This is a genomic window from Mesorhizobium sp. P2_C4 (assembly GCF_056404575.1).
The window spans coordinates 1-55,806 of the sequence record NZ_JBFUDT010000009.1; the positions used below are offsets into that span (position 1 = coordinate 1).

Consider the following 55,806-nt stretch of genomic DNA (forward strand, 5'->3'; position numbering starts at 1 on the left):
GAGCAGCCCGGTAGCTCGTCAGGCTCATAACCTGAAGGTCACAGGTTCAAATCCTGTCCCCGCAACCAAATACAGAAGAGCCCGCCTTGTGCGGGCTCTTTTGTATTTTGCTGTGGTGGCCGGCCGATCTTAACCTGGCATCAGGGGCCCGCAACGAGGCGCAGCCGACGCCGCGGGACAGAAAAGCCAAAGCCTCTCCCCGAAACCAAATCACAAAAACGGCCCGCTCAAAGCGGGCAGTTTTGCGTTAAAAGGCAAATCTTCTCCCCGAAACCAGACAACAAGCCCGTCAGGCCGCAGCCAGCGGGCTTTCTTGCTTTTTGAGGGAGCACGCCCGGCGGGCGGACAGCTAATAGGGCGGCACTGCAGGTGGTTTCTGATTGCCGTTTCCACGATGCTCGGCCGTTCGAACCGATAGGGCCGGCGCGCTTGTCGGCACGCCCCGTCGATGCTAGCTGCATGACCAAAGCGGGCGAGTAAAACCGTGGCCCGACTCTCTGCTTGGCAGAAGGATTGAATCCTTTCAATGAAGTCGAGGGCCGATATTCCCGCGAGACACCGCTTCATTCTGGCAGTCGCGCGGCTGCTGTTGACAGTTCGCCACCCGATGCTCGTCATGCGGTTTGCGAGGAGGTTTGGCTATCTGCCAAACCCTGCAGCGCCGGAGAGCTATCACGAGCGGATGTTCTGGCGAAGAATCGTCGACCACAATCCGTTGTTCGTGGCGTTGTCGGACAAGCTCGCTGTGAAAGATTACATCCGCAAGGTTTGCCCGGAATTGATGGTGCCGGAGACGCTGTGGTCGGGCCGTGATCCCGAAGACATCCCGCTCGACCTGCTGGCCAAGGACGTGGTGGTCAAGACGAACCACGGCTGCGACATGAACATATTCGTTTCCGGCGGCCAGCCGGAGCGTGCAACCATCACAAGCCAGACGAAGCGCTGGCTTGGGAAACGCCAAGGGCGCCACAATGGCGAATGGGCCTACTGGTCGATTACACCGACGGTCTTCGTCGAACAGCGGCTGGCCCTCAGCGGCGGCGAGATCGCCACCGAGATCAAGGTCCAGATCTGCAGCGGTGTCGTGTGCCATGTCAGGGCCGAGGACAAGAAGGCTCGCATGTCGCGGCTGTTCGATCCTGAGGGCAATCCCTTGCCGGGTCGCGATGTCGACTATCCGCGCGAGGACCAGGCGCTGCCCGTGACAGCGCGCCTGGTCGAATTCATTCGTCAGGCAGTCGTCATCGCGCCGCGCATCGCTGGCGATCTCGACTATGTCCGTGTCGATTTTCTGGTCACCAACGAGCGGCTGTTCGCTGGCGAGGTCACCGTCTATACCGGGGGTGGCTACTCCGTCTGGAGCAATCCGGCCATCATGGCGGACATCGAGCGGCACTGGCGGCTCGATCATTCGGATTATTTGCGGCGGCGGCACACGGGCATTGCCTGGCTCTATGCAAATGCGCTGCGCGCGAAATGCATGGCGGACGGTGGCGATTTGCACCCGGCCCATCTTGTCGAGGCCCCGCCTCTGGAAACGTTGCAGATCTAGACCATGATCCCAACCCTAGGGTCGGGATCATGTGGCAAAAGTGAGCCTCATCCCGATCCTATCGGAATGATTGGGCTCCATCTCTATTGTTTGGGCATGATCTTCTGGACAAAACGGTTCCCGGTTTTGTCCGAGAAAACCGGATACCACTTTTCGGGATCATGCCCTGGCTGGCTGGTTTCAATCCGAACCGCCGTCCAGCCACTCCAGATCCCTGGGTGACAGCGCAATGTCGAGCGCTTGCAGGCTGTCTTCCAGTTCGCCGAGCGTGCGCGGACCGATCAGCGGAACCGACGGAAAGGGCTGCGCCAGCACATAGGCCAGCGCTACATGGATTGGGCTCTTGCCCAGCCTCTCGGCCAATTCGATCGCCCGGTCGCGGCGGCCGAAGTTTTTCTCCGAGTACCAGACCCGGACAAGCTCCTCATTGTCGCGCTTGTCGCGGCCGGCGCGGTCGGTGAAGAAACCGCGTCCCTGGCTCGACCAAGCGAAATTGGGCATCTGCCTGGATGTCAGCCAGGCTTTCCACTCGTCGCTGGAGGAGGTGACGCAGCCGGCCCAGATCGGCTCCAGCATCTCGGCCAGCGAGAAATTGTTGGAGAGCGCGCCGGGCTTCTGCTTGCCGGTGCGCGCGGCATAGGCAATCGCTTCATCCATACGCTCCATCGTCCAGTTGGAGCCGCCGAACGGGCCGCGGATGCGCCCGGCCTTGACCTCCCGGTCCATGGCGTCGACGAATTCACCGACCGGTACATCCGGGTTGTCGCGGTGCATGAAATAGATATCGACATAGTCGCTCTGCAGCCGGTCGAGCGACTGCGCAAGCTGCTTGCCGATCACATCGGGATAGCAGAGCGGCGAGTGCGCGCCCTTGCCGATAACGACCGATTGTTCACGCACGCCGCGGTTCTTCAACCACTGGCCGAGCAGCGCTTCGGTATAGCCGGCGCCATAGACATAGCCGGTGTCGAACAAATTGCCACCCGCTTCGAAAAACCCATCGAGCAGGATCGCGCCCGAGGAAAAGCTGCGGAAATCCTCGAAGCCGAGCGCCACCACGGAGGCCGGTTTCGACAAGCCCAGAATCTTGCGCTTGCCGATCGCCGTGCCGTTGGAGCGCAACGGCCTTCCGGAAATCGTGTTGACGCGTCTCGTGGACTTCTCGATCTCGTATTCGAGCCCGGCCGCAGTGCGCCATTTGTCGAGCACGCGCAGGTTGCCGAGGCTGTCGGCCCAACCCATGCCCGGCCAAGCAAACTCGTTGTTACCGGCAAGGATGGCCTCGCCGGTGGCGTCGACCTCGAAAGAGTAGAGATGGCGCGTTTCATTGACGCTGATGGTGTCGCGCGTCCCGTCGTACCGGACCACGTCGATCTTGCCGAGACCAACGTCGCGATTGCCGCCCGCGAACCAGAAATCCGGCACCTCGATGCGTCCCTTGGTGCCAAGGATGCGCAGCACATTGTCCTGGTTAAGCGAGATGCTGCAGGAGACTTCGGCGATGATGCCGCCTGGAAAATGCAGCAGCGCCGAGGCCCATTCATCGACCCCGGACGGGCCGAGATGCGCTGTGCCGGTCACCTTGTCCGGCTCGGCGAACGGCACTCCTGCGGCGGCGCCGGCAATCAGCCGCGCCATCGACACGGGATAGCCGCCGACATCCAGAATGCCGCCACCAGCGAGGTCGTTGGCATAGAGCCGATGCTCCGGCATGAAACCCGGCATGGCGAAGCCGAAGCTGGACTTGATCATGCGGACCTCGCCGATGACGCCCGACTTGATCAACTCCATCAGCTTGAGCGTCTGCGGATGCAGCCGGTACATGAAGGCTTCGCCGAGAAAGGTGCCGGCCTTGCGCGCCGCATGGATCATTGCGTCGGCCTCGAAGGCGGTCAGCCCCATCGGCTTTTCGCAAAGCACATGCTTGCCGGCCTCGGCCGCCTTGATCGCCCATTCGGCATGGCCGGGATGGGGTATCGAAATGTAGACCGCATCGACATCCGGATCGGCGAGCAAGGCGTCGTAGCCGTCGAGGATGCGGGCGCCTGGAAAACTTTCCGCCAGGCCTGATTTGCCGGGGTTGCGGGCGCCGAGGGCGACCAGTTTGCCGGTGCGCGAATTGGCCACGCCACCGGCAAAGGCAAGGGCGATGCTGCCTGGCCCGAGAATGCCCCAGCGGATGGGCGCGGTTGAAGTCATTGTCATTCTCCTTGGAAAGGCTGGGAAGGGAAAGCGGTCAGCGCAGCCGCAGCCCGTTTTCGTCGAACAGATAGGATTTGCGGATGGAAACGGTGACCTCGGTGGTGTCGGGAACCTTTGCTGCGTCGCGCTGGATCACCACGTCTTCGCCGTTGGTCGTCCTGGCATAGAGAAAGCTGGTGCCGCCCAGATGCTCGACCACGTCGATGCGAACGACGAGGTCGGCATCGCCTTCTCCGGCATTGCCGAAATGTTCGGGCCGCACGCCGACGATGACCTTACTTTCCGTTTCAGGTGCTGCGCCGGTCAGAGGCTGGGTGATGCGGGTCTTTTCCTGGCCCGCCAGGTCGACAACGATGCCATGCGTATCGCGCCCGACAACGCGGCCGTTGATGAAGTTCATCTTCGGCGAGCCGACAAAACCGGCCACGAACTGATTGTCGGGATTGTCGTAGAGATCAAGCGGACGGCCGATCTGCTCGACATGGCCGCCGCGCAGCACGACGATCCTGTCGGCCAGCGTCATCGCCTCGGTCTGGTCGTGGGTGACGTAGATCATCGTCGTGCCCAGTTCCTTGTGCAGGCGCGAGATCTCGACACGCATCTGCACCCTGAGCTCGGCGTCGAGATTGCTCAGCGGTTCGTCGAAGAGGAACACCTGGGGCTCGCGCACGATGGCGCGGCCGATGGCGACCCGCTGGCGCTGGCCGCCGGAAAGCTGGCGCGGCCGGCGGGCCATCAACTCGGTGATGCGCAGGATCTCGGATGCCCGCTTCACCCGCCGCTCGGTATCGGCTTTCGGATTGCCGGTCATCCTGAGGCCGAAACTCAGATTCTGCTCGACAGTCATATGCGGATAAAGTGCATAGGACTGGAACACCATGGCGATGCCGCGGTCGGCCGGCTCGACGTCGTTGACCACCTTGCCGCCAATGGCGATCTCGCCGCCACTGATGTCCTCAAGCCCGGCGATCATCCTCAGCAGCGTCGATTTCCCGCAACCGGAGGGGCCGACAAAGACGACGAATTCGCCGTCGCTCACATCGATGTTCGCGCCATGAACGATCTCGAAGTTGCCGAAGCGCTTGACAACATTGCTGAGTGTAACCGCCGCCATTGCCGGTCCTTACTTGATGGCGCCGGCGGCAATGCCGGCGATGAAATGACGCTGCAGGAGCACGAAAACGACCAGCATCGGCGCCGTCAGCATCATCGAGCCTGCCATGATGCCGCCCCATGACACTTTGGTCAGGCCGATCAGCGTGCCGAGCGCCACTGGCGCTGTCATCGAGCCGGGCTGGCTGTTGATCAGCAGCGGCCAGAGATAGTTGTTCCACGAAGCAAGAAACAGGATGATGGCGAGTGCCGCCAGCGTCGGCCGCGCCAGGGGTAGCGCCACGAACAGGAAGATGCGCCATTCCTTGACCCCCTCGACGCGCGCCGCGTCGAACAGATCGGCCGGCATCATCGAAAAGCTCTGCCTCATGAAGAGGACACCCAGCGAATTGAAAAGCGGCGGTACGACCAGCGCCACCCAGGTGTTGGCGAGCTTGAAGTCGCGCGCCACCATGATGAATTGCGGGATCAGCACAACGGCATAGGGCAGTGTGATGGTGCCGAGGATGATCGCCACGACCGCGCCCTTGCCGAAGAACTGATAGCGCGCCAGCGCCCAGCCGGCCATCGAGGTGAGCAGCACCGACAGCACCGTGTAGGTCACTGCCACCGAAACCGAGATGCCGATGGCGCGGATGAAATCGGTATCGCGTTGCAGATTGTTGAAATTCTCAATGAAATTGCCGTGCGGCAGAAGCTCGATGCCGGGGCTGAAGATGCCGTTGTCGGGCATCGTCGAAAAGATCGTCATCATCCACAGCGGAAACAGCCAGATCAGCGCCAGCGGCGTCAGGAAAAGGTGCAGCGCGATGCTGCGACCCAGCTTGGCTTGCGAACGCGAGCTCATTTCGGCTCCTTCGTCAGCCAGAGTTGCACCAGCGTGATGGCGATTGCGAGCCCAGCCATGGTGTAGGCGACGGCCGAGGCGTAGCCGAAGTTCAGCGACCTGAAACCCTGACGGTAAAGCAGCAGCCCGAGCGTTTCGGTGCCGCCGCCCGGGCCGCCGCGTTCGGTGATCAGGAACGGTTCGGTGAACAGCTGCATGGTGCCGATGATCGACAGCACGCAGCAGAAGACGATGATCGGCTTCAGCAATGGCAGGGTGATGTAGAAGAACTGCTTCACCTTGCTGACGCGGTCGAGCGTCGCCGCCTCGTAGACATCCTGCGGGATCGACTGCATGCCGGCGAGCAGGATGATGGCGTTGTAGCCGGCCCAGCGCCAGGTCACCGCGATCATGATCAGCGCCATCGCCGGCGTGACGTTGGAAAACCAGTCGACACTTGGCAGGCCGACGCTGTTCAGCAATTTGTTGATGATGCCGAAATTGAGGTTGAACATCAGCCGGAAGACTGCGGAATAGGCGACTTCGCCAACCACGACCGGGGCGAAGAAAGCGAAGCGGAACAGGCCTCTGGCTTTCAGCAGCGGCGAATTCAAAAGCACGGCCATCACCGTGGCGAGCGCGATCATCACCGGCACCTGGATAACCAAGATGAGCAGCGTGTTCTTCAGAGCATTGAAAAAGGCTGGGTCGCCGATCAGCCGGCCCCAGTTGAAGCCGGGCGCAAACCGCCAGGGCACGGTGCGCGTCGCCTGGAAGGAGATCAGGAAAGAGTCAATGATCGGCCATAGCCAGAAGATCGCGAAGATCAGCAGATAAGGCGCGAGGAAGCGATACGCCGTGGCGTTCTGATAGCGCATGGTTGCCTCCTTTCCGCATTGGCGGGTGAGCACGCGTGCTCAAACACGCAGCGCGTTGAATGGTCCCGGGCAGCATCGATGCCGCTCGGGACCATCTCGCCCAGATCAGGACTTGACGGGCAATCCGGTCGCTGCCGCGATCTGATTGGCTGCATCATCGAGCGCGGTCTTGGCGTCCGGATAGCCGCCGCCCAGATATTTGGTCTGCACCGAGCGCATGATGATCTCGGCATCGCTCTGGAACGGCGTGCCGCGGCTGGGCACGACCTTGGGCAAGGTGGAGAGAATATCCTTCCACACTGCCTGACCACCCCAATAGGGCAGGCCTTCGGAGACATAGGGATCATTGAGCGCCGAGACCAGCGAGGGCACGAGGCCGAAGTCCTTCAGCATCGTTATCTGGCCTTCATTGGTCTCGAGCGTGTATTTCAGGTAGGCGTAGGCGGCTTCCTTGTTCTTCGAGGCCGATGTGATGGCCAGCGAAGAGCCGCCGAGATTGGCGGCGCGCGGGCCGTCGGCCGTCAGGCTCGGCATGAGATAGACGCCCCATTTGCCGTTTTCGCCCGCCGATTCAGTGCGAATGGTGCCCTCATACCAGCCACCATAGATCTGGGTGGCAACGGCACCGGCGGTGTTGTTGGTGATCTTGGTGCCCCAATCGGCCGAGGAGATGATGCCTGCGTCCTTCATCTCCTTGATCTTGGTCAGGGTATCGACACATTTGGGCTGGTTGACCGTGATCGACAGCCCGTCAGCGGCAAAATAGGCGCAGCCCTGTTCGTTGGCGATCATGCGGAAGAATTCGGTGTCGCCGTTGAAATCGGCATTGGTCATCGTCACGCCCGGATTGGCGGCCTGGATCTTCTTGCCGGCGGCGATGAAATCGTCCCAGGTCTTGATCGAGGCAGGATCGACACCGGCCTTCTCATAGAAGTCGCGGCGGTAGAAGGCGGCGACAGGGCCGGAATCCCATGGCATTGCATAGGCCTTCTCGCCCACTTCGAGTTCGGTGCGCTTGAAATCGGGGAATTTTGCCTGGTCCTCGGCGGTGTAGCCAAGCGTATGCAGGTCGACGAAGCAGTCGGGGAACTGGCTCCAGTAGTTCTCGGCCTCGCCATTCTCGATCGAGACGATATCCGGCAGCCCGACGCCTCCGGCGGCACAGCCGGCGATCGACTTGTCATAGGTCGGCTGGTTGCCGACATCCTCGACCGTCACCTTGACGTCGGGGTACTGCTTGTTGAAGCCGGCTACGGTCGCCTTCAACGATGAAGCGGCGATGTTCCAGCTCCAGATCGTGATTTCGCCAGACTGCGCAAGCGCCGGGCTTGAGCCCAGGGCAAGCGCAAGCGCGGCGCAGGTCAATATGGTGCGCATTGAAATCCTCCCATTTCATTTGCTCTGTCTTGGTGAGCGTGGGTAGACTATGCGGTAGGGAAGGCTTGTCGCCGTCAAAGGGAATAAGAAATTGGCGGAAAGTAAGATGCCGGAACGACCGTTTTACCAACCTGGCGCCAGCAGTGTGGAAGGCCTGCCGCTGCTGCTGCAGATGTTTCACACACAGCCCCTGGTTATGCTCAAGCCGCATTGGCACGCCCAGGTCGAGGTCAATTTCATTGTGCGCGGCAGCGTGCACTACCGCATGAACGACCATGAGATTTCGCTTTCGGCCGGCGAGATGTGCCTGTTCTGGGGCGGCCTGCCGCATCAGATGGACGATCTCAGCGACGATGCCGTCTATGCCGGCGCGCATCTGCCGCTGGTGCATTTCTTCCGGCTGCACCTGCCGACCGATGTCCGGCATCGGCTAATGACAGGCGCGACACTGGTGAGCGATGCGACCGACCGGTCGGACGACGACAGTTTCGAGCGCTGGAACCGCTACGCCCGCTCCGGCGATTCGGCAAAGGCGGAGCATGCCGTGAACGAGCTGCTGCTGCGGCTGGAGCGGATGCGGTTCGAGCCGTACCGGCTCGTGCCCGAAAACCCGATCGGACAGGCAGCCGGCAGCCCCTTCGATCAGCAGTCTTCACGCAATGTCGGGCGTATGTGCGACTTCATCGCGGAGAACTTTCTCTACGACATCGACTGCGTAAACATCGCGGCCGCTGCCGACATTCATCCCAAATACGCTATGAGCACCTTCAAGAAATCGACCGGCATGACGCTCAACGAATATGTGAATTTGTTGCGGCTCAGCTATGCCCAGGCGATGCTGATGCACCAGGACGCCAACGTGCTCAGGGTCGCCATGGACTCCGGTTTCGGTTCGCTCAGCGCCTTCAACAAGTCGTTCCGCAAGCTTGCCGGCATGACGCCTTCCGATTTCCGCAAGGGTGTGGGCATCAGGTAATTCCGCCAATCCGCGATCGGCTGGCCAGGGCCTGTTCCATCGCCAGTCAATTGGCAGGGACACCTTCCAGGCGCTGTTTCGGTTCGCGGGCGCCGGTGACAAAGCTGCGCCAGCCGCCATAGGCCGAGATGTCGGCTGCTGCCGCCAGCCCGGCAGTTTCGACCAGGAAACCCTTGGCCGACGTGCCGTCTGCGAGGTCGATTGTGCCGATGCCAAGCGGCGACGGGATCGCGGCGACGAAGCGCCCGAACGCGTCCGGCTCAAGCCGCCAGACCTCGACATCAATCGCCATGCCGCCACTGGCGACCCGCACCAGCCCCGGCTTGGGCACAGACTGACCGGCGAGTGCATAGAGCCTGTAGGCCGGCGCTGTTTTCACGGCTCTCGAGAATTGCGCATCGAGCTTTTTCAGCTGGCCGTTGAGCGGCATGCCCGAGAGATGCGCACCGACCACCACCAGATCGATCATGCCGTCGGCGATTGGCGACGGAGGAAGCAGAGGGGCCGGCTGCGGCCAGTCCGTCGCGCCGAGCAAGAGGCCGCTGGCGGTATGCAGGTCGCGGGCAAGTGCTGCCGTCAGCGCGTCGCCGCCGGCCGGCGCAAGCAGCGTGACGCTCATCGGCAAGCCGTCATCGCGCTTTCCGGTCGGCACAGCGATGCCGCACATGTCGAGCAGGTTGACGAAATTGGTGTAGGTGCCGAGCCGGCTGTTGGTGAGGATCGGGTCGGCAAGCACCGCATCGACCGTGTAGTGGGTCGGCGCGGTCGGCACGCAGAACAGGTCGACCGAGGCGATGATTGGAGCGAGTTTCGCCTTGTAGGCCTGCAAGGCATAAAGGCCGCGAAAGGCGTCCGCGGCCGACAGACTGCTGGCGCCGCCGATGATCTTGCGCGTCACCGGATGCAGGGCGGCTTCGTTGGACTCCATGAAATCGCGGATCGCCACATAGCGTTCGGCCACCCAGGCGCCCTCGTAGAGGAGGTTGGCGGTGGCGTAGAAATCGCCGAACGGGATTTCGACCAGCCGGCAGCCGAGCCGCGACAGCATGGCAAGCGAGGCCTCGAAGCCGGCCTGCATCGCCGCATCGCCGAAGAATTTCAGGTCGGCTTTTGCCGGGATGCCGACGCTCAGCACCGGCGGGCGCGCGGCGAGCGGCTGGACGGCGATGTCGCGCGAATAGGCATCGGCCGCATCGCGCGCTGCCGCCACGGAGAACACCCGATAGGCGTCATCGACAGTCAGCGCGAACACCGAGACGCAGTCGAGCGTGCGGCAGGCCGGCACGACGCCGGCCGTCGAGAGCGCACCGACTGTCGGCTTCAGGCCGACGATGTTGTTGAGGCCGGCCGGGATGCGGCCGGAGCCGGCGGTGTCGGTGCCGAGCGCGAAGGAGACGATGCCGCGCGCCGTTGCCACCGCCGAACCCGAGGAGGAGCCGCCCGGCACCAGCTCCTCATCGATGGCGTTGCGTGGGATCGGCCAGGGCGTGCGCACGCCGACGAGGCCGGTGGCGAACTGGTCGAGATTGGTCTTGCCGACGACGAGCGCGCCGGCGGCCTTGAGCCGTGCCACCACGGTGGCATCCCTATCGGGCCAGTAGGTGTATTCGGCGCAGGCCGCCGTCGTCGGCATGCCGGCGACGTCGATGTTGTCCTTCACGGCGAAGGGAACACCCCAGAGCGGTTTTGCCGCCGGGTCGAACGGGCCGAGCGCTTCGGCCGCGGCAAGCAGATCCGCCCTGGCGGCGAGATGGATGAAGATGCCCGGATCATCAGCGGTCTCGATGCGGGCATAAATCGTCGCGATCACATCGCCAACGCTGACGCCGTCCCGATAGGCCGCGTGCAGGCTCGCTATGTCGAAGCGGACATCACTCATTTCGTCTCCCCCAGAATGATCACCGGCAGGTCCCATTGGATCAGCACGACGCAGCCGTCTTTCGTCCACACCGAATGCTCGGTCCCGACTGGATTCAGGATGACGCTGCCTGCGGGATAGTCGCCGTTCTCGTCGCTCTGGGTGCCTTCCAGCACGACGATGGTCTCCAGCCCGACATGGCGGTGGCGCGGCACGCCGGCGCCGGGCTGGTAGTTCAGGATCGCAACCGAAGGTTCGACCGGCCCGCCCTTGAGCAGCCAATGCACGGTGATGCCGTGACGGAAATGCTCGAACGCCAGATCGCGCCAGCCGCCATTGACGAGGCCAGCAAAAGCAAGATTAGGCATTGGCAATTCCCTGAAGCACCTGGTCGGCCATCGCCGTCCAACCGACGATGGCGCCTTGCGCCCTGATCATGGCCAGGGCCGCCGCCTTGAACTCCGGGAAATAGCTTTCCGTAGCGTCCTCGGCGAGCAGGCACTCATAGCCGCGATCGTTGGCCTCGCGCATCGTCGTCTGCACGCAGACTTCGGTGGTGACGCCGGCAAAGACAAGTTGCTGTGCGCCGAGCCGTTTCAGATCGTCGCCAAAACTGGTTGCGTAGAACGCGCCCTTGCCGGGTTTTTCGATGACGATCTCGCCGGGCAGCGGGGCAAGCTCGTCGAGGATTGCCGTGCCCGGTTCGCCGACGATCAGCACACGGCCCATCGGGCCGACATCGCCGATACGGATCGACGGATTGCCGCGATTGCGCTTGGCCGGCGGCAGGTCCGAAAGGTCGGCCCTGTGGCACTCCATGGTGTGGATCACCGGCAGGCCGGCGGCGCGGAACCCTTCGATCAGCTTCTTCACCGTCGGCACGATGGCTGTGACGCGGCTGACGTCGTTGCCGAGGCTGGCGCCGAAGCCGCCGGGCTCGGCGAAATCGCGCTGCATGTCGATGACCACCAGCGCCATGGTCTGCGGTTTGAAGGTGAAGGAAAACGGCAGTGCATTGATTTCTGCCATCAGTGATGTCCCGCCATATGCTCGCCGATGGTCTGCACGCTGGCTTGCGCAATCGGCGTCTCATAGACCAGCGCGCCGTCCGACATGACGAAGATGCGATCGGACAGTTCGAGCAGTTCGTCGAGGTCTTCCGACATCAGGAGCACGGCGGCACCCGCATTGCGCGCCTTCATGATACGGGCGCGGATCTCGGCCACCGCCGAGAAGTCGAGGCCAAAGCACGGGTTGGAGACGATCAGCAGGTCGACCTCGCCGGTGAGTTCGCGGGCCAGCACGGCGCGCTGCACATTGCCGCCCGACAGCGACGAAATCGGCGAGGCAAGCGATGCGGTCTTGACTTTGAACTGCTCGACCAGCCGGGTCGCATAGTCCCTGATCGCGCTCATCCTGATCCAGCTGATCGGCTTGCCGGCTTCGTTCAAATCGAAGGTCCGGAAAGCCATGTTTTCCGCCACCGTCATCTTCGGCGCGCAGGCATTGCGCAACGGCTCCTCGGGAATGAAGCGGACATTGAGCGTCCGCGCCTCGCTGCGGCTGGCGCCATAGGGCGAGCCCTTGACCAGAACGTCGCCGCCGTCGCGTGTGCGCTGTCCGGCCAGGACTTCGAGAAACTCCTTCTGGCCGTTACCGGAAATGCCGGCAACGCCGACGATTTCGCCGGACTTCACATCGAGTTCGCCGATGTTGATGGTTTTCAGGCCTGTCCGGTCGGGTGCCTTCAGTGCCTTCACTGTCAGGATCTGCCTGGCGTCGATCGGCACCGGAGCGCGACTGTCGAGCGCGGCGATCGGCTGGTCGCCGATCATCATCGCTGCCATCTCCCTGTGCGACAGGTCCGACACTTTTCCGGTTCCGGTCAGTCTGCCCTTGCGCAGCACCGTGATGTCGTCGGCAAACGCCGTCACTTCATGGAATTTGTGCGAGATCATCAGCACGGTGAGACCGCCCGCTCTGGTCATGTCGCGCACCAGGCCCAGCACTTCCTGGGCTTCGCCGGGGGTGAGCACTGAAGTCGGCTCGTCCAGCACCAGGAAGCTGCGGCCGAGATAGAGTTGCTTGATGATTTCCAGCTTCTGCTTTTCGCCGGCGGCGAGCTCGGCCACCTTGACGTCGAGCGGCAGCTTGAACGGCATCCGCTCCATGAAGGCTGCAAGGTCGGCGCGCTCTTGGCGCCAGTCGATGATCCCCGGCACCTTCTCACGTGAAATGACCAGGTTTTCCGCGCCGGTCAGTGACGGGACAAGCGTGAAATGCTGGTAGACCATGCCAAGCCCGAGTGCCGAAGCATCGCGCGGGCTGGCGATCGCCACCTCGCGGCCGTCGACCAGAATGTCGCCCGAGGTCGGGTGGTAAAAACCCATCATGCATTTGACCAGCGTCGACTTGCCGGCGCCATTTTCGCCGAGCAGCGCGTGGAACGATCCGGCAGGCACCTTGATCGAGACGTCGCTGAGCGCGGTAAAGGCGCCGAAGCGCATGGTCATGCCGATGGTCTCGACGCTGACTGCTTTCCTGCCGCCTTCACTCATGGCCAAACCTCATGGCAGTTGGGCGACGAAGGACGCCGAATTCGACACCGCGCCGAAGACGCCGCCCTGCATCTTGATCATCTTGATCGCGGCGAGGTGGTTGCCGTAGTCGGTCGCGCCGCAGCAATCCTCCAGCATGACGCATTCGAAGCCGCGGTCGTTGGCCTCACGCATCGTGGTGTGCACGCAGACGTCGGTGGTGATGCCGGTGAGCACGATGTTTTCGATGCCGCTCTGGTTGAGGATCAGCTCCAGGTCGGTGGCGCAGAACGAGCCCTTCCCCGGCTTGTCGATGATCGGCTCGCCCTCAGTCGGGTAGAGGTCGGGAATGATGTCCCAGCCCGGCTCGCCGCGCACCAGGATGCGCCCGCAGGGGCCGGGGTCGCCAATGCCGGCATTGATGCGGCGCGAGCGCCAGCGCTTGTTGGCGGGCAGGTCGGCGAGGTCTGGCCGGTGGCCCTCGCGGGTGTGGATGATGGTGTAGCCTTTCGCGCGCATGGCCGACAGCACCGACTTGATCGGCTCGATCGGCGCGCGCACCAGCGACAGGTCGTAGCCCATATGGTCGACATAGCCGCCCGGCCCGCAGAAATCGGTCTGCATGTCGATGATGATTAGCGCCGTATTGTCAGGGCGAAGTTCGCCATTGTAGGGCCATGGATAGGGGTCGGCGTCGATGTAGCGCTGGGTGATCTCGGCTCTGGCGTTCATGGCAAAAACTCCAGTCATTTGGTGATCGACAATTCGCCCGGCGCGCCGGCAAGCGAACGGCTCGGCGATGAGGTGGCGATCATGATGATCAGGGTGAGGATGTAGGGAGCGGCGTAGAACAGATAGTAGCCTTGCGTGACGCCGACCGACTGCAGCGCCGGGCCGAGCGCGCCGGCGCCGCCGAACAGCAAGGCGGCGGCAAAGCAGCCGAGCGGGTTCCAGCGCGCGAAGATGACCAGCGCTACCGCCATCAGCCCCTGGCCGGACGAAATGCGTTCGGTCCAGCTGCCGGGATAGTAGAGCGACAGATAGGCGCCGCCGATGCCGGCTAGCGCTCCGCCGACCCCAGTGGCAATGAGGCGCACGGTGTTGGGGTTGAGGCCCATGGCGCGCGCCGCGTCGGAACTGTCGCCGACCACACGCAGGATCAGGCCGGCGCGGGTGTTGCGGAAAGCCCACCACAGGAACACCGCCAGTGCCGCGCCGATCAGGAACAGCACATTGACGTTGAGCGCCGCCTGTACCTGCGGAATATCGGACCAGTCGCCGAAGGGAATGGCCGGCAGGTCGGGCGCCGACGGCTGGATGAATGGCTTGCCGAAGAAGAAGGCGAGACCGGAGCCGAGCAGCATCAGCGCGATGCCGATGGCGATGTCGTTGACCCCGGGAAATTTGCAGATCCAGCCGTGGAACAGGCCGAAGCACAGGCCGGCCGCGGCGGCCGCCAGCAGGCCGAGCCAGGGCGAGCCGGTCATCACCGCCACCGCATAGGCGGTCATGGCGCCGAAAACCAGCGTGCCCTCGAGGCCGAGATTGATGCGGCCGGAGCGTTCGGTGATGGCTTCGCCAAGCGACACGAAGATGAAGGGTGTCGACACCCGGATGGCGCCGCCGAGGATGGCGAGCGGAACGCCCCACAGTCCGATCTCGGTTGCGTCCATCAGGCGCCTCGCTTCCAGAGGTCGGGATTGAAGGCCTTGAAGCGGCCGTAGAAGGTTTCGCTGAACAGGATGACGACGAACAGCATGCCTTGCAGCACCAGCACGGTGGCATCGGGCAGGTCCATGCGGCGCTGAATCAGGCCGCCGGACGCGTTGATGCCGCCAAGCAGGATGGCGACAGGGATGATGGCCAGCGGGTTGTGGCGGGCAAGGAAGGCAACAAGAATGCCAGTATAGCCGTAGCCGGCGGCGAGCGAGGCATTGGCGCTGCCTTGCACGGCGCCGACTTCCAGCATGCCGGCAAGGCCGGCGAAGCCGCCTGCAAGCGCGGTGAAGCCGACGATCAGCGGTCCGACGGCCAGCCCCTGCGCCTGGGCTGCCCTGACATTGCCGCCGGCGATGCGGGCGGCAAAGCCCCAGCGGGTCTTTTCGATCAGCAGCCAGGACAGGACGCAGGCAACGATGCCGACGACAAGGCCCCAATGCACCTCCATGCCCGGAATGTTGCCGATGCGATAGGCGTCGGCCAGCGGCTGGGTCGAGGGTTTGTTGAGCGAGGCGGGATCGCGCAGTGGTCCTTCCACCAGATGGTTCATCAGGGCGATGGCGATATAGGCCATCAGCAGGCTGGAGATGGTTTCGTTGACGGCGCGGTAGTGGCGAAGCGCGCCGACGGCACCGATCCAGATGCCGCCGGCGGCCATGCCCGCCACGCCCATGGCAAGAATGACGATTGATGATGGCGCGCCGCCCAGCGCCACGCCTGTGGCAGCGGCAGCGACGCCGCCGAGCACGATAGCGCCCTCGCCACCGATGACGACGAGGCCGAGCCGGGCCGGCAGCGCCACGCAGAGCGCGGCAAGCAGCAGCGGGGCTCCGCGCGACAGCGAGTTCTGGATCGAAAACCACGAGCCGAAACCGCCGCGCCACATGGTTTCATAGAGCTGGAGCGGCGACTTGCCGACCAGCGCGATGAACAGGCTGAACAGGACCATGCCGACGACCAGAGCCGCGAGCGGAATGACGAAGGCTTCCGCCCGCCGGGCAATCCATTCCAGCGCCGCCGGATAGCTCCTGGCGCCGAACACTGCCGGTGCATCCGCGCTGCTGACCGTATCTGCCATGGCCCGTCTCCGTGCGCGCGTTCAGCTTCAGGCGGTCGAACCGACGACACCCTCGACGAGATAGTCCATGCTTTCGAGTTCGATGGCGGTCTCGACGAAGGCCTGGCCTTCGGTGGCGACGACAACGCCCTTGTTGCTCTTCAACGGACCCTTGATGACGGAGAAGCCACCCTTCATCATCTCGGCCAGCGTGGCGTCGAACTGCTTGTGGGCCGGCTCGCCGACGGCGGGACCAAGCGGGCTCATCTTGACGAAACCATCGGCCAGGCCACCGCGGGTGAAATTGGGCAGCGGCGTGCCGGCGACGAGGTCGTCGACGAACATCTTGTAGACCTTGGCCCAGTTCCATTCGGCGCCGGTCAGGTATTTTTCGGGCGCCAGCGGGCTCTGGTTGGCGTGATAGCCGCAGATGAAGGCGCCGCGTCCGGCGGCCGTCTCGACCACCACCTTCGGGCTGTCGACATGGCAAGTGATGACGTCGGCACCCTGATCGACCAGCGCGTTGGTGGCTTCCGCCTCCTTGACCGCCAGCGACCACTCGCCGGTAAAGATGACCTGGCAGGTGATCGTCGGGTCGACCGAGCGTGCGCCGAGCAGGAAGGAGTTGATGTTGAGCAGCACCTGCGGGATCGGCTTGGCGGCGACGAAGCCGAGCTTCTTGGTCTTCGAGGTGTGGCCGGCGACGACGCCGTTGAGATACTGGCCCATGCCGATATAGCCGAAATAGGAGCCGGCATTCATCGGATGCTTGTCCTTGTTCCACATGCCGCCGCAATGGCGGAACTGCACGTCGGGGAATTTCGCGCACATGGCCAGCATGTGCGGATCGAAATAGCCGAAGGAGGTCGGGAAGATCAGCGAGGCGCCGTCGAGATTGATCATCGATTCCATTGTCTTCTGGACGTCGACCGTCTCGGGGACGTTCTCTTCCTCGACGATGGAGATGCCCTCGATGCCCTTCAGCGCCGCCGCACCCTCGGCATGCGCCTGGTTGTAGCCGTAGTCGTCCTTCGGCCCGACATAGATGAAGCCGACGGTGGCGGCCGCGGCGAAGGCCCTGCTGATGGGAAAGGCTGCCGAGGCAATGCCAAGTGCTGCTCCTGCGGCAGAGGTCTTGAGCAGCTGGCGGCGGCTAAGCATGAATCTGTCGGTCATCTCTTATGCTCCCCTGTAGGACCCTTTTCCGGGTCGGTTAACGCCTTCTCAGGAAAGTGCATGCAATCAGCGTGCCAGTTCAGAAATCAAAATTTATCCAATAAAATCAGTTATACTGCCGATGCTGCCTGCACAAGCGAAAGGCAATTGCATGCACTTTTTGCCTTGAAAATAGCCAGTTTGACAGGTAGATTAAAATAGAGGCATAGAGTGAGGCGACCCGAGTCGGGACTGGCCCGCGAGCCAACCCTGCAAAGGATTGGACGGAGGAGACGTGTCGGGAAAGCGCAGTTTGATCAGGTCGGGCACTACCGTCGATCAGATGGTGAGGGCGATCGGTGACCGCATCGTCACCGGCTTCCTGCGCCCCGGCGAAAAGCTCGATGAGGCTTCGCTCGCCGCCCGCTTCGACGTCTCACGCACGCCGGTGCGCGAGGCGCTCGGTCATCTCAGTGCCATGGGCCTGGTCGAAAGGCGGCCCAACCGGGGCGCCATCGTCGCCGTGGTAACGCAGGAACACCTCGCCTCGATGTTCGAAAGCATGGCCGAACTGGAAGCGATTTGCGCCCGCTTCTCAGCCAAGCGCATGACCGGCGGCGAGCGCCGCGCGCTCGAGATAGAACATCAGGGCTCGGCGCGGCTGGTGCAGCTGGGCGCCGAGGAGGACTATGAATATTTCAACACCGAGTTCCATAGCCGGCTTTATCGCGGCGCCCACAACACGCATATCTATGAAATGACGGTGATGACCCGCAGCCGCCTGGCACCCTTCCGCCGTGCGCAATTCATGCTGCCGGGTCGTCTGGCCAAATCCTGGAAGGAGCATGACGCGATCGTCACCGCGATCATGCGTGGTGATGGCACTGCCGCCGGCAACGCCGCCAGGGATCACGTTTCGATCGTCAGTGAGGCCAGCGCCGTCTTTGCCACCGTCGACCCGGTGCATTCGGATACTATCGCGCCTGCGCGTCTATGATCTCAACGAAGCGGGCGAAGAGACCGGCCTGCGACTTGATCTTGAGCTTGCGGTAGATGTTGCGGCGATGGACCTTCACCGTCCCCGGCACGATCCGCATCGCCCGGGCGATTGATTCCGTGGAATGCCCCTGCAGCACCAGATCGACGACCTGCTTTTCGCGCGAGGTCAGCGACAGGCTCTTCCAGATGTGGGCCCGGTCGAACTCGTTGACCGCAGCGACGGTTTCGCCGCGTGGCGCCGTTGCCGCTTCGTCCGTCGGCAAACCCGGCCAGCGCAGCCTGGCGAAGTTGATCACCGCCGGCGCCATGTCGCGCAGCAGCCTGGCATCGGCGGTTCCGAACGGTCCCGACGCGCGCAATCGCATCAGCGACAGCACCAGCGCATCCTTGCCTGCCAGCGGGACGAAAAAGCCGACCTCCTCGGCAAGCCTGGTCTGGCTGTAGTAGGAGCGATAATATTCGCTGGCATAGAAGCGGTCCGGCGCCAGTTCGCGCATACGCCAGAAGCCTTCCTTGCGCTCGACCGCCGCATGGTGGAACGGGTCGAGCAGATAAGGCCCTTCCTGATAGAGCGCGACGAAGATGTGACTCTCGGTCGGTGAAAATGTCTCGAACAGCATTGGCGGGCGCGCCGCACCGCGATAGCCGAAGACCACGCAGTGATCGAAACTGACATGCTGCCGCAGCCAGTCGACCATCGCCTTGCCGAAAAGGTCACCGCTCGTCTCGCGTGTCGCGGCGATGACGGCGGCGAGGTCGTTGTAGTCGTCGCTGCGGGATGCGCTCAGTTTATACCCCTTTAAACGAGAAAATAGATCAAATATACCACCTGTGAGGTATATACCAGCCGCCATTGGCTCTGGTAGCGTTTCGAAATTGCCCTACAGCGCCGCGCGTCCTTCGGACGCGCAAAGGACGCTGTAGAACTTTGATTTGGCGCATGATCCTTTCCGAAAATCGGTTCCGATTTTCGGGGTCATGCGCGTGCTGGAGCCGCAACCTTGACCGCAGTGCCCGACATCGAGTTTCGCGGCGTGACCAAACGCTACGGCAGCGTGACGGCGGTCAGCGGCATCGATCTCGCCATTCCGCCATCGGCCTTTGTCGCGCTGCTCGGGCCGTCCGGCTGCGGCAAGACCACTTGCCTGCGTATGATCGGCGGGTTTGAACAGCCAAGCGAAGGTGCGGTGTTCATCCGCGGCCAGGATATGGCCGGCACGCCGCCCTATCGGCGGCCGGTCAACATGGTGTTCCAGCAATATGCGCTGTTTCCGCATCTCGATGTCGAGGACAACATTGCGTACGGGCTGCGCCAGGCCCGGCCGCGGCTGTCGTCGCGCGAGATCAGCTTAAGGGCAGGCGAGGCGCTGGCCATGGTGCGGCTTGCCGGCTACGGCCGCCGCAAGATCCACGAGCTTTCCGGCGGCCAGCAGCAGCGTGTCGCGCTGGCGCGCGCGCTGGTCAACAAGCCGGCGGTGCTTTTGCTGGACGAGCCGCTGGCGGCGCTCGACAAGAAGCTGCGCACCGACATGCAGATCGAACTGCAGAACCTGCAGCGCGAGCTCGGCATCACCTTCGTCCTTGTCACCCACGACCAGGAAGAAGCGCTGTCGATGAGCGATTTCGTCTGCGTCATGAATGGCGGCCGCATCGTCCAGCTCGGACAGCCAAGCGAGATCTATGACGAGCCCGCCGATCTCTTCGTCGCCGATTTCGTAGGCAAGACCAATCTGTTGAGCGGCACGGTCGCCGGCTTCTCCGGCGACCTCGTCGAGGTAATGCTGGCCGACGGCACCGTCATTGCAGCGCGCAAGCGGACGACACTGCGCCACGGCGAAGCCGTGTCGGTCAGCCTGCGCCCGGAATCGCTCAGCCTCGGCGCTGCGGCAAGCGGCCGGTTGAAGGGCATTGTCCGCAACCGGATTTTTCTCGGCTCGACCGCGGAGTACGCCATCGAGGTCGAGGGCATCGGAACGCTGCTCGCCAAGGCCGACCATGTGATCGGCCAGGGCAATCTCTTCAAGCCGGGTGAACCCGTCGCCATCGGCTTTGCCACTGGGACGCCGCTGGCGTTTCCGGAGCCCAAGAACAACGGGACCAACCAGAGGGAAAACAAACATGTCGAAATCCTATCGTGACGGACTGCCGATAAGCCCTGAGAAATTCGTCGATGAACTGATGCGCCTGAAGCGCGGCTCGATCGGCCGCCGCGAGTTCCTTGGCCTCACCGGTCTTGGCATCGCAACGGCGGTGATGGCGCGCGAGCTCGGCATCATGCCGACACCGGCCTACGCCGCGGAAAGCCTTGGCGACCGCATGTCGATCGCCACCTGGCCCAACTATCATGACCCGGCAACGTTCGAGAGCTTCAAGGCCGAGACCGGCGTGGCTGTCGAAGTCAATGTCTTCGGCTCGAACGAGGAAATGCTGGCCAAGCTGCAGGCCGGCGCTTCGGGCTGGAGCCTGTTCGTGCCGACCAACTACACGATCTCGACCTACAAGAAGCTCGCCATCATCGAACCGCTCGACATGGCCAAGCTGGCCAATTTCGACGGCACTCAGGAAGACCCGCGCCTCACCTCGGAAGGCACCATCGACGGGACGATCTATGCAGTGCCGAAGAACTGGGGCACGACAGGATTTTCCGTCAACACCAAGAAGCTGACCAAGCCGATGGCGAGCTGGAAGGAGTTCTGGGACACCGCGATGGCGGAAGGCGATGGCCGCACCATGGTGCATGACTACCAGCTGACCACCATCGGCAATGCGCTGAAGTATTTCGGCTTCTCGTTCAACTCGCTGAAGCCGGACGAGCTCGCCAAGGCGGAGGAATTGCTGCTCAAGGTCAAGCCGCATCTGTTCGCGGTTTCCAGCGACTATCAGCCGTCGATGCGCGCCGGCGACGCCTGGATGACGATGTGCTGGACCAATGATGGGGCGCAGCTCAATCGGGACATTCCCGAGATTGCCTATGTGCTGGGCAAGGAAGGCGGCGAGATCTGGACCGACTTCTACGCCATCCCCAAGGATGCGCCGAACAAGCCCGCCGGCTATGCGCTGCTCAACTACCTGATGAACCCGAAAATTGCGGTCAAGGAGCATCTTGCCAACGGTGCGCCGTCGACCGATGCGCGGGTCAATGCGCTGCTGCCCAAGGAGGTGCTGGACAATCCGATCCTCTATCCCGCGGCGGAACTGTTGAAGCCGCTGGAATTCGGCGCGGCGGCGACGCTGACCGATCCCGGCCGCGCCGAACTGATGGCCCGTTTCAAGTCGGCTTGAGCGGCCGCGCTGACGCAGACACTTGACCGGCGGGCCTATGTCCGCCGGAACCGGGGACGGTTCTTTAATGCACGGCAGCCTTTTTCGCAGAAATCTTGTGACCGCCTTGCTGCTCGGCCCGGCGGCCGCATGGCTGGTGGTGTTCCTGGTGTTGCCGTTCGTCGCCATAGCCGTCTTCAGCGTCGGCGAGCGGGCGCCGGAAGGCGGCTACCAGGCCGCTTTCACGCTGGCGCAATATGCCAATCTGCCGGCGCGGGCGACCGCCTTCTGGAACACGATGGTGCTGGCGCCGATAGGCGCACTCGCCTGCCTGCTCGTCGCCTATCCCGTTGCCTACTACCTCGCGCTGCGCGCCCCGGAGCGCTGGCGGCTGATCCTGCTGGCGCTTGTCGTCATCCCGTTCTGGACCAGCCTTTTGATGCGAACCTATGCCTGGATGTATGTGTTGGGCGGACGCGGCATCCCGGCGCTGCTGGCCTATATCGGGTTCGAAGATATCAGGCTGATCAACACGCCGGGCGCGGTGCTGCTCGGCATCGTCTACGGCTATCTGCCGCTGATGATCCTGCCGATCTATGTCAGCCTCGAGCGGCTCGACCGTCGGCTGCTGGAAGCTTCGGCCGACCTCGGTGCGACGCCCATTTCGACCTTTCTTGGCGTGACGCTGCGGCTATCGTTGCCCGGCGTGATGACCGGCTTCTCGCTGGTGATGATCCTGCTGCTCGGTGAATATCTGATCCCGACGCTGCTTGGCGGCGGCAAGGTGTTCTTCATCGGCAATGCGCTGGTCGATCTTTTCCTGCAGTCGCGCAACTGGCCGTTCGGCTCGGCCATCGCCATCACGCTGGTTCTGGTTTCGGTGGTGGTGCTGATTGCTGCCAACCGCATTTCGACCCGGCTTTCCGGCGCCCGCCGGGTGGATCTGATCTGATGCGCGCCTTCGTCGTTGCCGTCTTTGCCTTCCTGTATCTGCCGATCGCGCTGGTCGTGCTGTTCTCCTTCAATGCCGGCCATCACGCCAGCGAGTTCACCGGCTTTTCCGTGCAGTGGTACGGCAAGGCGCTGTCGAACCCGTTCCTGGTCGAAGCGCTGAAGAACAGCCTGTTCATCGCCACCACCAGCGCCTTGCTGGCAGCACTTTGCGGCACCGCGGCAGCACTCGGCCTGCAGCGCGTCAGCGTGCGGACGCGGGCTGTCTTCGATGCACTTCTGGGTGCGGCGATCGTCGTGCCGGGCGTCGTTATCGGCATCTCGACGTTGGTCGCCCTCGTCCAGTTGTTCGCCGTCCTCAATCCGTTTCTCGCCTCGCTGTGGCCAAACGACCAGCCGCCCCGCCTGGCGCTCGGCTATGGCTCGATCATCGCTGCGCATGGGCTATTTTCGATGGCGCTGGTGGCGATGATCGTCGGCACCAGGCTTGGCAGTCTCGACCGCAACCTGGTCGAGGCGTCGAGCGATCTCTACGCCACACCGCTGACGACGTTCCGCTCGATCGTGCTGCCGCAGATCATGCCGGCGGTGATCGCCGGCTTTCTGCTCGCCTTCACATTCTCGTTCGACGATTTCATCGTCGCCTTCTTCGTTGCCGGCGCGCAAACGACCTTGCCGATCTATGTCTTTGCCTCGATCCGGCGTGGGGTGACGCCGGAGATCAACGCCATCGCGACGATCGTGCTCGTCGCCTCCATCCTGCTCGTGGTGCTTGCCCAATGGCAGTTGCGCCAACGAAAACCATCGCACTGAAAGACGACATCATGATTTTGAGAGATCGCATCGCCGTGGTGACGGGCGCCGGGTCGGGCATCGGGCGCGCCGGCGCCATGATCATGGGCAGAGAAGGGGCGGTGGTGGTGATCGCCGACCGGGATCAGGCGGCCGGTGAAGCAACGGCCTGCGACATCCGCGCTGCCGGCGGCAGGGCCGAGGCGGTGGCGACCGATGTCGGCGAGGACGCAGAGGTCGAGCAGCTTATCGCGGGAACGCTTGGCAGCCATGGACGGATCGACATCCTGCACAATCACGCCGGCATCCAGGTCGGCGGCACGCTGACCGAGGTCGGCATCGACGGCATGGATGCCTCCTGGCGGATCAATGTGCGGGCGCAGTTTCTGGCGGCGAGGATCGTCATGCCGTCGATGATCGAACAGGGTGGCGGCGTCATCCTAAACACCGCCTCCAATTCAGGGGTGTTCTACGATCGTGAGATGATCGCCTATGCCACCTCAAAACACGCCGTGGTGGCGATGACCAGGCAGATGTCGCTCGACTATGCCCGGCACAATGTTCGCGTCAACGCGCTCTGTCCGGGCTGGGTCGACACGCCGTTCAATGAACCGTTCATCGCCCAGATGGGCGGGCGCGAGGCGATCGAAAACTATGTGCGCACCAAGATCCCAATGCAGCGCTGGGCGAGTGCGGAAGAGATCGCCGAAGCGATCCTGTTCCTGGTCTCCGACCGTTCGTCCTTCATGACCGGCCAGGCTTTGGTGATCGATGGTGGCGAAAGCATCGGCTGAACCAACCGCCGCTTCGCCTCATACGTGCTTGCGGCCGCCGGTCTCGCGGAACCAGCTGTCGGGGTAGGGGTACCACCAGCCCTGGATCTCTGGCTTGTGGTCGATGATCACCATCTTCGAGCGGCGGAAAGCGTCGAGCCCCTGGCGCCCGAGCTCACGGCCGAGACCCGAGGCCTTCCAGCCGCCGAAGGGCAGGGCGTCATTGTCGATCAGCGGGTTGTTGACCCAGACCATGCCGGCCTCGAGCCGTTCGGCAGCCTCATGCGCTTCGGCGAGATCGGTGGTGAAGACGGAAGCGCCGAGCCCGAACGGGCTGTCATTGGCGAGCCGGATCGCCTCGTCGAAATCTTTCACCCGGCAAATCGCAGCGACCGGGCCGAAACATTCTTCGCGCACGATCGCCATGTCGGGGGTGACGCCGGTAAGGATGGTCGGCTCGTAGAACCAGCCGACATTGTGCGCCGGCGGAATGCGCCCGCCGGTAACCGCTTTGGCGCCGCTGCGGATGGCATCGTCGACCAGCCGCATGACCTTCGCCCGAGCCGCCTCGCTGACCAGCGGCCCGATCTCGGTCTTGTCCAGCCCGTTGCCGATGCGCAGCGCGCGGGTCTTCTGCGCAAACAGATCGACAAAGCGGTCATGCACGGATTCGACGACGAAGAAGCGCTCGGCCGAAGTGCAGACCTGGCCGGTGAGGTGGAAGGCGGCGGTGACGCTGCCGGCCGCCGCCACGTCGAGCGGGGCGTGTTCCGTAATGATCAGCGGATCGCTGCCGCCGGCCTCGATGACGCATGGCTTCATGCGCTCGGCGCAAGCCACCGCAACCGCCTTGCCGGCGGCGACCGAGCCGGTGAAGGCAACGGCATGGGTGCGGTCGGAAGCGATCAGCGCCTGCGCGGTGGCCGCGCCGCCGGGCAGGCAGGAGACCAAGCCTTCGGGCAGCGAGCGAAACACGGTCATGTAGTCGAGGGTCGACAGCGTCGTCGCCTCGGCCGGCTTGATGATGCAGGCATTGCCGGCGGCAAGCGAGGCGGCGACGGTCCAGCACATCAAGAGGATCGGGAAGTTGTAGGGCATAATGTGGACGGAGGTGCCGTAGGGTTCGTAGCGCGCATATTGGAACGACCCGGCCTGTGTCGTGCCGGCGATCTTGCCGGCATCGTCACGCGCCATCTCGGCATAGTAGCGGAAGATCGGCGCGCAATTGGCGATCTCGCCGATGGCTTCCGGATAGGGCTTGCCCATCTCGCGCACCATCAGCTCGGCGCAGCGGGTGAAGTCGGCCGCCTCGATGGCGTTGGCGACCGCATGCAGATGCTTTGCCCGGCTCTTGGCGTCGAGCTTTTTCCACGCTGTCTGCGCCTTTGCTGCGGCGGTCAGCACTGCGTCGATCTCGCCGTCGCTGGCCGACGCGATGGCGCCAACTGTTTCCAGCGTCGCCGGATCGAGCACCGGTTTGTTCGCGCCAGCCATCGATCGGTAATCCGGATTGACGAAGAAGGTTGGCCGGTCAGCGGAGAAATCCATGGGCATCCTTTCAAGTCCGCTCAGCGGATCATGTAGACCTTCTTGATCGTCTCATGAACGGTGCAGACGCCCTTCCAGTCCTGCGGGAAGAAGGCCGCGGTGTCCGGCTCGATCTCGATCACTTCGCCGGATTCGTGCACGTAGGTGCAGCGGCCCTCGAGAAAATGGCAGAACTCGTCGCGGGTGACGTGGCAGTGCCATTTGCCCGGCGTGCAGACCCACAGACCGCATTCGGAGCGGCCTTCAGGCCCCTTGTGCAGCAGCTTGCCGGAGGTACGGGATTCGCCTTCGATCATTGTCGGAATGACGCCCCAGTCGACGAGGTCGGTGATGGCAAGCGGCGATTTCATGATTGGCGTGGTCATACGGATATTCCTTGAAACTGTTCTGGGATGCTCACCGGCACATGAAGACCTTGGTCAGCGTTTCGGTGATGATGGAGGTGCCGGTCCAGCCGGCGGGGAAGAACACCAGCGTGCCGGCCTCGACCGGGACCTGTTCGCCATTGTCGCGGATATAGCTGCCGCGCCCCGACAGGAAATGGCAGAACTCATCGGCCGCGAAGATGATGTGGCGCGTGCCGGGCGTGCATGACCAGAGGCCGCATTCGCTCGATCCGTCCGGGTTCTGGGACAGGATCCTACCGGAGGCGTGCGGCGAACCGGCGATCGGCGACGAGCTTGCGCCCCAGTCGTCCAGCGCTACCGAGGCAGCGTTCGCCCAATAAGGTGTCGGCATGTTGCGAAGCTCCCAGTTCGGTTGGCCGGTCAGGCCAGCATGTAGACGTTGCGGATGGTCTCATGGACGGTGCATTCACCCGCCCAGCCGGCCGGGAACATGACCACGGTTTGTGCGGCGACTTCTATCACCTCGCCGACATCCGACCGGTAGGTCGCGCGGCCGGCGACGAAATGGCACAATTCGTCGCGCGGGATCGCCAGCCGCCAGCGGCCCGGCGTGCAGACCCAGATGCCGGATTCTGGCTGGTTGTTCGGCCCCTTGTGCACCAGCCTGCCGGTGGAATGCGAAGCGCCGTCCAGCGCATCCGGCTGAGCGCCCCAGTCGACGAGGTCGGTGCGGGTGGAGGCTTGGTAGAGGTGCGGGGCAGAGGAGGTCACAGCAGCTTCTCCAGCAGCCCGGCAGCTTTTTCCGGGCCGTTCTGCGACTGCATCTGCGCCGAGGTCTTCGCCAGCTTCGCCTTCATTTTCGGGTCAGTCAGGCAAGCCTCCAGCTTGGCGATCAGCTGGGCGTCGGTCCAGTCGTAGCGCGGCATGCCGAAGCCGTGGCCGGTCTCCTCGACCCGGGTGGCGTTGTCGTGGCCGTCCCAGACATAGGGCATGATGATGGCCGGCTTGCCGAAATAGAGGCACTCGGTGAACGAGTTGTTGCCGCCATGATGGATCACCGCATCGACCTGCGGGATGACCGAAGGCTGCGGAAACCAGCTGTCGACGATGACGTTGCCGGGTACGTCCGTGTACTGGTCCTTGTAGCCGCCGACATTGACCAGCGCGCGGTAGCGCGTCTTGCCCAATGTCGCGATGATGCGCTTCAGCAAATCGACATCGCCGGCGCCCAGGCTGCCGAAGGAGACATAGAGCAGCGGCCCGTCATTGCTCTCAGCAAAAGTGGGCACCGTGTACGGCTTCTCCTGCCGCACGCAGCCTTCGAGATACTGGAATTTTGCCGGATCGAGCGGATGGCGGCGCTTGAATTTCGTTGCTTCGGGGTAGAGCAGCAAATTGAGAAAGGGCGAGGCCTCGAAGAATTGGCCGACCGGATAGGGCGCCTCGTTGTTGGCGGTGAGGAAGGCGTTGAAGTCGTCATGGATCGGCTTGATGACGGCGTTGAAATGATCGCGGTAGCGCTGGTGTCCGGCATGGTCGTTCTCGCCACAGCCGGAGAGATGCGGCGGGATGTCCTCGTCCTCGATTTCGTTTTCCGAGCAGGAGATGACGCGCACCCACGGCTTGCCGTACTGCTTGATCGCCGGGAACAGGATGACGTTGTCGACGCAGATCACGTCGGGCTTGATGGCGTTGAGAACGCGCGGCAGATCCTTCTGCGCCCATTTGGCGCTGTCGACGATCGCCGTCCAGCAATCCTTGACGTAATTGTCGACCTGGTCGTAGGGCGATTTGCGGAAATTCGGGATGTGGCCGTTGATGAAGTCCTCCCAGAACTTGGCCATCTGCTCGGGCGGCATCGGCTCGGACAGGTTCACCGGATGGGCCTCGAAGCCGTAACCCTTGTAGACGTCGACGAAGCCGGGATCGGACAGGAACACCGCTTTGTGGCCGCGTGCCTCGACGGCCTGGGCGATGCCGACGGAATTGAGCGCCGGGCCAAAGGCCGCTTCGGGGAAAAACGCGATCGTCTTTTGCGCCATCAGGCTTCTCCTTCAATCACTCTGCGAAAATTCTGACGTCGGCGGCGTCCCAGCCGAGTTCGACAGCGTCGCCGGACGAAACCGGCCGACGGTCGGCGGCGTCGGCGGTGACGCGTACCAGGAACGGTTTTGGCGACAGGGACGTGCGGACATGCAGTTGCAGGTCGAGCCCGTGGTAGGCCAGCGCCTCAACGATGCCGGTGGTGCGGTTGGCGGTCTCACCGGACGGGAACAGCCGGATACGCTCGGGCCGCACCGACGCCACGGCAGCGGCGCCCGGCGAAAGCGTCGTGGGAACCTTGCCGGCAATCCGTGCGCCGTTGGCCGCCAGAACGCCGTCAGCCGCGGTCTTGCCCGGCACGAAATTCATCACGCCGATGAAGTCGGCAACGAAGCGGTCGGCCGGATACTCATAGATCGCGTGCGGCGTGTCGCATTGCAGCAGCCTGCCGTCCTTCAGCACCGCCATGCGATCGGCCATGACAAGCGATTCCTCCTGGTCATGGGTGACGATGACGAAGGTGATGCCGACCTCGTGCTGCAGGCGCTTCAGCTCCAGCTGCATGGCGCCGCGCAATTTCTTGTCGAGCGCGCCGAGCGGTTCGTCGAGCAGCAGCAGCCGCGGCCGCTTGACCAGAGCCCGGGCGAGCGCAACGCGCTGTTTCTGGCCACCCGACAATTGCTCCGGCTTGCGGTCGGCGAAGGCGACGAGCTCGGTCGTTGCCAGGATGGCGTCAACGCGGGAGCGGATTTCGGCAGCTGGCAGACGCTCCATCTCGAGGCCATAGGACACATTGGCCCTGACGCTCATATGCGGAAACAGCGCATAGGACTGGAACATCAGATTGACCGGGCGCTTGTTGGGTGGGGTCCTGGCGATGTCCTTGCCGTCGAGCAGGATGCGGCCATCGCTCGGAGTCTCGAAGCCGGCCAGCATGCGCAACAGCGTGGTCTTGCCGCAGCCGGACGGTCCGAGCAGGGCGAAGAACTCGTTCTCGCAGATGTCGAGCGAGATGCCGTCGACGGCAGTGACGCGGCCGAAATTCTTCGACACATGATCGATGGCCAGCAGCGTGCGCGGTTCGCTCATTGGCCGATCACCCCGCGGTTGAGCCGCTGCGACAGGGTCAGCGCGGTGATCGAGACGGCCATGACGATGGTCGCCAGCGCGTTGATCTCAGGCGTGATGCCGAAGCGGATCATGGCGTAGATCTGCATCGGCAGCGTGGTCGAGGCGCGGCCGGCGCCGGCAGTGAAGAAGGCAATGATGAACTCGTCAACCGACAACGTGAAGGCAAGCAGCGCGCCGGCGATCACCGCTGGCAGGATGACCGGCAAGGTCACGCGCCGGAAGGTGGTGATGGCCGAAGCGCCGAGATCGGCCGAGGCCTCGACGATCGACCAGTCGAAACTTTTCAGCCTGGCGCGCACCACCGAGCAGACGAAGGCGAGGTTGAAGACCACGTGAGCGAGGATGATGGTGTGCAGGCCCATGGTGAGGTTGAGCATGGAGAAGAACGAGAGCAGTGCGATGGCCAGCACGATGTCGGGGATGATCATTGGCGCGAAGATCAGCGCTTCGAGCCCCTTGCCATATTGGCGGCGCATCTCGACGCCGATCGCCAGCAACGTGCCGAGCAAGGTGGCGATGGCAGTGGATACCAGCGCCACGATCAACGTGTTGAGGGCCGCCGACAGAATCGCCGAATTGCCGGCCAGCGAGACATACCATTTCAGCGAAAAGCCCGACCATGCCGTCGGCAGTCCGCCCTCGTTGAAGGACAGCGCCACCAGCACGGCGATCGGGATGTAGAGGAAGGCGAAGACGAGGATGAGCACAAGCCAGAGCGTGCGCCGCGTGGCAGGAGAGCGCTCAGCCATCGGTGTCGCCCCCGGCTTGCGCGGTCTGGCCCGAGGCGCGATTGGCGGCCAGCGCCTGCGCCATCAGCACCAGAAGCATGATGGCGATCAGCGCCATAGCGAGTGCGGCGCCGAACGGCCAGTCATTAGCGGTGAGGAACTGGTCGTAGACGAGATTGCCGATCATCTGGAAGCGGCCGCCGCCGAGCAGCGCCGGGGTGACGAAATTGCCGATCGACAGCACGAAGACGAAGACCGCACCGGCGGCGATGCCGGGCACGGTGAGCGGCAGGATGACACGGCGAAAGGTGGTTGTGGCGGAAGCGCCGAGATCGCGCGAGGCCTCGGCGAGCTCGGGGTTGAGCCGCGACAACGGCGCGTAGCAGGCGAGGATGACGAAGGGCAGATAGTTGTAGACGAGGCCGGCGATGACGGCGCCTTCGGTGTAGAGCAGCGATGGCGGTTCGCCGGTGTAGCCGAGCCAGCGTAAGAGCTGGGTGATCAGGCCCTCGCGGTTGAGCAGCACGATCCAGGCATAGGTGCGGATCAGATAGTTCGACCAGAAGGGCAACACGGCAAAGAACAAAAACACCGGCTGCCAGCGGCGGGGCGCAGCCGCGATGGCATAGGCGGCGGCGTAACCGATGACCACGGCAATCAGGGTTGCGGTGCCGGCAATGCGCGCCGAGTTCAAGAAAATGCCGGCATAGAGCGGGTCGAAGACCAGCCCGAAATTCTCCAGCGTGAAGGTGTATTCGATGCCGCCATAGATGCCGCGCCGGAAGAAGGCGAGCGCCAGCACCAGCGCGCATGGCACCACCATCAAGGCGGTGAGCCAGGCCAGCGCCGGGGCCATCAGCAGAGACGAGCGAAGTCTGGTTGAGGACACGATTGGGGTACCGCATTCAGCGGCCGACGGCGGATGTCCGCCGTCGGCCGTGATCTCTTGGTTTGGCGCCGCTTACTGCGCGGCCTTGATCTCGCTGACGATCTTCGAATAGTCGCGCTGGGCGTCGCCGACGTCACGCAATTGTTCGAACTTGACGAGGTCGGCCACCGGCATCGCCATGTTGGGGAATTTGGCCAGGAAATCGGCCGGCAGGCTTTCCATGGCCGGCTTGTTCGGCACCTTGTAGTCGATGTTCTGGGCCGCCCAGGCGTGGTTCTTGGCGTCGAGCATGAAGTTGATGAACTGGAAGGCGGCGTCCTTGTGTTCGGACGCCTTCATCACCACCATCGTGTCGACCCACAGGTCCGAGCCTTCCTTCGGAATCACATATTTGATCTCGGGCTTGTCGGCGATGCCGTAGTTGCACCAGCCGTCCCAGGCCTGCACCATCAGCGCTTCGCCCGACACCAGCTTGGAATAGAAGGTGGTGTCGTCATAGGCGAGCAAGGTCTTCTTGGCCGAGATCAACAGGTCCTTGACCTCGGCCATCTTGGCCGGATCGGTCTCATTGACCGAATAGCCCTTGTCGAGCTGGCCGGCGGCCAGCAGCCAGCGGTCGGTCGCCAGCATGGTGGTCTTGCCCTTGAGGTCGTCGGAGGGGGCGAGCAGATCGCTCCAGCTTGTAGGCGCCACCTTCACCAGATCCGAGCGGTAACAGAGTCCGGTCGTGCCCCAGGTATAGGGCACCGAAAATGCGTTGCCGACATCGTGCGGCAGCTTGGTCGCTTCCGGGTAGAGGTTGGCGAGGTTGGGGACCTTGGCGTGGTCGATCGGCTCGGTCAGGCCGAGCTTGTTCAGCACCTCGGCGAAGGGCGAGGACACGAAGACCACGTCATAGCCCTTGCCGCCTGCGGCGATGAGCTTGCCCATGATCTCTTCATTGGTGGCGTGCACCACGACTTCGCCGGAAACGCCGGTGGCGGTCTTGAAGGCGGCCATGGCATCGGGCGCCATGTAGCCGTCCCAGTTGGAAATGACGAGGTCGGCGGCGGTGGCTGGCGCCGACAGCGCCAGGCCAAAGCCAAGCGCGATTGAAGACATCTTCAGCGAACGGTGCCGCAGAAAAGTGGCGGTCATGACAGACTCCCATTCCGGTTGATCGTCGAATTTCATTCGTTGGACCGGCGCTTGCGGTCCGTGCCGCTGCTTCGATCCAGTTCCCCGGTCTTTATCGCCGATTGATCTGACAGTACTATTGCAGAAAAAAGTACGTCAATCCATAATCTGACAAACGACCAAGGAATCTGGCCGATTGCGTCGGCGACGGCGATCGTCCAAACCTTGGCCGTCCCGTCCGTTCCCGAGACCATCATGCAAGCCGCAGCCCGACGCCCCCGCACCAACCATCTCGATCTGGCGCAGCGCATCCTGGATGTCGCTCGGCAGCGCGGCTTTGGACCCGGTGCGCATTTGCCGGAACAGCAGATCGCTTCGCTCTGCAATGTCTCAAGGACGCCGGTGCGGGCGGCGTTGCGCCTGCTCACGGAACAGGGCGTTGTGCGCTGGGAGGCCGAGACCGGCTACCGCCTGGCCGTCGATCTCGCCGCGCAGGCGGCGATCGCGAGGGAACTGCCTGTCACCGAGGAGGATGAGCTTACCGAGGCGATCCTGCGCGACCGGTCGGCACGGCGGCTCGACCAGACGGTGACCGTCGGTGGGCTGATGCGGCGGTACAATACCGAGCGCAAGACGGTACTAAAAGCGCTTCAGAGACTGACGGAGGAGAATCTTCTGGACCGCGCGCCGGGGCAGTCCTGGCTTTTCCGGCGGGCGCCGGATGATCCCGAGGCGCAAGGTGAAAGCTACGAGTTCCGCCTGCTGCTGGAGCCGGCGGCCATAGTGGCGCCCGGTTTTCGGCTGGATGGCGCGCGTGCGGCAGTCCTGCGCCATGGCATGGAAGCGCTGGCGGCGCTGCCCGACGCGGCGTTCGACACCAGGGAATTCCAGCGGCTGGACATCGAATTTCACGGCATGATCGCCGATGGTGCCGCCAACCGCTTCGTCACCGATGCGCTGTCCGATCATCTCAGGCTGCGCCGGTTGCCGGGCACCTATGCCGGCGTCAACGTCTTCCGGCTGAAGCAGTCGCTGCGCGAGCACCTGACCATACTCGACCATCTCGAAAGCCGGCAGTATGAGGTGGCAGCCGATCTGCTTCGCGTGCATCTGCGCTTGTCGCGCAGCCAGCGCCCGCAGGCGGCCAGTCGCGGGGCCCCCGCATTGTTCGGCATGATCAGCCGGCCGGATTGATGAGGATCTCGTTGACGCGCAAAGCCAGCCCGACCATCGCGCTGTTTCCCGAAGCGAGTTTTGGCGCGGCGTTGAATTGCGTTGGCATCGCGCAAGCCTTGCGCGCCCGTGGGGCACGACCGGTGTTCATCTGCCATGCCGGCTTCTCCGGGGTCTTTGCCGACTACGGCTTTCAGGAATACCAGCTGCCAACCGACGATCCGCTGAGCGACAGCGAGCGCCAGAGCTACTGGCAAGCCTTCGTGCGCCGGCACCTGCCGCATTTCAGGCTGAGCCCGATCGACCAGCTCGAAACCTATGTCGCGCCGACCTGGGAAGCGATCGTCGACACCGCGGTCAATGCCGAGGTGCCGCTGCGCCAGTTGCTGGCGCGGCTGAAGCCGGACGCGGTGGTGCTCGACAATGTCATCATGTTCCCGGCGCTGGCCGCCGCCGGCTGCCCATGGGTCCGCGTCGTCTCCTGTGCCGAGACCGAGCTTCCCGACGCGCAAGTCCCTCCCTATCTCTCTGGGCTTGGCTCTGACGACCCGCAACGCGACGCCTTCGAGGCTCGCTATCTCTCAGCATCGGCACCGGCACATGACCGCTTCAACCGCTTCCGGGTGGATGCCGGCCTGGCGCCGCTGCCGAAGGGGCTGTTCCTGGAAAGCTCGCCCGATCTCAATCTGCTGCTGACACCGACAATCGTGCGCCGCGAGCGCGCAGACCCGCTGGACCCCGAGCGCTTCGTCTATCTCGAAGGCTGCGTCCGTTCGGAAGGGCCGTTCGAGGTGCCGGTCTTTCCGCGCAAGGGCGGGCCGCTGGTCTATGTCAGTTTCGGCAGCCTGGGGGCCATGGATGTCGGCCTGATCGAGCGGATGCTTGCCGTTTTCGACAGGTTGCCGGCCCGCTTCATCGTCAATGTCGGCGGCCTGCGTGACGCCTATCGCGCGGTTCCCGACAATGTCTATCTCGATGCCTGGTTTCCGCAGCCCTCGGTGGTGGCGAAGTCCGACCTGTTCATCCACCACGGCGGCAACAACAGTTTTTGCGAAGCACTGCGCTTCGGCGTGCCGTCGCTGATCATGCCCTATTGCTGGGACGGGCACGACAATGCGCGCCGCGCCGGAGAGACCGGCGTCGGCGACCATATCGGCCGTGACGGCTGGACCGAAGGAGGATTGGAGAGAGCCATTCTCGGCCTTTTGGCCGACGATGCGATGCGCGCCCGCCTGAAGGAGAATGCAGCCGATATGGCGCTGAAACCCGGAACGGATGTGGCCGCTGAAGCCATTCTTTCTCTCATAGGTACGTGAACCAAAATGCACGACAAAAATACGAATATCGCTCTCTTCACCGGCAACGATCCCAAGGCCTGGCTCGCCCAGCACGGTATCAACGAGGTTGAATGCCTGGTGCCTGACTTGAATGGCGTTTTGCGCGGCAAGGCCTTGCCGACGGCCAAATTCCTCAAAGCGCTGGAGGACCGCGCTCTCTATCTGCCGAGCAGCGCGTTTCTGGTCAGCATCGATGGTCGCTATTCCGGCTCGATCGACGAGGGTTTTGCCTATTCGGACCCGGACATGCGCATGGTGCCCGATATCTCGACGCTGTGCCTGGCGCCGGGCGGTGGCCCGGGCAGGGCCTATGTCTTTGCCGATGCGTTCCATATGGACGACCGGCCATGGATGGCCTCGCCACGGCATGTGCTGCGCGCCGTGCTCGATCTGTACCGCCAGCGTGGCTGGCGCGCGGTGGTGGCGCCGGAGGTCGAATTCTACCTGACCGCACCCAACCCCGATCCCGATCAGCCGCTGACCGCGCCGGTCGGCGCCAATGGCCGCGCCGAAGCCTCGCAGCATCCCTATGACATGGCGGCGCTGGAAGAATTCGAGCCGGTGATCCGGCGCGTTTATGACTATGCCGCGGCCGCCGGGCTGCCGCTCGACACGCTGATCCATGAATCCGGCACGGCGCAGCTGGAAATCAATCTGCTGCATGGCGATGCGCTGCCGCTGGCCGACCAGGTGCTGCTGTTCAAGCGGCTGACGCGCCAGGCCGCGCAGCAGTCCGGCATGCACGCCACCTTCATGGCCAAGCCGATCGCCGCCCAGGCGGGAAGTTCGATGCACCTGCACATGTCTGTCGTCGATGAGAAGACCGGCGCTGCGCTGTTTGCCAGCGACGATGATGCCGATACGGAAATGTTCGGCCATTTCATCGGCGGCCTGCAGAAATACGTCCCCGAGATCATGCCGCTGTTTGCGCCGAACGTGAACTCGTTCCGCCGCATAAGGCCGAACCACAGCGCGCCGGCCAACATCGAGTGGTCGCATGACAATCGTTCCTGCGGCCTGCGCGTGCCGGCCGGTGGGCGGGCGGCGCGGCGCATTGAGAACCGGTTGCCCGGTGCTGATTGCAATCCCTATCTGGCAATCGCCGGCTCGCTGCTCGCCGGCTATCTCGGCGTCGAGCAGAAGCTGGCGCGGTCAGCCGAGGCGTCGGGCAATGCCTACAAGATCAAGAGCACACTGCCAAAAACCATGGAGGAGGCGCTCGACCGCTTCACCGCCTGCGACCCGGTGCGGGCGCTGCTCGGTGAGGATTTCTTCCAGTCCTATCTGCGCGTCAAGAGCGTCGAGCTCGACCTGTTCCAGAGCGTGGTGACGAGCTGGGAACGCGACCACCTGCTGCTGAAGGTGTGATCATGGCCGCCAGTTCAACGGGTTTCAATTCCGGTCTCGATATCGGCAAATCCTATTATGTCGCCACCGCCAATCCGGCGCCGGACCATCCGGCGCTGGCGGGCGATGTCGAGGCCGACCTGGTGGTGGTCGGCGGCGGCTGCACTGGCTTGTCTGCCGCCCTTCACGCCGCCGAGCGCGGCCTGAAGGTGGTGCTGCTCGAAGGCGGCAAGATCGGCTGGGGGGCGTCTGGCCGCAATGGCGGCCAGATGATCCCCGGCCTGCGCAAGGGCGCCAAGGGGCTGGTCAAGCTCTACGGCCCCGAGCGGGCGAAAGTGCTGTTCGACCTCGCCTTCGAGGCGCGCGGCCTGGTGCTCGACATCATCGAGCGCCATGCCATCGATTGCGATCTGAGGCTGACCGGCCATCTCGTCGGCGCGGTCAACAGCTCCGACCTCAAAGACCTCGAAGAAGAGGCGAAATGCCTCGAAAGCGCGATGAAGTTCCGTGACGTCGAGATCCTTTCGGCGGCGCAGGCGCGAGCCAAGGTCGATACGCCCTATCACGGTGCCATGTACGAGCCGCTCGGTGGCCACATGCATCCGCTGAACTACACGCTCGGGCTTGCCCGTGCTGCTGTCGCGGCTGGCGTCACCATCCATGAGAATTCGGTGGCGGTGAAGCTGGAGCGTGAGCCTTCGATCCGGGTCTCGACGGCGAAGGGTTCGGTCCGCACAAAACATGTCGTTCTGGCGGGTGATGCGCTGCTGCATGGACTGGAGCCGCGCGTCAACAGCCGCATCATGCCGGTCGGCAACTACATCGTCGCCACCGAGCCGCTGGAGGGCAAGCGCAACGTCATCCCGGCCAATGTCGCTGTGTCCGACACACGCTTCGTCGTCAACTACTACCGCATGTCGGCGGACGGGCGGCTGCTGTTCGGTGGCGGCGAGCGCTACACGCCGTCACCACCGGCCGACATTGCCGGCTTCGTGCGGCCGCATATGGAAGCCACCTTCCCGCAACTGAAGGGCTGCCGCATCGATCATGCCTGGGGCGGTTTGGTCTCGGTAACGACCTCGCGGCTGCCGCATGTCGGGCACTATGGCGAGGTCTATTTCGCGCATGGCTATTCCGGCAAGGGCGTCATCCTGTCGACCCTGTCGGGAAAGCTGCTCGCCGAAGCGATCACCGGCGACGCCGCGCGGCTCGACCTGTTCTCGACGCTGACGCCGATGCCGTTCCCCGGCGGCACGGCGCTGCGCGCTCCGCTCTATGTGCTCGGCATGCTGTGGTACGCGATGCGCGACCGCATCAAGCATTGAGGCGGAGAGACGACGGACAAGATCTTGCGCCGCGCTACGAGGCGCGGGCAAGAAAGGTCTGGTAGTCGGATTTTGCCTGCAGCAAGCGAAGGATGTTGTTGCGCGATCCGCGAATGTGCGCGCGGGTAAGCTCGACCGCCCGCGCCGCATCGCCAGCACAAATTGCCTCGACGATCTCAAAATGCTCGTCGCGGGCTATTCCCCATTCGTCCAGCCTGAGCAGTTCGATCCAGACATAGTGTTGGCATTTGTCGAGAATGCCGTTCAGGAGGCTGCACAGCATCACATTGCCGCTGATCTGGGCAATGGTGCGGTGGATGTCCATGCCGATCTGCAGTTCCTGGAACATGTCATCCGAACCGCGCGTTGGCTGCGCGGCCAGGCGCTCGCATTCCCGCACCATTTCGCGAAGGCGTTCCTTGTCCGCAGCCGTGACCTTGGCGGTCGCCAGCTCGGTCGCATAGCCATCCAGCAATTCCCTGATCTCGAACGCCTCGCGGAACATATGGATGTCGAATTCCTTGACGAGGTAGCCCTGGCGCGGGCGGCCGACCACCAGGCCTTCCTGCTCAAGCCGGTTGAGCGCCTCACGCACCGGCGTGCGGCTGACTTTCAACCTGAGCGCCAGATCGTTCTCGGTGACGCGCGCTCCTGGAGGGAGCTGTCCGGTGACGATCATCGCTTTCATCGATCCGTAGACCGATTCGCGAAGCGTGTTCTTTTTTCTCGTGGGCATAGAGCAGCTTCCGATCCATCCATAAGGAGCACTCCGCCGACCGCGGCCACCCCAAAACATTTGTTCCATTCACGACTAGCATGATCACGAAGATCGCGGGAGCCGAGGCTGTCCGATCCCGTCAGGCAGCGACTTCCCATTGCCGAAAAATGCGATCTTTCAAGTTGACATCTCTTTTCCCATTTAGTTACATTCAAAATTGTATACAAAATAGAATGCCGAAACAATGGCCAATATGGGGAACATGATGATGAGAAAATCAAGGTTTGTCAGCGCATTGGCGGTGACAGGGCTGGTCGGTTGCCTGGCGCCGGCTGCGCTCGCGGCGGAAACGATCACAGTGGCTTCGTGGGGCGGATCCTATCAGGAAGCCCAGTCGAAGGCCTTCTTCAAGCCTACCGCCGAGGCGCTGGGCATGACCATCAAGGAAGATACCACCAACGGACTCGATGACGTCCGGCTGCAAGTGACCGGCAACGCCGTCAAATGGGATTTGGTCGAACTCGGCGCTGACGAATGCGCGCGGGGAACGAAAGAAGGGCTGTTCGAGAAGCTCGACTATGGTCAGATCGACTCGAGTGGCATCGACCCTAACCTCGTCCACGACGACTGGGTCGGGATCACCTACTATTCCGTTATCCTGGTCTACAACACGGACGTCTTTGGCAAGAACGGACCGAAGACCTGGGCCGATTTCTGGAACGTCGAAAAATTCCCGGGCCGCCGCGCCCTGGGCGGGGCCTTCGCGACCGAAACCCTGACCGTGGCGGCAATCGCTGACGGCGTGCCTCTCGACAAGGTCTACCCGCTCGACATCGACCGCGCGCTGAAATCAGTCGACAAGATCAGGTCGCATGTCGACGCCTGGTGGACATCCGGCGCGCAGGCCATGCAATTGGTCAAGGACGGCGAGGTCGACATGGCCAGTATCTGGAACGGCAGGGCCAGCACGCTGAAGGATCAAGGCGCGCCGATCAGCTACAGCTACGATCAGGGCGTGCTGACGGCCGACTGCATGGTGATCCCCAAGGGCGCCAAGAACAAGGCCGCCGCGATGAAGGCGCTTGCGATGTTCCTGAAGCCGGACATTCAGGCGAACCTGCCGCTCTATATCGCCAACGGTCCGGTCAATCAGAAGGCCTTCGACACCGGCAAGATCCCCGCCGAAAAGATTCCAGGCATCAATTCGGCACCGGAAAACGTCAAGAAGCAGGTGTTGCTCGACCCGGCCTTCTGGGGAGATCATCTGATCGAGGCGCAGGAGAAGTTCGACAATTTGATCCAGCAGTGACATCGATGATTGGCTGATGCAGCGGGCCGATGCAGGTTCGGTCGGCCCGCTGTCCGCTTTCGCGCCGCAGATTTTCAAAGGAGCACTGAAATTGTCCATCGCGCGTTCGGCGCCGCCGATCAACATTCGAGGTATCGCCAAGCGTTTTGGCAGCGTGCCAGTTCTCAGCGACCTGAACCTCGATGTGGCTCCCGGTGAATTCCTGACGCTGCTGGGCCCGTCGGGATCGGGCAAGACGACATTGCTGATGATCCTGGCCGGGTTCGTCCGCGCCAATGCCGGAAGCATCGGCATTGGCGGCGAAGAAGTCATCACCAAGCCGCCGCACAAGCGCAACATCGGCATGGTGTTCCAGAACTATGCGCTGTTTCCGCATATGAACGTCTTCCACAACATCGCCTTTCCGTTGAAGCAGCGCCGGACGCCCGCAGCGGAAACGGCCGAGCGCGTGGAGAAGGCGCTCGATCTGGTGCAGTTGCAGGGCCTGGCCGACCGCCGGGTCGACCAATTGTCAGGCGGACAGCGCCAGCGCGTCGCCCTGGCGCGCGCGATCGTGTTCGAGCCGCGCATCGTGCTGATGGACGAGCCGCTCTCGGCGCTCGACAAGGGATTGCGCGAGCATATGCAGATCGAGCTGCGCAGCCTGCACCGCCGGCTGGGCATGACCACCGTCTACGTGACCCATGACCAACGCGAGGCGATCACCATGTCGGACCGCATCGCGGTGATGAACAAAGGCCGCATCGAGCAGCTCGACCGCCCCGAAACGCTCTACGCCAAGCCCCGCACCAAGTTCGTCGCCGGCTTCATCGGCGAATCGAACTTCCTTGCCGTCGAATGCCGCAACGACAGTGTCTGGTACGCGGCAAAGCGGGTTTGTACGGCGTCACCCTTGCCTTCGCCAGGGCAGCACTGGCTGGTGGTGCGGCCCGAAAGGGTGCGGCTTGCCACCGATGCCGAGCCTGTTGCCAAGACCAACCTGCTCGACGCGACGGTGCGCGACATCGTCTATCAAGGCGACAGTTTCATCTGCTATTCCACTCTGGCGGATGGCCAGCAGATCGCGCTGCGCGATTATTGCCGCGGCGACGTGCTGGCCCGCCTGCCTGGTGCTGGTCAACCGGTGCGGCTTCGCATCGACGCGGAAGATGCGATCCTGTTGGCGGACGAGATATGAGCACAGCGTCCGCAAACCTTGCAGACCGCGACGGCCTGAACGCGGACGTGCTGAACGCCGACGCCCGGCGCGAGTCCCTGGCTCTGCTCGGCCTTTGCTCTCCCGGCATCGTTCTGGTCGGCATCATCATCGTCCTGCCGATCGGCTGGCTGTTCTGGCTCTCGCTGTTCGACGAGACCGGTGCGTTGAGCGGTGCGAACTACGCCCGCTTTGTCGAGCAGGCGTCCTATGTCAGGACCTTCATCACGACATTCGAAGTGGCCTTCATCGTCACCGGCCTGTGCGTTCTCCTTGGCTATCCGCTGGCCTATATGCTGTCGCAGCTGCCACGGCGCACTGCCTCCATCGGCCTGATCTTCGTCATCCTGCCATTCTGGACGTCGGTGCTGGTGCGCACCTACGCCTGGCTGGTGATCCTGCAACGCAAGGGCCTGTTGAACACCTGGCTCCTGGATCTTGGTGTCATCAGCCAGCCGCTGCCGCTCGCGCATAATTTCGCCGGCGTCGTCATCGGCATGACGCATATATTGCTGCCGCTCCTGGTGCTGCCGCTCTACGCTTCGATGAAGGCGATCGATGCCGACTATCTGCGCGCGGCGATGAACCTCGGCGCTCCGCCGACGGCGACGTTCTGGCAGATATTCTTTCCGCTTTCGCTTCCGGGCCTCGCCGCCGGCGTGGTCATCGTCTTCATTCTGTGCCTCGGTTTCTTCGTCACCCCGGCCTTGATGGGCGGCGGCAAGGTCATCATGTGGGCGATGCGCATGGAGCAGACCACCAGCCTCTACTCCAACTGGGGCGCCGGCAGCGCGCTGGGCGTCGTTCTGCTCGCCGTCACGCTCGGCCTGCTCGGCCTGTTCCGGTGGCTGCTGGGCGCGCGGGCGACCAGCGTGTGGGGTGCGCGATGAACGACGATCTCGGCCTGCCGATTTCACACTGGCAACGGCTTTGGCTCTATACAGTTGGCGCTCTTGTGCTGTTGTTCCTCATCGTGCCGTCGTTGATCATCGTGCCGATGTCATTCTCCGGCTCGACGCTGCTGCAATTCCCACCGGAAAGCTGGTCGCTGCGGTGGTACGAGGCCTATTTCCGGTCGGTCGAATGGCGCGATGCGACGATTGTCTCGCTGAAGGCGGCGGTGTTGACAACCATCGTTGCGACACCGATCGGCGTCGCGGCGGCCTATGCGCTCAATTCGGGCGCGCTGCGTTTTGCCGGCTTCATCAATGCGGTGCTGACCGCCTCGCTGATCATTCCGGTTATCCTGATCGGCATCGGCACGTTCTTTCTCTATGCGCGCATCGGTCTCAACAACACGCTGACCGGCCTGGTGCTGGCGCATACGGTGCAAGCGCTGCCGCTGGTCGTGCTGACGGTCCTTTCGGGCTTTCGGTCCTACGACATGAACCAGGAGCGCGTCGCACGCAGCCTGGGCGCCGGACGCCTGGCGGCCTTCTGGCAAGTGACCGTGCCGCAGATCCGGTTTTCCATCGTGTCCGGCGCCTTGTTTGCCTTCATCACCTCATTCGACGAGGTGGTGGTGTCGCTGTTCATATCCGGCGGCGAAACGACGACGCTGACACGTCGCATGTTCAGCGCGCTGCGCGACCAGATCGATCCGACGATTGCTGCGATCTCGACGTGCCTGATCGTGCTGTCGGTGGTGCTGCTTTCGGCAGCACAGCTTTTTGGCCGCAAGCGCTAGATATTCCTTAGTAGATTGGACAGTTAACCTGCATGCGTGATTTTCAATTCCCCGGACGGTCGCCGGTTCGCGTGACGGAAGCGATGGCCGCGACATCGCACCCGCTGGCGACGCTGGCGGCGATCGACATGTTGCGGTCCGGCGGCAATGCGATGGATGCGGCGGTGTGTGCGGCAGCGGTGCAGGCGGTCGTCGAGCCACAATCGACCGGTATCGGCGGCGATTGCTTCGTTCTCTATTGCCCGAAGGGCGAAGGCGAGGTTCTCGCCTTCAACGGTTCAGGGCGTTCACCAGCTGCAGCAACGGCCGAATGGTATCTGGACCGGGGCCATAGCGAACTGCCTGGAGCCGGCCCCCATGCCGTCACCGTGCCAGGCGCCATCGACGCCTGGTGCCGGCTGCTCGAGGATCACGGCAACAAAGGCATCGACGCCGCGTTGGCGCCCGCCATACGCTATGCCGAACAGGGCTATGTCGTTCACGACCGCGTCGCCTTCGATTGGGCTGACGAGGTCGCCCTGCTCGCCGCTGACGAACATGCCGCGCGGATCTTCCTGCCGAACGGTCGGGCACCGCAGGCCGGTGACCTGCACCGACAACCGGAGCTGGCTGAAACCTTGCGTATCGTCTCGAGGCAGGGACGCGCCGGTTTCTATGAAGGCGCGGTCGCGGACGACTTGGTGGCGCGCCTTCGCGCGCTCGGCGGGTTGCATGCGCTGGGCGATTTCGCCGCGACCAAAGGCGACTACGTCAACGCGGTGAACACCTCCTACAGAGGCTACGACGTCCATCAGATGCCACCGAACAATCAGGGCCTGACGGCGCTGATCATGTTGAATGTGCTTTCGGGCTTTGCGCTGGGCGCGCTGGAACCGAACGGCGCCGAGCGGCTTCACCTCGAGATCGAAGCCGGGCGGCTCGCCTACCAGGATCGCGACAATTTCGTCGGCGACCAGAATTTCGCCCACGTCCCGGTCGCGCAGCTGTTGTCCAGCTCCCGTGCGGACCGGCTGCGCGCGGCGATCGATCCGGCGCGCGCCATGACGCATCTGCCCCGGCTTGAGCTGCAGCCGAGCGATACGGTCTACATCTCGGTGGTCGACCGCGATCGCAACGCTGTCAGCTTCATCAACTCGACCTTCGGTTCGTTCGGCAGCGGTGTGGTCGGCCCGAAGACAGGGGTGGTGCTGCAGAATCGCGGCAAGAGCTTTCAGCTGGCAGCGGACCATCCGAACCGCATCGCGCCGGGAAAACGTCCCATGCACACCATCATGCCGGGCATGGTGACACAAAACGGCCGGGCGGTGATGCCGTTCGGGGTGATGGGCGGCGGCTACCAGCCGTTCGGCCATGTTCACCTGCTCACCAACATGTTTGATTTCGGCATGGACCCCCAGCAGGCGCTGGATGCGCCAAGGGTGTTTTACAAAGAGAACGCCGTGCTGGCGGAGCGCGGCATTCCAGCCGAGGCGATCGCGGGTTTGCGCCAGCGGGGCCATCAGGTGTCGATCGCCGAAGAGCCGCATGGCGGCGGTCAAGTGGTGCTGATCGACTGGGAGAAGGGCACGCTCACCGGCGCCTCCGATCCGCGCAAGGACGGTTGCGCGCTGGGTTACTGACAAGGTGTAGGTTAGAACCAGATCAGCCAGACGAGTTGCAGGATGACCAGCGCGATGGCGTCCCAGAAGATCAGCTCGCCGGTCGAGAACCAGCGCCTCGAACTGTTGAAGCGGTAGAACAGCCACCAGACGAAGGCTGCCGCGAGCAGTGGGACAAACGCAAGCAGCGTGCTCAAGGGAGGCGCGCTCCCGTTGCCGCGTCGAAGACATGCAGCGCCGCCGCGGGAAAGCGCAGATGCAGCGTCTGGCCGGGATCGTAGGCGCGATCGTTGTTGACGGTCCTAACGATCAGGGCGTTGGCCTCGCTCCTGGCGAAGATCAGCACATCCGGCTCGACCAGTTCGACGACATCGACGGCGAAGTTGATCGCATCGCCGGCGGAGGCATCGACGAGTTGGATCTGCTCCGGACGGATGCCGAGGGTGATCGGACCATCCGGCCGGCCGGGCAAGGGGCAGGAAAAACCGTCGGCGTGAAAGATGCCGCCACGCACATGACCGTCAAAGGTGTTCATCGCGGGACGGCCGATGAATTCGGCGATGAAGCGGTTGGCGGGCCGGCGATAGATTTCACGCGGATCGTCGAACTGGATCAGCGCGCCCTCGCGCAGCACCGCGACCCTTGTCGCCAAAGTCATCGCCTCTTCCTGGTCGTGGGTGACGAAGACGAAGGTTTTCTTCAACTCACGGTGCAGCCGCTTCAGTTCGGTGCGCATGTGAAGCCTGAGCAAGGCGTCGAGGTTGGAAAGCGGTTCGTCCATAAGGCAGAGGCTGGGCTGCCAGACCAGGGCGCGGGCAACGGCAACACGTTGCGCCTGGCCGCCCGACAGTTGCGACGGCCGGCGGTCGAGATAGCGGGTGATTTCGAGCAGCTCGGCCATGGCGCGCACGCTGCGGTCGAGTTCGGCGGCCGGCATCTTTCGGATGCGCAAGGGGTAGGCGATGTTCTCGTAGACGCTCTTGTGGCTGTAGAGCGCGTAGTTCTGGAACACCATGCCCATGCCGCGCAGGCGCGGCGGCAGGTCGGTGACATCACGGCCCTCGACCATGATGCGGCCGGCGGTCGGACGTTCGAGGCCGGCGAGCAGCCGGCAGGCCGTCGTCTTGCCGGACCCCGAGGGGCCGAGCAGGACAAGGAATTCGCCTTCATTGAACGCGAGATCAAGCGCCTGCAGCGCCACCGTCCCGTCCGGGAAGGCCTTGGTGACGCCGTCGAAAACGATTGCCATGCAAACTCCGTTCAACCCTTGACCGCGCCGAAGGTGAGGCCGCGCACGAGCTGTTTCTGGACAAGGAAGGTGAAGAGGACGATCGGCAGCGTCGCCACGATGGCGACCGCCGCGACCTGGCCCCAAAGCGTGCCGTGCGGCGTCACCAGCCCGGGTATGCCGACGGTCAGCGGACGCCCATCGAAGGCGACGAGGATGAAGGCGTAGAGGAATTCGTTCCACGACAGGATGAAGCAGAGCACCGCTGTCGCGCCGATGCCGGGTGCGGCCAGCGGCGCGACGACGAAGAAGAAAGCACCGAGCCGCGAGCGGCCATCCATCATCGCGGCTTCGTCGATCTCCTTGGGGATTTCGGCGAAAAAGCCGCGCATCATCCAGACGACAAGCGAGAGGTTGAAGGAGGTGTGGGCGATGACCACCGCATAGATGGTGTCGATCAGGCCAAGCGAGGTGAAGAACAGGAACAGCGGCACGGCGATCGAAATCGGCGGCGCCATGCGCGTGGTGAGGAAGAAGAAGAACAGGTCTTCCTTGCCAGGAAAGTCCGATCGGGCAAAGCCGTAGGCCGCCGGCGCGCCGATGAGAATGCAGAGCGCGGTCGAGGATACCGAGATCAGCACCGAGTTGATCGCCAGCGGCCAGTATTCCTTGTCGATGAAGACGGCCGGGTAGTTGGAGAGCGTCGGTGGAAAAATCCACTTCGGCGTCGAGGACAACAGGTCCACGCGGTTCTTGAAAGAGGCCAACACCATCCAGACGTAAGGCGTCAGCGCCACCACGACCGCAACCAGCAGCACGGCCCAGGCGAAGCTCTTCCAGGCGCGGTTGGTGGATTGGTCGATCATCGCCGCGCCCTCAAAACGCAGCCGCCGGCTTGCTGCCCGTCCAATAGACGGCCTTGTAGAAGACCGAGCAGAGGATCAGCACCACCAGATAGATCATGAAGGCGACAGCGGCGCCGTAGCCGAGGTCCCAGTTGCGGAAATTGACGCGGTAGGCGTAGATCGACACCAGTTCGGTCAACGTTCCCGGACCGCCGCCGGTCATCAAAAACACCTTGTCGAATTCCTTGAAGGCGTCGATGCCGCGCAACAGCAGCACCAGCGCGATGACGGGCCTGAGCAGCGGCAGCATGACATCGCGAAAGATCTGAAACGGTTTTGCGCCGTCCATCATCGCCGCCTCGAATGGCGCCCTGGGCAGGCTCATCATGCCGGCCAGCATGATCAAGGTGACGAAGGGCGTCCACTGCCAGACATCGATGGCGACAATGGTCGGGAAGACCAGGTCGGGAGCCGAAAGCACCGCCGCGTTCTGCGCCAACAGGCCGATCTTGCGCATGTAGAAGGTGAGCATGCCGAAGTCGCCCTGCAAAAGCAGGCGCCAGATCAGCCCGACGGCGACCGGCGCGATCATCATCGGGATGAGCAGCAGCGTGGTCAAAAGCCGCTGGCTGGCGACGAAGCGGAAAATCAGGAAGGCCAGCGCGAAGCCAAGCAGGAATTCGAGCAGCACGGCGATGAGGACGAATTTCAGCGTCAGCAGGAACGACGCCCAAAAGAACGGATCGTTGCGCATCAGCTTGCGGAAATTGTCGAAACCGATGAAGGCGCCGGAATGGCTGGCATCGGCGAAGCTGAGATCGGTCAGCGCCGTATAGACCATGTAGTAGAACGGGCCGACCAGGAAGACGACAACCAGCAGCGTCGCCGGCAGCATCAGCAGCGGCCCCACTCCACGGTCAAGGAGCGGCATTCCGCGGGACGATGGAGTGCGGTTGGTCACGGGCAATTCCTGGGTACAAGAGCGGCTACCCGCTGCTGCGGGTAGCCTCTGCGCGACGCTCGGGGCCTATCGTGCCGGATAGGTCATTGGCGCGCAAGAACCGAGCAGCGTCGAGATGTCGGTCGCCGCTGTGTCGAGCGCCGCCTGCGCTTCCTTCTCGCCGGCGAGATAGGAGGAGAGTTCGCGCACCAGTATGTCGGTCATCTCGGCCGATTGCGGCAGCGTCGCCTTCGGCACCGCATGCTCGTTGGCTGCCATCGAGGCCTTGGCGTAGGGCAGCTTCTGCACCTCCGGCGAGGCATAGACGTCGGGCCGGCCCGAGGCGCCGCCATTGAGATGCTGCTCAAGCTGGCGGCCATAGCCCATCATCCACTGGACAAAGAGGAAAGCCGCCTGCGGGTTCTTCGAATAGACCGGGATGAGGTAGGTCCAGCCCTCGACCTGGCCGATCTTGCCGCCATCGCCTTGCGGCACGAGGTCGAAGCCGACCTTGCCGACAACCGTCGACGCCGTGGTGTCGACCGACACGGCATAGGTGGCGTCGTTCCACATGATCAGCTCGGCGACCTTGGCCTGCTGCATCAGCGCCATGACGTCGTCCCAGAAATAGTTGAGGCTGTCTGGCGGCGAGAATTGGAGCAGGCTCTTGTAGTATTCCAGCGAGGCGACGGCCTTCGGGCTGTTGACGATGACCGGGCCGCAGGCCGAGCCGCTCTTCACGTCGAGCACATCGCCGCCGAAGGAATAGAGGAAGTTGAGCCACTCATACCACAGTGCTTCGTGGCGCTTGCCCTGCAGGGCGGTACCATAGAAGCCCTGGTCGGGGCGATAGAACCATTCGGCGATGTCGCGGTACTGCTTCCAGTCCTGGGCGGGGGCGAGGTCATAGCCGTATTTGGCTTTGAAGCCGGCCTGTTCCTTGGGATCGGCCAGCAGATCCGAGCGATACCACATGAACATGTTGAGCACGGTGAAGGGGAAGCCGTACTCCTTGCCGTCATACCAGGAGATCTCGTGCCAGGCGGTCTGGTAGAGTTGCTTTTCCGGCTCGAAGGTCGGATCGCGCAGCACCGGATCGGCCATCATCTTGGAGATTTCGATGAGATGATTGTTGGTGGCGAACTTGCCGAGTTCGCGGTGCGGCTGGATGATGACATCGTAGCGGCCGCGGTGTGAGTTGAGATCGAGCTGGACCTTGTTGACGGCTTCCGAGTGCTCGTACATCTCGACTTCGACATGGATGCCGGTCTGTTTCTCGAACTGCGGCGCCATCTTCTTCAGCGCTTCAAGCGGCGGCAGCGACTCGCCGACCATGCGGATGGTCTGTCCGCTGTAAGGCTTTGATGCCTCTTCCAAACTCCACGCCGCCGCTTGTGTGACTTGCCACATAAGGGCGGCGGCAACGAGCAGTCCGGATGCGGTACTCCCGCGAGTCAGCAACTTGAGCATTCTTCTCTCTCCTCGGAGCGTGCCTGGCGAAGCTGGCGCCCGTTCTGTCACAAAATGTGTAGTACTGCAAATTAAAATGTGGCACCTTGCAACAATTGGTTGGGTGATGCTAACAGGCCGGCAGCGAGCCGGCTTTCCGACAGGCCAAGGGAATTTCGAATGGACTTCATCTTCATGCTGACGCGCAACGATCGCACGGTCGAGGACTGTCTCGATCTCGTGGCGCTGATCGAGCCGGTCGGCCTGAAGCATGTCGGCTTCAAGGATATCGGTGTTGCACCGGAGGTGCTGCGGACACTTGCCGGCGCCATCCACCGGACCGGTGCGACCTCCTATATGGAAGTCGTTTCGACGACACCCGAGGCCTGCCTGAACTCGGCGCGCATCGCCCGCGATCTCGGCATCCATCGGCTGCTGGGCGGCACGCAGGTCGACGAGATCATGCAGCTGCTCAAAGGCAGCGACACGCAATACTATCCGTTCCCGGGCAAGCCGGTCGGCCACCCGACCAAGCTCGGCGGCTCGGCCGCCGATGTCGAAGCCGATTGCCGCTCCTTCGCTGAAAAGGGTTGTGCCGGATGCGACATCCTCGCCTACCGCGCCACCGAGGCCGACCCGATCGAGCTGGTTCGCGCCGCACGGCGCGGGCTTGGCCAGGCGGCACATCTCATCGTTGCCGGCGCCGTTGCCTCGGCCGAGCGAATCAAGGCGATCAAGCAGGCCGGCGCCGATGCCTTCACCATCGGCACCGCGGTTTTCGACGGCTCCTATTCGCCGACGAAAGGTTCTATCCTTTCGCAGCTGCGGGATGTCCTCGCGGATTGCGAACGCGTCTGAGGCATCATGGCAGTCGTCGGCATCGATCTCGGCACACAGAGCCTGAAAGCAGTCGTCGTCGACGATGATTTGCGGCTGCGTGGCGAGGCAAGCGTGCCCTACCAGCCGGTCTTCCCGGCGCCGGGCTGGGCCGAGCAGGACCCGGCGCTATGGCTCGCTGCCTTGAAGCCCGCCATTGCAGGCGCGCTTGAGAAAGCCGGGCTGACCGCTTCCGACATTAAGGGCATGGCCATTGCCGGCCAGCTCGATGGTTGTGTTGCGGTTGACCGCAACGGCCGAGCGTTGGCGCCCTGCATCATCTGGATGGATCGCCGGGCAGCGGCGGAAACCGCAGGCATCGATGCCGGCTTCATCCGCGAGCGTACCGGCCTCGTTCTCGACGCGACGCACATGGCGGCCAAGATCCGCTGGGCTTCGCGAAACCTGCCCGAAGCACGGCACGCCGTGCGCTGGCACCAGCCGGTGTCGTTTGTCGTCGCCGCCTTGTGTGGCCGCGCCGTCATCGACCACGCGCTGGCTTCGACGACCATGCTCTACGGGCTGAAGGAGCGGGCCTATGCCGGCGACCTGCTGGCCGCTTTCGATATCGACGTGACAAGGCTGCCGGAGATCGACAACGCGTCGGCGGTGGCGGGAACCTTGACGCGCGCCGGCGTGGAGTTGACCGGGCTTCCCCAGGGGATACCGCTGGCGGTCGGCACCGGCGATGATTTTTCCGCCGCCATAGGCGCCGGCGTTGTCGTGCCTGGCGTCGTCGCCTGCAATCTCGGCACCGCCGAAGTGGTCGGCGCGATTTCAGATACGCTTCGCATCGATCCGAACGGTCTAGTCGAAACACACGGCTTCCTCGGCGACCGCTATTTCGTCTCCAATCCAGGATGGCTTTCAGGCGGCGCGGTGACGTGGTTCCTGTCGACCTTCGGCGTCAGCTCGCCGGCGGCGATGTCGAAACTGGCATCGTCGATAGCGCCCGGCTGCAACGATCTCTTGTTCCTGCCGGCGCTGTCTGGCGCCATGGCGCCGCGCTGGATCGCCGGCGCGCGAGGCGCCTTCTACGGGCTGACGGCCTTCCATGGCAGGGCGGCCTGCGCGCGCGCGGTTCTCGAAGGCTGTGCCTTCGCCATGCGCGACGTGGTCGACCGGCTGAGCGAACTCGGCATTGCGACCCGTCGCATCAGGCTTTCGGGCGGCGGCGCGCGCAGCCGCGTGTGGGCGCAAATCCGTGCCGATGTCAGCGGCAGGCCGGTGGAGATCACCAGCGCCGCCGATGCCTCGCCGATCGGTGCGGCAATCCTGGCAGCCACAGCCATCGGCCTCTCCACATCGGTGCAGGAAGCCGCTGAAGGGCTGGCTGGCCGCATCGAGACAATCGACCCAAACCCCGTAGCCGGGGAAATCTACGACAGAAGCTACCGGCGCTATCGAACGCTGTTCGACGCGCTGGCACCACTCCACGACTGACCGGACGGCATCCCATGTCCAGACAAATGCTCGATCGCCTCATCGCCGGCACGCTGCCTGATCCGGATGGCGGCGGCATGCTGTCGGTGCCGTTGAAAACCATCGTCATCGGCCGCGGCCTTGGCGACGAGGCCGATACGCTGGTGGCGCCGCTGCCGCTCGGCCGCAAGCTCGCCGTCGTCATGGATCCGGATACCCGCCTGGCGCTGGGCGAGAGGGTGTCGATCGCACTGCGCAGCACGGGCGATGTCGACAAGATCATCCTGCCGCGCCATCCGCACCCTGACATGGACGCGGTGCGCTCGGTCATCGCCCGCACGCAGAATGCCAGCGGCCTTGTCGCGGTCGGATCGGGCTCGGTCAACGACATCACCAAATATGCCGCGCATCTCTCCCAAAAACCCTACGCCGTGTTCGGTACCGCGCCGTCGATGAACGGCTACACATCGGTATCGGCGGCGATCACCGAGGACGGGCTGAAGAAGTCGCTGACGGCGACACTGCCGGTCGGCGTCTTCCTCGACCTCGACGTGATGGCGCGGGCGCCGCACCGGCTGATCGCCGCCGGGTTCGGCGATTCGATGGCCCGGCCAACCGCCCAGACCGATTGGCTGATGGCGCATCTTCTCATCGGCACGCCGTACCGGGAGGCGCCGTTCATGCTTCTGGCCGAAGACGAGAAGGCGCTCATCGCCAAGGCCGGCGATCTCAGGTCAGGCGATCTCGCGGCAATGGAAGTGCTGGTGCGCACGCTCGTCATGTCGGGCCTCGGCATGACGCTGTGCGGCGGCTCCTATCCGGCCAGCCAGGGCGAGCATCTCATCGCGCATTACATCGATATGCGCGGCCAGGGATTGCCCGAGGCGCATCACGGCGAACACATCGCGGTGACGACGCTGACCATGGCACGGCTGCAGGAGCGGGTGCTGGCGCTTCCTGCGCTGCAGCTGTCGCCGACATCAGACACACCGGATCGCTTCACCGCGATTTTTGGCGAGACTCTCGGGCGCTCCTGCTGGGCTGCGTTCAAGCCAAAGATCCTCGAACGCGAACGAGCCGCCGCCATCAACGCCATGCTGGCCAGGCATTGGCTGTCGCATCGTGAAAAGCTCGCCAAGGTTGCCCGGCCGGCGCGCGAGATCGCGCAGGCCCTGCTTGCGGTCGGCGCGCCGACCACACCTGAAGACGTAGCGATACCGCCTGCGTTTTATGACGAAGCGGTCGCCAATGCGCGGCTGATCCGCGACAGGTACACCATGCTCGATGTTGCGGCTTCGTCGCTCGCGCCAGTGCCGGCAGAGGCCTGAGCGGGTGCTGCGCGCCTTGGCGGATTTCACGGTCGAGGACCGGCGCAAGATCAGCGTCGTGCTCACCGACATCGACGACACGTTGACCGACAAGGGCCGGCTGCCGGCCAATGCCTATTCGGCGCTGGAGCGGCTGAAGCAGGCAGGCTTCATCGTCGCCCCTGTCACCGGCCGGCCAGCCGGCTGGTGCGACCTGATCGCGCGGCAATGGCCGGTGGACGGCGTGATCGGCGAGAACGGCGCTTTCTACTTTCGCTATGACGACGCCAGCAAGCGTATCGTTCGCCACTACGCCAAAAGTGCCACCGAACGGCAGGCCGATGCCGCGAAGCTGCGGGAGATAGAGCGGGACGTGCTCGCGGAAATTCCGGGTGCCGCGGTGGCGGCGGATCAAGCCTATCGCGAGGCCGATCTGGCGATCGATTTCCGCGAAGATGTGCCGCCACTGCCCAAGGCCGACGTGCTGAGGATCGTCGACATCTTCCGGCGCCATGGCGCGACAGCGAAAATCTCGTCCATCCACGTCAATGGCTGGTTCGGCGGCTATGACAAACTGTCGACAAGCCGGCTATTCTTGCGGGAGTGTTTCGGTATAGACATCGACCGCGACAAGGACAGTGTTGTTTTTGTCGGCGACAGTCCAAACGACGCACCGATGTTCGGCTTCTTCCCCAACAGCGTCGGCGTCGCTAATGTCCTCGACTTCGCCGGCGAACTTCCGGCGTCGCCCGCCTTCGTCACCAGGGGACGCGGCGCGGACGGATTTGCCGAGCTTGCGAAGGCGCTGATTGCAGTGAAGGAACGGGAATAGCCATGGAGCCAGGCCGACTGACGAAGAAGGAGCGCCACGAGCTCATCCTCTCGGAAGTGCGCCGTTCGGCCTCCATCCGCATCTCGAAGCTGGCCCGGCGCATCGGCGTCGCCGGCGAGACGATCCGCCGCGATCTCATCGAACTGGGCGAGGCCGGGCTTCTCAACCGCACCTATGGCGGCGCGACGATCTCCCTGGTGACGTCGGAGCCGGTGATTTCTGAGCGCGGCCTGACCATGGTCGAGGAGCGCGCGCGGATCGGGCGCGGCGCGGCAAGCCTGGTCGAGAAGGGCCAGATCGTGATGATCGACGGCGGCTCGACCACCTATGAGGTGGCGCGCAATCTTTCCCAGTTGAAGCGGGATTTGATCATCATCACCAATTCAACCGGTGTCGCGTCGGTGGCCGGCGCCAATCCGACCTTTCGCGTCATCCTGTGTCCGGGCACCTATGATAGCCGCGAAGGCAGCGTGCTGGGCGAAGACACGGTAGAGTTCGTCAACCGCTACAATGCCGACGTCGCTATCATCGGCGCGTCGGGCGTAACGGCGGATGGTCCGAGCGACATGATCTCCGGTGCGGCGGCGGTCAAGCGGGCGATGATGTCGCGATCGCTGTCGACCGTCCTGGTGGTGACCAACGACAAGTTCGGCCGCGCCAGCCTCGAGCGCGTCTGCGCCCTGCGCGACATTTCCGACATCGTCACGGACCGTGAACCGCAGGCCGAATTGCGCGCGGCCAGCGAAGAGGCAGGGACGGAAATCCACGTTTTCGCGGCCAACTGATCTAGCCGAGATCCCGATTCGTCAGCGCGATATGGCAGCAACCGGAGCCATGGCCCGGCGTCCAGGTGACATTGTCGAAGCGCACGCCGGTCGCCTCGAACAGACCGCGATCGAAGGCGCCGGCAATGCGGCAGAGCGTGGCGAGTTTTTCGTCACTGAGGCCGGCCTCGACCCAGGCATCCTTCAGCGGGCAGCGCTTGACCTTGAAGGCGATGCGCTCGTCGCTGCGTTCGACATCGGTCGGATACATGCGGCCGCCATCCGGACTGACGGCCAAAAACGCCTCGCCGATGGCGCGGGCGTCGTTGGGGCCGAAGGCGGCGAAGGTCGCGGCCGCCACTTCCTTGCCGCGCTGCTCGATGGTGCGGATCATGATCGCCTCGGCTTTTTCGGCGCCGAGCTCGTCCGTCAATTCATCGAGGAACAGGCGGTAGAGATCGGCCCGGTTGCGGAAGGCGGAATCAAGTTCGCGCGACAGTTTCTCGGCTCGGGTTTCGAGGTCGGTCATGATGCGTCCTGGCTTCTCTTCAATTTCGGTGCCGCCGCCACCAGCGCTTTGCCGATCGCCGATTGCGGCGCGTCGATCACTGCACGGGCGTCGCCGCTCTCGGCAATGCGGCCGGCGTCGAGGATGACGATGCGATGGGCGATGGCACGGACCACGCCAAGATCATGCGAAATGAACAGATAGGCGATCCGTTCCTCACGCTGCAGGTCGAGGAGCAACTCCAGGATCTGTCGGCGCACCGATACATCGAGCGCCGACACGGCTTCATCGAGCACGATCAGCGGCGGATTTGTCGCGATGGCGCGGGCGATGGCGACACGCTGGCGCTGGCCGCCGGAGATTTCATGGATGGCGCGCGGCGCGAGGTCGGCGGTCAGGCCGACGCGCTCCAGCAGAGCGGCGATGCGGCGCGGGCGCTCGGCGCGGGAGGCGATGCCGTGGATGCGCAAGGGATCGTCGATCACCCGCGCCACGGTGGCGCGCGGGTTGAAGGCGGCGAGCGGATCCTGGAACACCATCTGCAGGCGCGCGCGCCGGGCGCGCAAGGCAGCGCCGTTCAAGGCCAGGAAATTGCTATCCTCGAATTCGATGTGACCGGCATCGGGTTCGATCAATCGCAGCACCAGCCGTGCAATGGTCGACTTGCCGCTGCCGGAAGGCCCGGCCAGCGCCAGGGTCTCACCGGGTTCGATGTGGAAGGAGACGTCATCGACCGCGGCGACGGGTTTGCCGCCGCGGCGGTATCGCTTGGAAAGATTGGAGACCGCCAGCAGGCTCATGCCGGGAGCCTGACAGTCACGCGGCCAAGCAGCGGTTCGGCATCGAGGCCGAGATGGGCATCGAGCAGCGCGCGCGTATAGGCGTGGCGCGGCGCGTTGATGATCTGTGTCGTCGCTCCGAGTTCGACCAGTTCGCCATGCCGGAACACGGCGATGCGCTCGGCAAGTTCGGCAGCCAGGGCGATGTCGTGGCTGATGAACAGCAGCGTCATGCCGTCCTCGGCCACCAATTGCCGGATGAGCGCCGCGATCTCGGCCTGCACGATGGTGTCCAGCGCGCTGGTCGCCTCATCGGCGATCAGCAGTTTCGGAGCGGCAGCGATCGCCGCGGCGATCGCCACGCGCTGCTTCTGGCCGCCGGACAGTTGGTGCGGAAAAGCGCGCATGGCCGAGTCGGGGTCTGGCAAGCGGACGCGTTCGAGGAGGGTTTTCGCCTTGGCGTAGGCCTGCGGCCATGTGAGGCCGAGATGGGTGTAGGCGACCTCGGCAATCTGTTTGCCGACGGCCATGACTGGATCGAGGCTGGCGGAAGGGTCCTGGAAGACGAAGCCGATGTCGCGGCCGGGGAGGGGCGTGTCGCTCGGTCTTGCGGCGGATTGGGATAGTTGGCGTTCTGTTGCGCCCCCCTCTGTCCTGCCGGACATCTCCCCCTCTAGGGGGGAGATCGGCAGCTTTGCCGACGGCGCCATTCCTGCAATGCTGGTGATTGGCGAAAGCGGAGGTGAGGGCGTAATCTCCCCCCTTGAGGGGGAGATGTCCGGCAGGACAGAGGGGGGTGCCTTGGCACCCAGCGTTGGCGGTTGTTGCAGAAACCAGTCGATCGAGCCTTCGATCGACGCTGAACCCGGCAGCAACCCCGCAATCGCCAGCGCCAGTGTGCTCTTGCCCGAACCGCTCTCACCGATAATCGCCAGCCGTTCGCCGGCGGCGACGTCGAGGCTCACACCCTTCAGCGCCACCACCTCGGCACCATCACGCCGATAGCTCACCGTCAGATCGCGGATGGAAAGCAGCGCCGTCACGACAGGCTCCTTCGCACCGCGGTCGTCTCGACGACGCCTTCGCCGGCGAGATAGACACCGAGCACGGTGAGCACCAGCGCGATGCCCGGAATGATCGACAGGAAGGGCGCGGTGCGGAGCACTGCTCGGCCTTCGGCGATCATGCCGCCCCAGGTGACGCGATTGGGGTCGCCGAGGCCGAGGAATGAAAGTGCTGCTTCGGTGAGGATGGCGGCGGCGACGATCACCGACGACAAGGCCAGCACCGGTGGCAGCGCATTGGGTAGCACCTCGCGAAAGGCGATCTCCAGCGGATG

At 63.6% G+C, this 55,806-nt stretch carries 55 protein-coding genes (1 of these 55 only partly in view); 22 read left to right on the forward strand and 33 right to left on the reverse strand.

Features of this window, described 5'->3' with window-relative positions:
* The first annotated feature begins 526 nt into the window (after positions 1–526).
* On the forward strand, positions 527–1,552 hold the full coding sequence (locus AC1DX6_RS26240; RefSeq protein WP_477318736.1) for an ATP-grasp fold amidoligase family protein: 1,026 nt from the start codon (positions 527–529) through the stop codon (positions 1,550–1,552).
* A 180-nt stretch (positions 1,553–1,732) separates the two neighbouring features.
* On the opposite strand, the gene AC1DX6_RS26245 is transcribed toward AC1DX6_RS26240, so the two are convergent.
* The 5 genes from AC1DX6_RS26245 to AC1DX6_RS26265 all read right to left on the reverse strand — a co-directional run bounded on the left by AC1DX6_RS26245 (position 1,733) and on the right by AC1DX6_RS26265 (position 7,948).
* Positions 1,733–3,751: an aldo/keto reductase gene (locus AC1DX6_RS26245; RefSeq protein ID WP_477318738.1), complete on the reverse strand. Its 2,019-nt coding sequence runs from the start codon at positions 3,749–3,751 to the stop codon at positions 1,733–1,735.
* Positions 3,752–3,788: 37 nt separating this feature from the next.
* Positions 3,789–4,868 (reverse strand): ABC transporter ATP-binding protein, encoded by a 1,080-nt coding sequence (locus tag AC1DX6_RS26250; RefSeq protein WP_477318739.1) that lies wholly within the window; start codon positions 4,866–4,868, stop codon positions 3,789–3,791.
* A 9-nt stretch (positions 4,869–4,877) separates the two neighbouring features.
* The gene (locus AC1DX6_RS26255; RefSeq protein ID WP_477318741.1) at positions 4,878–5,714 is read right to left on the reverse strand and encodes a carbohydrate ABC transporter permease; all 837 of its coding nucleotides are present in this window, start codon (positions 5,712–5,714) and stop codon (positions 4,878–4,880) included.
* Entirely contained in the window at positions 5,711–6,571 is an 861-nt protein-coding gene (locus tag AC1DX6_RS26260; RefSeq protein ID WP_477318743.1) for a carbohydrate ABC transporter permease, read from the reverse strand. Before AC1DX6_RS26260 ends, AC1DX6_RS26255 begins: the two co-directional genes overlap by 4 nt.
* Before the next feature lie 105 nt (positions 6,572–6,676).
* Positions 6,677–7,948, reverse strand: coding sequence for an extracellular solute-binding protein (locus AC1DX6_RS26265; protein WP_477318745.1), 1,272 nt, complete (start codon positions 7,946–7,948; stop codon positions 6,677–6,679).
* Between the two features lie 106 nt (positions 7,949–8,054).
* Between AC1DX6_RS26265 and AC1DX6_RS26270 the strand changes: the two genes are divergently transcribed.
* The gene (locus AC1DX6_RS26270; RefSeq protein ID WP_477318747.1) at positions 8,055–8,924 is read left to right on the forward strand and encodes a helix-turn-helix domain-containing protein; all 870 of its coding nucleotides are present in this window, start codon (positions 8,055–8,057) and stop codon (positions 8,922–8,924) included.
* Positions 8,925–8,970: 46 nt separating this feature from the next.
* Here the strand turns inward: AC1DX6_RS26270 and atzF are convergent, their stop codons facing one another.
* Genes atzF through AC1DX6_RS26310 form a run of 8 tightly spaced genes read right to left on the reverse strand, consistent with a single transcriptional unit; the run spans position 8,971 to position 17,271 of the window.
* Positions 8,971–10,803, reverse strand: coding sequence for an allophanate hydrolase (gene atzF / locus AC1DX6_RS26275; RefSeq protein WP_477318749.1), 1,833 nt, complete (start codon positions 10,801–10,803; stop codon positions 8,971–8,973).
* Positions 10,800–11,150, reverse strand: coding sequence for a cupin domain-containing protein (locus tag AC1DX6_RS26280; RefSeq protein ID WP_477318751.1), 351 nt, complete (start codon positions 11,148–11,150; stop codon positions 10,800–10,802). Before AC1DX6_RS26280 ends, atzF begins: the two co-directional genes overlap by 4 nt.
* The gene (locus AC1DX6_RS26285; RefSeq protein WP_477318753.1) at positions 11,143–11,811 is read right to left on the reverse strand and encodes a cysteine hydrolase family protein; all 669 of its coding nucleotides are present in this window, start codon (positions 11,809–11,811) and stop codon (positions 11,143–11,145) included. Before AC1DX6_RS26285 ends, AC1DX6_RS26280 begins: the two co-directional genes overlap by 8 nt.
* Positions 11,811–13,340, reverse strand: a complete 1,530-nt coding sequence (locus tag AC1DX6_RS26290) for an ABC transporter ATP-binding protein (protein ID WP_477318755.1) — start codon at positions 13,338–13,340, stop codon at positions 11,811–11,813. Before AC1DX6_RS26290 ends, AC1DX6_RS26285 begins: the two co-directional genes overlap by 1 nt.
* A 9-nt stretch (positions 13,341–13,349) precedes the next feature.
* The gene (gene biuH, locus AC1DX6_RS26295; RefSeq protein ID WP_477318757.1) at positions 13,350–14,051 is read right to left on the reverse strand and encodes a biuret amidohydrolase; all 702 of its coding nucleotides are present in this window, start codon (positions 14,049–14,051) and stop codon (positions 13,350–13,352) included.
* Between the two features lie 14 nt (positions 14,052–14,065).
* Positions 14,066–14,992: an ABC transporter permease gene (locus AC1DX6_RS26300; protein WP_477318759.1), complete on the reverse strand. Its 927-nt coding sequence runs from the start codon at positions 14,990–14,992 to the stop codon at positions 14,066–14,068.
* Positions 14,992–16,116: an ABC transporter permease gene (locus AC1DX6_RS26305; RefSeq protein ID WP_477318761.1), complete on the reverse strand. Its 1,125-nt coding sequence runs from the start codon at positions 16,114–16,116 to the stop codon at positions 14,992–14,994. Before AC1DX6_RS26305 ends, AC1DX6_RS26300 begins: the two co-directional genes overlap by 1 nt.
* Before the next feature lie 27 nt (positions 16,117–16,143).
* Positions 16,144–17,271 carry a BMP family ABC transporter substrate-binding protein gene (locus AC1DX6_RS26310; RefSeq protein ID WP_477318763.1) on the reverse strand — a complete coding sequence of 376 codons (1,128 nt, stop codon included), beginning with the start codon at positions 17,269–17,271 and terminating at the stop codon, positions 16,144–16,146.
* 292 nt (positions 17,272–17,563) lie between these two features.
* On the opposite strand from AC1DX6_RS26310, the gene AC1DX6_RS26315 reads away from it, so the two are divergent.
* Positions 17,564–18,247, forward strand: coding sequence for a GntR family transcriptional regulator (locus AC1DX6_RS26315; RefSeq protein ID WP_477318765.1), 684 nt, complete (start codon positions 17,564–17,566; stop codon positions 18,245–18,247).
* Here the strand turns inward: AC1DX6_RS26315 and AC1DX6_RS26320 are convergent.
* A complete protein-coding gene (locus AC1DX6_RS26320) occupies positions 18,225–18,947 on the reverse strand; it encodes a response regulator transcription factor (RefSeq protein WP_477318767.1) in 723 nt (240 codons plus the stop codon). The genes AC1DX6_RS26315 and AC1DX6_RS26320 overlap by 23 nt on opposite strands.
* Before the next feature lie 303 nt (positions 18,948–19,250).
* On the opposite strand from AC1DX6_RS26320, the gene AC1DX6_RS26325 reads away from it, so the two are divergent.
* The 5 genes from AC1DX6_RS26325 to AC1DX6_RS26345 all read left to right on the forward strand — a co-directional run bounded on the left by AC1DX6_RS26325 (position 19,251) and on the right by AC1DX6_RS26345 (position 24,047).
* Positions 19,251–20,387, forward strand: a complete 1,137-nt coding sequence (locus AC1DX6_RS26325; protein ID WP_477318769.1) for an ABC transporter ATP-binding protein — start codon at positions 19,251–19,253, stop codon at positions 20,385–20,387.
* The gene (locus tag AC1DX6_RS26330) at positions 20,368–21,531 is read left to right on the forward strand and encodes an ABC transporter substrate-binding protein (protein ID WP_477318771.1); all 1,164 of its coding nucleotides are present in this window, start codon (positions 20,368–20,370) and stop codon (positions 21,529–21,531) included. The genes AC1DX6_RS26325 and AC1DX6_RS26330 overlap by 20 nt, the downstream gene beginning before the upstream one ends.
* A gap of 67 nt (positions 21,532–21,598) precedes the next feature.
* Positions 21,599–22,462: an ABC transporter permease gene (locus AC1DX6_RS26335; RefSeq protein ID WP_477318773.1), complete on the forward strand. Its 864-nt coding sequence runs from the start codon at positions 21,599–21,601 to the stop codon at positions 22,460–22,462.
* Positions 22,462–23,274, forward strand: coding sequence for an ABC transporter permease (locus AC1DX6_RS26340; protein WP_477318775.1), 813 nt, complete (start codon positions 22,462–22,464; stop codon positions 23,272–23,274). The genes AC1DX6_RS26335 and AC1DX6_RS26340 overlap by 1 nt, the downstream gene beginning before the upstream one ends.
* 11 nt (positions 23,275–23,285) lie before the next feature.
* Positions 23,286–24,047, forward strand: coding sequence for an SDR family NAD(P)-dependent oxidoreductase (locus AC1DX6_RS26345; protein ID WP_477318777.1), 762 nt, complete (start codon positions 23,286–23,288; stop codon positions 24,045–24,047).
* A gap of 18 nt (positions 24,048–24,065) precedes the next feature.
* Here the strand turns inward: AC1DX6_RS26345 and AC1DX6_RS26350 are convergent, their stop codons facing one another.
* The 9 genes from AC1DX6_RS26350 to AC1DX6_RS26390 form a co-directional block, all read right to left on the reverse strand.
* Positions 24,066–25,574: an aldehyde dehydrogenase family protein gene (locus tag AC1DX6_RS26350; RefSeq protein ID WP_477318779.1), complete on the reverse strand. Its 1,509-nt coding sequence runs from the start codon at positions 25,572–25,574 to the stop codon at positions 24,066–24,068.
* A 20-nt stretch (positions 25,575–25,594) separates the two neighbouring features.
* Positions 25,595–25,939: a cupin domain-containing protein gene (locus AC1DX6_RS26355; protein ID WP_477318781.1), complete on the reverse strand. Its 345-nt coding sequence runs from the start codon at positions 25,937–25,939 to the stop codon at positions 25,595–25,597.
* Positions 25,940–25,970: 31 nt separating this feature from the next.
* A complete protein-coding gene (locus AC1DX6_RS26360) occupies positions 25,971–26,312 on the reverse strand; it encodes a cupin domain-containing protein (RefSeq protein ID WP_477318783.1) in 342 nt (113 codons plus the stop codon).
* A gap of 29 nt (positions 26,313–26,341) precedes the next feature.
* A complete protein-coding gene (locus AC1DX6_RS26365; protein WP_477318785.1) occupies positions 26,342–26,692 on the reverse strand; it encodes a cupin domain-containing protein in 351 nt (116 codons plus the stop codon).
* Positions 26,689–27,963, reverse strand: a complete 1,275-nt coding sequence (locus AC1DX6_RS26370) for a glycosyltransferase (protein WP_477318787.1) — start codon at positions 27,961–27,963, stop codon at positions 26,689–26,691. Before AC1DX6_RS26370 ends, AC1DX6_RS26365 begins: the two co-directional genes overlap by 4 nt.
* A gap of 16 nt (positions 27,964–27,979) precedes the next feature.
* On the reverse strand, positions 27,980–29,053 hold the full coding sequence (locus AC1DX6_RS26375; protein ID WP_477318789.1) for an ABC transporter ATP-binding protein: 1,074 nt from the start codon (positions 29,051–29,053) through the stop codon (positions 27,980–27,982).
* Entirely contained in the window at positions 29,050–29,844 is a 795-nt protein-coding gene (locus tag AC1DX6_RS26380) for an ABC transporter permease (RefSeq protein ID WP_477318791.1), read from the reverse strand. The genes AC1DX6_RS26375 and AC1DX6_RS26380 overlap by 4 nt, the downstream gene beginning before the upstream one ends.
* Positions 29,837–30,679 carry an ABC transporter permease gene (locus AC1DX6_RS26385; RefSeq protein WP_477319140.1) on the reverse strand — a complete coding sequence of 281 codons (843 nt, stop codon included), beginning with the start codon at positions 30,677–30,679 and terminating at the stop codon, positions 29,837–29,839. Before AC1DX6_RS26385 ends, AC1DX6_RS26380 begins: the two co-directional genes overlap by 8 nt.
* Before the next feature lie 105 nt (positions 30,680–30,784).
* Positions 30,785–31,849, reverse strand: a complete 1,065-nt coding sequence (locus AC1DX6_RS26390; protein ID WP_477318793.1) for a polyamine ABC transporter substrate-binding protein — start codon at positions 31,847–31,849, stop codon at positions 30,785–30,787.
* A gap of 234 nt (positions 31,850–32,083) precedes the next feature.
* Here AC1DX6_RS26390 and AC1DX6_RS26395 point away from each other — a divergent pair, with 234 nt between their 5' ends.
* From AC1DX6_RS26395 to AC1DX6_RS26410, 4 genes are all read left to right on the forward strand, one after another.
* Positions 32,084–33,022 carry a GntR family transcriptional regulator gene (locus AC1DX6_RS26395; protein ID WP_477318795.1) on the forward strand — a complete coding sequence of 313 codons (939 nt, stop codon included), beginning with the start codon at positions 32,084–32,086 and terminating at the stop codon, positions 33,020–33,022.
* A gap of 410 nt (positions 33,023–33,432) precedes the next feature.
* Positions 33,433–34,317: a glycosyltransferase gene (locus tag AC1DX6_RS26400; RefSeq protein WP_477319142.1), complete on the forward strand. Its 885-nt coding sequence runs from the start codon at positions 33,433–33,435 to the stop codon at positions 34,315–34,317.
* A gap of 6 nt (positions 34,318–34,323) precedes the next feature.
* Entirely contained in the window at positions 34,324–35,706 is a 1,383-nt protein-coding gene (locus AC1DX6_RS26405) for a glutamine synthetase family protein (protein ID WP_477318797.1), read from the forward strand.
* A 2-nt stretch (positions 35,707–35,708) separates the two neighbouring features.
* The gene (locus tag AC1DX6_RS26410) at positions 35,709–37,010 is read left to right on the forward strand and encodes an NAD(P)/FAD-dependent oxidoreductase (RefSeq protein WP_477318799.1); all 1,302 of its coding nucleotides are present in this window, start codon (positions 35,709–35,711) and stop codon (positions 37,008–37,010) included.
* 34 nt (positions 37,011–37,044) lie between these two features.
* Here the strand turns inward: AC1DX6_RS26410 and AC1DX6_RS26415 are convergent, their stop codons facing one another.
* Positions 37,045–37,746 (reverse strand): GntR family transcriptional regulator, encoded by a 702-nt coding sequence (locus tag AC1DX6_RS26415; RefSeq protein ID WP_477318801.1) that lies wholly within the window; start codon positions 37,744–37,746, stop codon positions 37,045–37,047.
* A gap of 247 nt (positions 37,747–37,993) precedes the next feature.
* Between AC1DX6_RS26415 and AC1DX6_RS26420 the strand changes: the two genes are divergently transcribed.
* From AC1DX6_RS26420 to ggt, 5 genes are all read left to right on the forward strand, one after another.
* Positions 37,994–39,037 (forward strand): ABC transporter substrate-binding protein, encoded by a 1,044-nt coding sequence (locus AC1DX6_RS26420; protein WP_477318803.1) that lies wholly within the window; start codon positions 37,994–37,996, stop codon positions 39,035–39,037.
* Between the two features lie 91 nt (positions 39,038–39,128).
* Positions 39,129–40,214, forward strand: coding sequence for an ABC transporter ATP-binding protein (locus AC1DX6_RS26425; protein ID WP_477318805.1), 1,086 nt, complete (start codon positions 39,129–39,131; stop codon positions 40,212–40,214).
* The gene (locus AC1DX6_RS26430; RefSeq protein ID WP_477318807.1) at positions 40,211–41,122 is read left to right on the forward strand and encodes an ABC transporter permease; all 912 of its coding nucleotides are present in this window, start codon (positions 40,211–40,213) and stop codon (positions 41,120–41,122) included. Before AC1DX6_RS26425 ends, AC1DX6_RS26430 begins: the two co-directional genes overlap by 4 nt.
* A complete protein-coding gene (locus AC1DX6_RS26435; RefSeq protein ID WP_477318809.1) occupies positions 41,119–41,919 on the forward strand; it encodes an ABC transporter permease in 801 nt (266 codons plus the stop codon). The genes AC1DX6_RS26430 and AC1DX6_RS26435 overlap by 4 nt, the downstream gene beginning before the upstream one ends.
* Positions 41,920–41,951: 32 nt before the next feature.
* Positions 41,952–43,538 (forward strand): gamma-glutamyltransferase, encoded by a 1,587-nt coding sequence (ggt, locus tag AC1DX6_RS26440; RefSeq protein WP_477318811.1) that lies wholly within the window; start codon positions 41,952–41,954, stop codon positions 43,536–43,538.
* 11 nt (positions 43,539–43,549) lie between these two features.
* Here ggt and AC1DX6_RS26445 read toward each other — a convergent pair whose 3' ends face one another.
* The 5 genes from AC1DX6_RS26445 to AC1DX6_RS26465 form a co-directional block, all read right to left on the reverse strand.
* Positions 43,550–43,714, reverse strand: coding sequence for a hypothetical protein (locus AC1DX6_RS26445; protein ID WP_477318813.1), 165 nt, complete (start codon positions 43,712–43,714; stop codon positions 43,550–43,552).
* Positions 43,711–44,766 (reverse strand): ABC transporter ATP-binding protein, encoded by a 1,056-nt coding sequence (locus AC1DX6_RS26450; RefSeq protein ID WP_477318815.1) that lies wholly within the window; start codon positions 44,764–44,766, stop codon positions 43,711–43,713. Before AC1DX6_RS26450 ends, AC1DX6_RS26445 begins: the two co-directional genes overlap by 4 nt.
* Positions 44,767–44,777: 11 nt before the next feature.
* Complete coding sequence (locus AC1DX6_RS26455) at positions 44,778–45,611, reverse strand: carbohydrate ABC transporter permease (protein ID WP_477318817.1); 834 nt, start codon at positions 45,609–45,611, stop codon at positions 44,778–44,780.
* 10 nt (positions 45,612–45,621) lie between these two features.
* Complete coding sequence (locus AC1DX6_RS26460) at positions 45,622–46,551, reverse strand: carbohydrate ABC transporter permease (protein WP_477318819.1); 930 nt, start codon at positions 46,549–46,551, stop codon at positions 45,622–45,624.
* A gap of 66 nt (positions 46,552–46,617) precedes the next feature.
* Positions 46,618–48,000 (reverse strand): ABC transporter substrate-binding protein, encoded by a 1,383-nt coding sequence (locus AC1DX6_RS26465; protein WP_477318821.1) that lies wholly within the window; start codon positions 47,998–48,000, stop codon positions 46,618–46,620.
* A 159-nt stretch (positions 48,001–48,159) separates the two neighbouring features.
* Between AC1DX6_RS26465 and AC1DX6_RS26470 the strand changes: the two genes are divergently transcribed.
* From AC1DX6_RS26470 to AC1DX6_RS26490, 5 genes are read left to right on the forward strand one after another with little or no spacing between them, the layout of a single operon-like run.
* Positions 48,160–48,837 (forward strand): 4-hydroxythreonine-4-phosphate dehydrogenase, encoded by a 678-nt coding sequence (locus tag AC1DX6_RS26470; protein WP_477318823.1) that lies wholly within the window; start codon positions 48,160–48,162, stop codon positions 48,835–48,837.
* 6 nt (positions 48,838–48,843) lie between these two features.
* Positions 48,844–50,298 carry a xylulokinase gene (locus AC1DX6_RS26475; RefSeq protein WP_477318825.1) on the forward strand — a complete coding sequence of 485 codons (1,455 nt, stop codon included), beginning with the start codon at positions 48,844–48,846 and terminating at the stop codon, positions 50,296–50,298.
* A gap of 14 nt (positions 50,299–50,312) precedes the next feature.
* Complete coding sequence (locus AC1DX6_RS26480; protein ID WP_477318827.1) at positions 50,313–51,605, forward strand: iron-containing alcohol dehydrogenase; 1,293 nt, start codon at positions 50,313–50,315, stop codon at positions 51,603–51,605.
* 7 nt (positions 51,606–51,612) lie between these two features.
* Entirely contained in the window at positions 51,613–52,416 is an 804-nt protein-coding gene (locus tag AC1DX6_RS26485) for an HAD-IIB family hydrolase (RefSeq protein WP_477319144.1), read from the forward strand.
* A gap of 2 nt (positions 52,417–52,418) precedes the next feature.
* Entirely contained in the window at positions 52,419–53,201 is a 783-nt protein-coding gene (locus AC1DX6_RS26490) for a DeoR/GlpR family DNA-binding transcription regulator (RefSeq protein ID WP_477318829.1), read from the forward strand.
* Position 53,202: 1 nt separating this feature from the next.
* Here the strand turns inward: AC1DX6_RS26490 and AC1DX6_RS26495 are convergent, their stop codons facing one another.
* The 4 genes in view from AC1DX6_RS26495 to AC1DX6_RS26510 are tightly spaced (each overlapping or abutting the next) and all read right to left on the reverse strand, a layout consistent with a single transcriptional unit that may run on beyond the window.
* Positions 53,203–53,709 carry an L-2-amino-thiazoline-4-carboxylic acid hydrolase gene (locus tag AC1DX6_RS26495; RefSeq protein WP_477318831.1) on the reverse strand — a complete coding sequence of 169 codons (507 nt, stop codon included), beginning with the start codon at positions 53,707–53,709 and terminating at the stop codon, positions 53,203–53,205.
* Positions 53,706–54,488 carry an ABC transporter ATP-binding protein gene (locus tag AC1DX6_RS26500; protein ID WP_477318833.1) on the reverse strand — a complete coding sequence of 261 codons (783 nt, stop codon included), beginning with the start codon at positions 54,486–54,488 and terminating at the stop codon, positions 53,706–53,708. The genes AC1DX6_RS26495 and AC1DX6_RS26500 overlap by 4 nt, the downstream gene beginning before the upstream one ends.
* Entirely contained in the window at positions 54,485–55,510 is a 1,026-nt protein-coding gene (locus AC1DX6_RS26505; protein ID WP_477318835.1) for an ABC transporter ATP-binding protein, read from the reverse strand. Before AC1DX6_RS26505 ends, AC1DX6_RS26500 begins: the two co-directional genes overlap by 4 nt.
* On the reverse strand, positions 55,507–55,806 hold the 3' end of the coding sequence (locus AC1DX6_RS26510) for an ABC transporter permease (RefSeq protein WP_477318837.1). 531 nt of this gene lie beyond the right edge of the window; the window shows 300 of its 831 coding nt (coding positions 532–831); its start codon lies beyond the right edge, outside the window; the stop codon is at positions 55,507–55,509. Before AC1DX6_RS26510 ends, AC1DX6_RS26505 begins: the two co-directional genes overlap by 4 nt.

Excerpts from the sequence above, each read along its gene's own strand:
- AC1DX6_RS26455 (WP_477318817.1), bottom strand. The coding sequence starts at position 45,611 with ATGATCGACCAATCCACCAACCGCGCCTGGAAGAGCTTCGCCTGGGCC.
- AC1DX6_RS26330 (WP_477318771.1), top strand. The coding sequence starts at position 20,368 with ATGTCGAAATCCTATCGTGACGGACTGCCGATAAGCCCTGAGAAATTC.
- AC1DX6_RS26250 (WP_477318739.1), bottom strand. The coding sequence starts at position 4,868 with ATGGCGGCGGTTACACTCAGCAATGTTGTCAAGCGCTTCGGCAACTTC.
- AC1DX6_RS26500 (WP_477318833.1), bottom strand. The coding sequence starts at position 54,488 with ATGAGCCTGCTGGCGGTCTCCAATCTTTCCAAGCGATACCGCCGCGGC.
- AC1DX6_RS26300 (WP_477318759.1), bottom strand. The coding sequence starts at position 14,992 with ATGGACGCAACCGAGATCGGACTGTGGGGCGTTCCGCTCGCCATCCTC.
- AC1DX6_RS26400 (WP_477319142.1), top strand. The coding sequence starts at position 33,433 with ATGTTCCCGGCGCTGGCCGCCGCCGGCTGCCCATGGGTCCGCGTCGTC.
- atzF (WP_477318749.1), bottom strand. The coding sequence starts at position 10,803 with ATGAGTGATGTCCGCTTCGACATAGCGAGCCTGCACGCGGCCTATCGG.
- AC1DX6_RS26390 (WP_477318793.1), bottom strand. The coding sequence starts at position 31,849 with ATGACCGCCACTTTTCTGCGGCACCGTTCGCTGAAGATGTCTTCAATC.
- AC1DX6_RS26245 (WP_477318738.1), bottom strand. The coding sequence starts at position 3,751 with ATGACTTCAACCGCGCCCATCCGCTGGGGCATTCTCGGGCCAGGCAGC.
- AC1DX6_RS26370 (WP_477318787.1), bottom strand. The coding sequence starts at position 27,963 with ATGGCGCAAAAGACGATCGCGTTTTTCCCCGAAGCGGCCTTTGGCCCG.
- AC1DX6_RS26340 (WP_477318775.1), top strand. The coding sequence starts at position 22,462 with ATGCGCGCCTTCGTCGTTGCCGTCTTTGCCTTCCTGTATCTGCCGATC.
- AC1DX6_RS26285 (WP_477318753.1), bottom strand. The coding sequence starts at position 11,811 with ATGGCAGAAATCAATGCACTGCCGTTTTCCTTCACCTTCAAACCGCAG.
- AC1DX6_RS26345 (WP_477318777.1), top strand. The coding sequence starts at position 23,286 with ATGATTTTGAGAGATCGCATCGCCGTGGTGACGGGCGCCGGGTCGGGC.
- AC1DX6_RS26410 (WP_477318799.1), top strand. The coding sequence starts at position 35,709 with ATGGCCGCCAGTTCAACGGGTTTCAATTCCGGTCTCGATATCGGCAAA.
- AC1DX6_RS26380 (WP_477318791.1), bottom strand. The coding sequence starts at position 29,844 with ATGGCTGAGCGCTCTCCTGCCACGCGGCGCACGCTCTGGCTTGTGCTC.
- AC1DX6_RS26430 (WP_477318807.1), top strand. The coding sequence starts at position 40,211 with ATGAGCACAGCGTCCGCAAACCTTGCAGACCGCGACGGCCTGAACGCG.
- AC1DX6_RS26395 (WP_477318795.1), top strand. The coding sequence starts at position 32,084 with ATGCAAGCCGCAGCCCGACGCCCCCGCACCAACCATCTCGATCTGGCG.
- AC1DX6_RS26355 (WP_477318781.1), bottom strand. The coding sequence starts at position 25,939 with ATGACCACGCCAATCATGAAATCGCCGCTTGCCATCACCGACCTCGTC.
- AC1DX6_RS26350 (WP_477318779.1), bottom strand. The coding sequence starts at position 25,574 with ATGGATTTCTCCGCTGACCGGCCAACCTTCTTCGTCAATCCGGATTAC.
- AC1DX6_RS26360 (WP_477318783.1), bottom strand. The coding sequence starts at position 26,312 with ATGCCGACACCTTATTGGGCGAACGCTGCCTCGGTAGCGCTGGACGAC.
- AC1DX6_RS26265 (WP_477318745.1), bottom strand. The coding sequence starts at position 7,948 with ATGCGCACCATATTGACCTGCGCCGCGCTTGCGCTTGCCCTGGGCTCA.
- AC1DX6_RS26375 (WP_477318789.1), bottom strand. The coding sequence starts at position 29,053 with ATGAGCGAACCGCGCACGCTGCTGGCCATCGATCATGTGTCGAAGAAT.
- AC1DX6_RS26320 (WP_477318767.1), bottom strand. The coding sequence starts at position 18,947 with ATGGTCGACTGGCTGCGGCAGCATGTCAGTTTCGATCACTGCGTGGTC.
- AC1DX6_RS26335 (WP_477318773.1), top strand. The coding sequence starts at position 21,599 with ATGCACGGCAGCCTTTTTCGCAGAAATCTTGTGACCGCCTTGCTGCTC.
- AC1DX6_RS26255 (WP_477318741.1), bottom strand. The coding sequence starts at position 5,714 with ATGAGCTCGCGTTCGCAAGCCAAGCTGGGTCGCAGCATCGCGCTGCAC.
- AC1DX6_RS26495 (WP_477318831.1), bottom strand. The coding sequence starts at position 53,709 with ATGACCGACCTCGAAACCCGAGCCGAGAAACTGTCGCGCGAACTTGAT.
- AC1DX6_RS26270 (WP_477318747.1), top strand. The coding sequence starts at position 8,055 with ATGCCGGAACGACCGTTTTACCAACCTGGCGCCAGCAGTGTGGAAGGC.
- AC1DX6_RS26450 (WP_477318815.1), bottom strand. The coding sequence starts at position 44,766 with ATGGCAATCGTTTTCGACGGCGTCACCAAGGCCTTCCCGGACGGGACG.
- AC1DX6_RS26260 (WP_477318743.1), bottom strand. The coding sequence starts at position 6,571 with ATGCGCTATCAGAACGCCACGGCGTATCGCTTCCTCGCGCCTTATCTG.
- AC1DX6_RS26475 (WP_477318825.1), top strand. The coding sequence starts at position 48,844 with ATGGCAGTCGTCGGCATCGATCTCGGCACACAGAGCCTGAAAGCAGTC.
- AC1DX6_RS26310 (WP_477318763.1), bottom strand. The coding sequence starts at position 17,271 with ATGACCGACAGATTCATGCTTAGCCGCCGCCAGCTGCTCAAGACCTCT.
- AC1DX6_RS26420 (WP_477318803.1), top strand. The coding sequence starts at position 37,994 with ATGATGAGAAAATCAAGGTTTGTCAGCGCATTGGCGGTGACAGGGCTG.
- AC1DX6_RS26470 (WP_477318823.1), top strand. The coding sequence starts at position 48,160 with ATGGACTTCATCTTCATGCTGACGCGCAACGATCGCACGGTCGAGGAC.
- AC1DX6_RS26465 (WP_477318821.1), bottom strand. The coding sequence starts at position 48,000 with ATGCTCAAGTTGCTGACTCGCGGGAGTACCGCATCCGGACTGCTCGTT.
- AC1DX6_RS26240 (WP_477318736.1), top strand. The coding sequence starts at position 527 with ATGAAGTCGAGGGCCGATATTCCCGCGAGACACCGCTTCATTCTGGCA.
- AC1DX6_RS26280 (WP_477318751.1), bottom strand. The coding sequence starts at position 11,150 with ATGCCTAATCTTGCTTTTGCTGGCCTCGTCAATGGCGGCTGGCGCGAT.
- AC1DX6_RS26435 (WP_477318809.1), top strand. The coding sequence starts at position 41,119 with ATGAACGACGATCTCGGCCTGCCGATTTCACACTGGCAACGGCTTTGG.
- AC1DX6_RS26480 (WP_477318827.1), top strand. The coding sequence starts at position 50,313 with ATGTCCAGACAAATGCTCGATCGCCTCATCGCCGGCACGCTGCCTGAT.
- AC1DX6_RS26415 (WP_477318801.1), bottom strand. The coding sequence starts at position 37,746 with ATGCCCACGAGAAAAAAGAACACGCTTCGCGAATCGGTCTACGGATCG.
- AC1DX6_RS26290 (WP_477318755.1), bottom strand. The coding sequence starts at position 13,340 with ATGAGTGAAGGCGGCAGGAAAGCAGTCAGCGTCGAGACCATCGGCATG.
- ggt (WP_477318811.1), top strand. The coding sequence starts at position 41,952 with ATGCGTGATTTTCAATTCCCCGGACGGTCGCCGGTTCGCGTGACGGAA.
- biuH (WP_477318757.1), bottom strand. The coding sequence starts at position 14,051 with ATGAACGCCAGAGCCGAGATCACCCAGCGCTACATCGACGCCGACCCC.
- AC1DX6_RS26385 (WP_477319140.1), bottom strand. The coding sequence starts at position 30,679 with ATGGCCCCGGCGCTGGCCTGGCTCACCGCCTTGATGGTGGTGCCATGC.
- AC1DX6_RS26405 (WP_477318797.1), top strand. The coding sequence starts at position 34,324 with ATGCACGACAAAAATACGAATATCGCTCTCTTCACCGGCAACGATCCC.
- AC1DX6_RS26305 (WP_477318761.1), bottom strand. The coding sequence starts at position 16,116 with ATGGCAGATACGGTCAGCAGCGCGGATGCACCGGCAGTGTTCGGCGCC.
- AC1DX6_RS26490 (WP_477318829.1), top strand. The coding sequence starts at position 52,419 with ATGGAGCCAGGCCGACTGACGAAGAAGGAGCGCCACGAGCTCATCCTC.